Here is a 55,712-nt window from a genome sequence, read left to right on the forward strand (position 1 = left end):
TTTGCCGCAGAACCCGAACTCATCCTCGTCATCGAGGCCGCGATGGGGCCGGGCAGCACCGGCGAGGAGACCTTCGCGGAAGCCCTTGCCGAGCTGGCGGAGGAGGGTCTGCTCGACGATGCCCTGATCGCTCAGTCCGGCCGCGACCGGCAGCGCTTCTGGGCCTATCGCGAGGCGAATTACGAGTTCTACCGCGACCTGCCGCCCGGCGTTCATTTCGATGTCAGCATACCCCTCGGTGCCATGGCGGATGCGGTCGCCCTGCTGCGCCAGCGGGTCAAGGCCCGCAGCGCCACCGCCTTCCCGATCGTCTTCGGCCATCTCGCCGACAGCAATCTGCATCTGTCGCTCCATGACGAGACCGGCAATCTCTCTGGCTTCGCCGAGATCGTCTACGAGCTGGTCCGCGAGAAGCAGGGCAGCATCTCGGCCGAGCATGGCGTCGGCGTGCTGAAGCAGCCCTATCTCGGCATGAGCCGCTCGGATGCCGAGCTCGCGCTGATGACGACGCTGAAGCGCACGCTCGACCCGGGCAACATCCTCAACCGCGGCCGCATCCTGCCTGCTTGAGCTATGGCGCCGGGCCATCGGCTCTGCCAGACTCGTGCGCCATGACGGATCGCGGGGTGCGCGGAGCATGATCGACGAGATGACGCCTGACCAAGCCATCGAACGCGCGATCCGCGCGCGCCGCGCCATCCGCGCCTTCCTGCCCGATCCGGTAGAGCCCGTCCTCGTCCGCCGCCTGATCGATCTGGCGGCACAGGCACCCTCCGGCACCAATATGCAGCCCTGGAAGCTCCGGGTGATCGGCCCTCAGTCGCGGGCGCGGCTGGAGACGGCACTGCTCGGCGCGCTCGATGCCGGCGGGCGCCCCGGCGTCGAGGAGTACCGCTACTATCCCGCGCAGTTCCGCGAACCCTATCTGGCACGGCGCCGCAAGGTCGGCTGGGACCTCTACAGCCTGCTCGGCGTGGTCAAAGGCGATACCGAGGGCATGAAGCGCCAGACAGCCGCGAACCTGCGCTTCTTCGATGCGCCGGTCGCGCTGATGCTGACGATCGACCGCGACCTTGAGATTGGCTCCTGGCTCGATCTCGGCATGTTCATCCAGACGCTGCTGATCGCGGCGCAGGGGCATGGCCTCGATTCCTGCCCGCAGGCGATCTTCGCGCAGTTCCACCCGATCGTCCGGCGCGAGCTCGCAATCCCCGAGGACGAGGTCGTGGTCTGCGGCATCGCCATTGGCAAGGCCGATCCCGACGCGCCGGCCAACCGCCTCGTGCCAGAGCGCGAGCCTGTCGAAGGTTTCACCACCTGGCTGGATTGAGAGCGTCAGGCGCCCGTCTGCGCCGCCGCATCCTTGCGGAACAGCTTGACCACCGGCCCGACCAGCCAGTGCATCGCGACTATGGTCAGGCCGCCGACGATCACCCCGAACACGGCTGCCAACGCGGCTCCGGCCAACCATTCGCCGGCACCCGCCAGCGCTGCCGGCAAGGCTCGCCCGGCCGCGACCGTGAGGTCGTGGACGCCATGCCCGAGGCCGCTGAGGCCATATTCTTCCAGCCCATGGATGATGATGCCGCCGCCGACCCAGAGCATCGCCGCTGTGCCGACCACGCCGAGCAGGTTGAGGAAATGCGGCATGGCGACGACGAGGCTGCGCCCAAAGGGCTGCGTCAGCCAGGATAGCGCGCGGTCAAGCGACCCGGCCTCCCCCGAACCCAACCGCCGCAGGCCGAGCAGGCTCGCCGCCGGCCGCTCGTTGGCGGCGAGCGCCATACCGGCATCGTCGGCCTTCACGATCAGCGCGACGACGCCATAGACCACGACGGTGATGCCGATGCCGACGATGGCGAGCACCGCCGCCTTCATCCAGAAGGACTGGTCGGCGACGCCGGCCAGCGTGATCGCCATGATCTCGGCCGAGAGGATGAAATCGGTCTTCACCGCGCCGGCGATCTTCTGCTGTTCGAGCGCCGCCGGATCGCCGGTTGCTTCGCCCGCTTTGCCCTCGCCATGGGCGCCATGCGGCATGACCAGCTCCAAGAGCTTCTCGGCGCCCTCGAAGCAGAGGAAGACGCCGCCTGCCATCAGAAGCGGCGTGATCGCCCAGGGCGCGATCAGCGCCAGCACGAGCGCGCCGGGCAACAGGATGAGCAGCTTGTTGCGCAGCGAGCCCATCGCGATCCGCCAGATGATCGGCAATTCGCGCGCCGCTGCGAAGCCGACGGCATAGCGCGGCGTCACCGCGGCATCGTCGATGACGACGCCCGCAGCCTTCGCTCCGGCCTTGCCGGCCTGTGCGACGACATCGTCGACAGAGGACGCCGCGATCTTGGCGATGCCGGCGACGTCGTCCAGCAGCGCAAACAGCCCCGAAGCCAAGCGGCTCTCCTCGGAAGGTTATCGGATCAGGCGAGGATAGAGTGCTTTCGGCCAGCCGTCATTCTCGGGCGGAGCGAAGCGCAGACCCGAGAATCTCTAGCAGATAGATGTGACGGAATCTCATCCGGCGAGAGATGCTCGGGTCAAGCCCGAGCATGACGAGCCTGCTCCATCACCCCTTCAAACTGGCGAAACCCTTACCCTCTGCTGCCAGGCGCCGGAGCAGCGGCGCCGGCTCCAGCGCCTTGTCGCCAATCTCGGCCGCCAGCGCTTCCAGCCGCTTGACGATCACATCGAGCCCGACGCTGTCGGCCCAGAACATTGGCCCGCCGCGCCAAGCCGGCCAGTTATAGCCGTTGATCCAGACGATATCGATGTCGCCCGGCCGCGCCGCGATGCCCTCTTCCAGGATGCGCGCGCCCTCGTTGACCATCGGATCGAGCAGCCGCGCCAGAATCTCCTCCTGCGTGAAGGCGCGCCGCGTCACGCCCTGCTCGGCCGAGATGCGGGCGATCAACGCCTCGACCTCGGGGCAACGCTGCCCGCTGCGCGCACCTTGCGGATAGATGTAATAGCCGCGCCCGGTCTTCTGGCCGAACCAGCCGGCCTCGCAGATCGCATCCGCCACGGCAGCCTTGAGGCCGCGCGCCTTGCGCGAGCGCCAGCCGATATCGTTGCCGGCGAGATCGGCCATGGCGAAGGGCCCCATCTTGAATCCGAAGCCGACCAGCGCGGCATCGACCTCATGCGGCAGCGCCCCCGCAACCAGCAGCCGTTCGGCGGCGCGTGTGCGCTGCTCCAGCATGCGGTTACCGACGAAGCCGAAGCCGTTGCCGACCACGACCGGCACCTTGCCGAGCTTCCGGCCGAGCGCCACGGCGGTCGCGATGGCATCGTCCGCAGAACCCTTCGGCCGGACGATCTCCAAGAGCTTCATGACATTGGCCGGGCTGAAGAAATGCATGCCGATCACGTCCTGCGGGCGCTTGGTCGCCGCCGCGATGGTGGGCACGTCGAGATAGGAGGTGTTGCTGGCGAGGATCGCGCCGGGCTTCGCCACCTTGTCGAGCTCGCCGAAGATCTGCTGCTTGACGCCCATCTCCTCGAAGGCGGCCTCGATGACGATATCGGCCCCGGCAGCAGCCGCGAGGCCGACCGCCGGCTTGATCAGCTTCATGCGCCCGGCCTTCGCCTCAGGCGTCAGCGAGCCCCGCGAAACCGAGATGTCGTAGATCGCGCCGATGCGGTTGACGCCATTGTCGAGCGCAGCCTTGGCCGTCTCGATCAGCGTCACCGGGATGCCGGCATTGGCGAAGCACATGGCGATGCCGCCGCCCATCGTCCCGGCACCGATCACCGCGGCGCTGGCGATCTCGCGTGGCTTCACCTCCGGCCCGATGCCCGGCACCTTCGCAACCTCGCGCTCGGCAAAGAAGACATGGCGCAGCGCCTTCGAGCGCTCGTCGACGAGCAGCGACAGGAAGAGCTTGCGCTCGACGGCCGCCCCCTCCGCGAAGGGTAGCGTGAAGCTCGCGCGCACCGCCTCGACCAAGGCCGGCACGTTCGGCATGCCCTCGGCCTTCTTCACCGCGTCCTTGGCCAGGGTCTCGAAAGCCTGGCGATCGGTATCGGTCAATTCGCCGGTGGCCTCGCTCGTGACCGGGCGGCGCCCCTCCGCCGCCAGCGCCTCGGCCAGATGGATCGCGGCGGCCACGACATCGCTGGAGACGACTTCGTCGAGGAGCCCGTATTCCAGCGCCTTGCCGGCCGAGATCGGCTCGCCCGAAAGCATGATCGGAAAGGCCTTGGCCGCCCCGATCAGGCGCGGCAGGCGCTGGGTGCCGCCGGCACCGGGAATGAGCCCGAGCTTGATCTCGGGCAGGCCGAGCTTGGCAGCCGGCAGCGCGACGCGGCCGTGGCAGGCGAGTGCGACTTCCAGCCCGCCGCCGAGCGCGATGCCCTGAATCGCCGCGACGACCGGCTTCGCCGACGCCTCGATCACGTCGAGTACATCCGGCAGGCTGGGCGAGGCCGGCGGCTTGCCGAACTCGCTGATATCGGCGCCCGCAATAAAGGCCTTGCCGGCGGAGGCGATGACGATGGCGGCAACCGCGGCATCGGCATTGGCCTGCTTGATGGCACTCGCCAACCCTTCGCGCACGGCCGCGCCGAGCGCATTGACCGGCGGATTGTCGATCGTGGCAATCGCGACCTTGCCGCGAACCTCAAGCTGAACCTTCGTCATCGACGTCTCCGCAATCCCAGTCCTGCGCGCCTCGACTCGCACGCGAAGGCAGCGAAGGCGTCTCGCCGCGCAGGGGAGGATCGCACCCGCGCGATGTCAAGCGCCGAGCGGCGACGAAAGGCGCATCCGGCCTCGCTTGACCCCCGGCGAAGGCCCGTGCGATCCCGGCACGACAATCAGGAGCGGACCGATGAGCGAAGTGCTGAGCGAAACCGTCGCGGCCGGCGTGGTGCAGATCACCATGAACCGGCCGGACCGCAAGAACGCGCTCGACCGCGCGAGCTATGCCGGGCTGATCGCCGCGATCGCGGCCGCCGAGGCCGGCGCTTCAGTCCGCGCGATCCTGCTGACCGGAGCCGGCGGCACCTTCACCAGCGGCAACGACATCAAGGATTTCGCCATGGCCGCGGCGGCCGGGGACAGCTCGCGCGTCGCGATCGATTTCCTGGAAGTGATCTCGACCGCGAAGAAGCCGATCGTCGCGGCGGTCGAGGGCTTCGCGGTCGGCATCGGCACCACCATGCTGCTGCATTGCGATCTCGCCTTCGCCGCCCGCTCGGCGACCTTCCGCTTGCCCTTCGTGACGCTGGGTCTCTGCCCCGAGGGCGGATCGAGCTATCTGCTGCCGCTGGTCGCCGGCTCCAAGAAGGCGGCCGAACTGCTGATGCTGGGCGAGGCCTTCAATGCCGAGACGGCTGCCGCGGCCGGCCTCGTCAACACCGTCACTGAGGACGGCACAGCGCTGGAAGCCGGTCTCGCCAAGGCCAAGGCGCTTGCCGCGCTGCCGCCGGAATCGCTCGCCCTGACCAAGATGCTGCTGAAGCGCGGCTCGGCCCAGGCCGTGGCCGAGACCATCGCGACAGAGGCCCGCCATTTCGGCGAGCGCCTGAAATCGCCGGAGGCCATGGCCGCCTTCATGGCCTTTCTCAAGAAGTGAGGCGTGGCGGCCCTCAGGCCGCCACCACCCGCCTGCGCCCCTTCAGCCAGTCGCGGGTCCAGGAAAACACCGGCCAGAGCAGCGCCGCGAATGTCATCGCCGCCAGCACGGACGAGACCGGCCGGTCGAAGAAGGGCAGAACCGACCCGTCGGACTTGATCAGCGAAGTCACGAAGTTCTGCTCCACCATCGTGCCCATGACGATGCCGAGCACCATCGCCGCGACCGGATAGCCGTTCTTCTCCATCACGAAGCCGAATACGCCGAAGAAGGCGACGCACCAGACCGCGAACAGGTTGTTGCCCGCCGTCGCGAAGGCGCCGACCGCGCAGAAGATCATGATCACCGGCATCACCGCCGAGCGCGGCGCCCCGACGACCTTGCTTGCCAGCCGGATCATGATGATGCCGAAGGGGATCATGATGATGTTGCCGAGAATGAAGATGATATAGAGCGCGTACATGCTCTCGGCCTGCGTCGTGAACAGCGTCGGCCCGGGGTTCAGCCCCTTCATGTAGAGCACGCCGATCGCGATCGCGGTGATCGTGTCGCCGGGAATGCCGAAGAGCAGCGCCGGCACCCAGCCCGAGGCGAGCGAGGCGTTGTTGGAGGCGCCGGCCTCGATCAGCCCTTCCGGATGGCCGGTGCCGAACTTTTCCGGCGTCTTCGAGAAGCGCTTCGACATGGCGTAGCTGACCCAGGCCGCCATGTCGGCCCCTGCACCGGGCAGCACGCCGATGATGATGCCGACGATGTTCCCGCGTGTCTGCTGCTTCGGATATTCCTTGGTGAGCTTCCACTGCCCCTTCAGGATCGAGCCGAGCTTGCGGTTCTCGATCTTCGGCGGGTCGCGCTCGGTCAGCGAGCGCATCACCTCGGCCAGCGCGAAGACGCCGACCAATGCCGGAATGACCTCGATGCCGCCCAAGAGGTTGGTCGAGCCGAAGGTGAAGCGCGGCACGCCGCCGGGGTTGTCGATGCCGATGCAGGTGATCAGCAGGCCGAGCAGCATCGCCGCGATCGCCTTGATCGGCGAGGAGCGCGCCACCAGCGTCGAGCACATCAGGCCGAGCATCGCGAGCCAGAAATTCTCATAGGTCGAGAAGGACAGGGCCATCTCGGCGAGCAGCGGCGCGATCAGCATCAGCGAGAGCGTGCCGGCGATGCCGCCCAGCGCCGAGAACCACAGGCAGATGCCGAGCGCCGTCTCCGCCTGGCCCTTGCGCGTCATCGCATAGGCTTCGTCGGTATAGGCGGCCGAGGCCGGCGTGCCGGGGATGCGCAGCAGGCAGCCCGGAATGTCGCCGGAGAAGATCGCCATGGCGGAGGCCGTGATGATCGTCGCGATCGCCGCGATCGGCGAGAGATAGAAGGTGACCGGCACGAGCAGGGCTGTCGCCATGGTAGCCGAGAGGCCAGGCAGCGCGCCCACCGTCAGCCCGTAGAAGGCGGACGCCACGATGGCGATCATCACGTCGAATTGGAAAACCAGCCCGAAGGCCTTGATGACGGTATCCATCGTCAGGCCTCGCTCACCAGGGGAAGGGCAGCATGCCGCCGGGCAGCGGCACCCGCAGCAGCTTCAGGAAGATCAGGTTGATCGCGAAGGGCGCGATGATCGCGAGCGGCACCGCGAGCCTCAGCTTCGCGCCGAAAGCGAGGCTGCAGAGCAGCACCATGATCGCCGTCGTCGGCAGGAAGCCCAGTGTCTCCGAGGCCAGCGCGTAGAAAGCGAGCAGGGCCGGCGGCAGCAGCGCCAGCCAGTTGCGCCAGGCCGGCACCGGCGCGAGCTCCTCCGGCGTCGCATGGCTCGCGACATCGGCCTCGGCGACCTCCTCGAAATGGCGCCCGATCCCGAAGACGATCAGGCTGCCGCAGATGACGAGCCCGGCACCGACGACCATGGGAAAGGCTGAGGGGCCGACCTGCTGGCCGGGCACCGGCGGCAGTTTCGAGCCGTAGAAGAAGGCGGCAGCTCCAAGCGCGGCGAGCGCTGAGCCGGTAATGCGGTCGGATAGTTGCAAGGGCGCAACCTCCCTGGACGATCAGATCATGACGAGACGAAAACGCCGGGAGCTGCTTGCTCCCGGCGTCGTTGGTCTGGTGCCGCTTTAGCCCTTGGCGAGGCCTGCCGCCTTCATGGCGGAGGCCATGGAGGTGTCGCTCGCGGCCATGAAGTCGGCAAAGCCCTTGCCGTCCGCGAACTTCATCCCGAAGCCGCGGGAGTTCATGAAGTCCTGATAGTCCTTGGAGTCGAAGGCCTTCTTCAGCGCCGCCGTCAGCTTCGCCGCGATCTCGGGCGGCAGGCCCTTCGGCGCGCCGATGCCGCGCCAGGCGCCGATCGAGTAGTTGATGCCGAGCGTCTCGTTGAGCGTCGGCACGTCCTTGAACTGCGGGTTGCGCGCGCTCGCCATGATCGCCAGCGACTTGGCCTTGCCCGCATCGATCATCGCGCGTGCTTCCGGCACGGAGCAGGTCACGATATCGATGCCGCCGGCCGCCAGATCCTGCATGCCGGGCGCCGCGCCGTTCGACGGCACCCAGGCAACGTGATCCGGCTTCAACCCCATCGCGACGAGCCAGCCGATCAGGGCGAGGTGCCAGATGCCGCCCTGGCCGGTGCCGGACGCCTTGAGCTTGCCGGGAGGCGCCGCCTTGATCGCGTCGGCCAGCGCCTTGATGTCCTTGTAGGGGCCCGCGGTCGAGACCTGCACGCCCGGCGGGTCCTCGTTCATCAGCGCGAGCGAGGTGTAGCTCGTCGATTTCAGGTCGGTCAGGCCCTGATGATGCATCATGGCGATCTCGACCGTCAGCATGCCGATGTTGTAGCCGTCCGGCGCCGCCGTCGCGATGGCCGAGTGGCCGACCACGCCCGAACCGCCGGTGCGGTTGACGACGTTGACCGGCTGGCCGAGGTCCTTTTCCAAGAGCTGCGCGACGATGCGCGCGGTGGCGTCCGTGCCGCCGCCCGCGCCCCACGGGCAGACCATGGTGATCGGTCGCGACGGATAGTTCGCCTGTGCAATGGCAGGCGCCGCGATCAGGCTCGCGCCGGCCGCAGCCGCGCCCTTGAGCACAGTTCGTCTGTCGATGAAATCGGTCATTCCCCAGTTCCTCCGCTAAATCGATTTAGTGTCCGGGCGCTCCTCGTCGGCGACGGGGCTCCCTTGATATGACGGGCGTCATCTGAGCCGATCGCGCGGCCAGTGACAACCTCTCATTTTGGCCGAGACTACAGCCCGCAGACGATGGGCTGGACAGCGCCGGAAACCCGCTCGACTACCGCGCCGGTGCTGAGCTCTGCCCCAGCGGCAGCCGCCGGCAGCGCGACGCCGGCCTTGCCGAGCACGGACTGGATCGCGGCCGCATCGGCGAAGCCATAGCTGCGCTGCGGCGCGACGCCGGCGATCAGTATCTTGTCGGACGGGTTGTCGGTGACGATGCCGACGAGCCGCCCCTGCCGGTCGAAGGCCGGCGCGCCCGCCTGCCCCGGCTGGAGCGGCGCCTTGAGCGCCGGCTTGCCACCGGCCTGCACGCCCTGCCCGGGCAGCGCGACGGCGACCCGCTTGCCGGCGTCGTTGCCATAGGCGACCAGCACCAGCGCCTCGGAAGCGCCCGCGGCCTCGCTGCGCAGGCCCGGCGGCTTCGCGGCGCCCGTACCTTCCAGATCGAGCAGGGCGAGCCCGCTGGCATCGTCCTTCAAGCGCAGCTTGGCGCTACGATTGCCGACACGCAAGGAGCGGCAGTTGTCGACCGCTGCCGAGGCGCTCAAGGCCACACGCTCGTTCAGCGCCAGCGCGACGCCATAGCGCTCATTGCTGCGCGCAGCCGGCGCAAGCAGTGACGACAAGCCCGAGGAGGAGCTCGCGGCCGTGCCGGCAACCGCCGAAGGCTGGGCCGGAACCGCCCCGGTCGGGAAGGGCTCGAAGCTGGCAGCAATAGCGATGACCAGCTTGTCGACGGTCGGCGCCAACGCCTTGTCATAGCCGATCGAGAAGCCGCGCAGACCCTGCTGCCCGGCCGAAAGCCGGCGATAGAACCGCCCGGTCGGCGTCTCGCCGGTGACCACGAAGAAATCCGGCCGCAGCAACTTGTAGGTGATCTTGCGCGGGCTGTTCGGGCTGACGGTGATCGCCTTCTCGAAGATCGCCGCGAGATCATCCCCGCCGGGCGGTGTGGTCGAGGTGTCGAGCGTCACCTTCTCGTCTGCGCTCTGCCAGCGGCTGCCGCCGGAGGGCGTCACGTCGCGCTTCGGCAGGAGCTTTTGGGGGATGCCGATCTGCACCCCGGTCTTGTCGTCGGCCAGCACCTTGAACCCGGCCGCGTCGCGGGCCACTTGCGCCGCCCTGGCGAGCGCCGCCCGCTCAGCCGGCGGCAGCAGGCCGTCGGCCGGGCCGCGTCCGCCCTTGAACGCGTTGATCGCGCGGAAGGTCAGGGGGCCGTAGGAGCCGGAGACAGCGCCGTTGAACTGCCCGGCCCAGATCAGATCGTTCTGGATCGCCTTGCGCTCGGCTTCAGGCAAGGCCTCGAACCCGGCCTGCGCCGCCGCCATCTGCGGCGAGGGGCCGGCTGCCGGAGCAGGCGCCTGCGCGCTTGCAAGGGACGGTGCCAGCAGCACAAGCGCCACGGCGACACTGCGAAGCAGCGTGATTCGCGAGGGATGGAGAAGGGCGCGCAGCATAGGTCTCGTCCTTGAGAACGGGCGAAGCGGCTGCATTGAGCGTCAGAACGCGCCGCGCCGCAACCATGGCGAACGACTCCCGTAGCGGCATTCCCTAACCTCGCACGACCTGCATTCGCATGACTTGAACGCGCGCCGCACGGTGATAGCCTGCCGGCCCCGTCTCACGCCGTCATCGGCCTGAAGCCATGCCCGCTGATCCTTGGCTGACCGATCGACGAAGAGGACCGACGATGACCCTGCTTTCCCGTCTCGCGCTCGCCCTCTCGCTCACGCTTGCGGCCGCCCCTGCCCTCGCCCAGAAGGCCTATGTCCGCAACGACTTGCTGGCCGACGGCCAGCGACTGGAGGAACGCCTGAAGCGCGAGGTCGCGGCCGGCAATCGCTCGGCGGCGGACGCGATCCGCGCGGGCGAGATCGCGCTCGGCCGCGGCGATGCCCGCTCTGCCCTGCCCCAGGCCAATGCGGCGATCGTCGCCGATTCCAGCAATGCCGCCGGCTGGCGCCTGATGGCGCGCGCCGCCAACGCGATCGAGCCGCGCGACTATCGCGAGCGCTGGGAACTACGCGAGCGCGCCGTCGCCGCCGCCTATCTCGCCTATCAGCGCTCGACCAACCGCAATGACGAGGCGGCCTCGCTCGGTGTGCTCGCCCGCACTTTCGAGAAGAACGAATTGTGGCGCCCGGCGCTGACCACCTACCGGCTCAGCCTCGACCTCGCCGCCAATACCGCCTTGCAGAGCTCCTATGAGAGCCTGCGCGAGAAACGCGGCTTCCGGCTGCTCTCGAACAAGACCGATTCCGACGCCGCCTCCCCGCGCGCCTGCTTCGAGTTCTCTGAGGCACTGGCACGCGGCCGCGTCGATTTCGCGCCCTATGTCGCGATCTCCGGCGGCAAGGGCGATTTCGCCGTCAGCGCCGAGGACCGCCAGATCTGCGTCGACGGCCTCAAGCATGGCGAGCGCTATGCCATCGTCATCCGCCAAGGCGTGCCCTCCGCCATCCCCGACGAGACGCTGCTGAAATCGGCCGATTACGAAATCTATGTCCGCGATCGCACGCCCTCCGTGCGCTTCACCGGCAAGAACTACGTGCTGCCGCGCACCGGCCAGCAGGGCATTCCGGTCGTCTCGGTCAATTCCGGCAAGCTCGATCTTGAGGTCATGCGGATCGGCGATCGCAACCTGATCAACTCCGTCCATTCCGAGGATTTCCTCAGCCAGATCGGCTCCTATTCCGCCCGGCAGATCTCCAGCGACAAGGGCCAGACCGTCTGGACCGGCACGATGGATGTGAAGTCCGAGCTGAACCAGGACGTGATCACCGCCTTCCCGGTGACGGAAGCTGTCGGCAGCCTCAGGCCCGGCGTCTATGTGATGTTCGCCAAGCCCTCGGGCGGGCCGGCTGCCGCGCCCGCCAGCGACGACGGCGATTCCTATGATGACGGCTCGACGCGGGCGACGCAGTGGTTCGTCGTCTCCGATCTCGGCCTGACCTCCTTCACCGGCCCGGACGGCGTGCATGTGCTCGCCCGCTCGCTGGCCGACGCGAAGCCCATCGCCAATGCCGAACTGCGCCTGATCGCCCGCAACAACGAGGTGCTCGGCACCGCTAAGACCGACGGCAACGGCTATGCCCGCTTCGATGCCGGCCTCGGCAAGGGCCAGGGCGGCAATGCGCCCGGCCTCGTCACCGCCTCGCTCGCCGAGGATTACGGCTTCCTCGATCTCAAGCAGACCGCCTTCGACCTCTCCGATCGGGGCGTGAAGGGCCGCGTCGCCCCAGCCGGGCTCGATGCCTATCTTTATACCGAGCGCGGCGTCTATCGCTCTGGCGAGACGGTCTATCTCACCTCGCTGCTGCGTGATGCCAAGGGCGCCGCGGTGGCCGGCCTGCCGCTGACCATCGTGGTCAAGCGCCCGGATGGCGTCGAATACCGCCGCCGGCAGGTCGAGGACCAGGGCGCGGGCGGCCGCGCCCATTCGATCCAGCTCGTCTCGGGCGCCGCGACCGGCACCTGGCGCGTCCTCGCCTATTCCGACCCGAAGGGCCAGGCGATCGGCGAGACCTCCTTCCTCGTCGAGGACTATGTGCCCGAGCGGCTGGAGCTGACGTTGACGCCGAAGGCGCCGCTGCTCCAGGCCGGCCAGCCGGCCGAACTCGACGTCAACGCCCGCTATCTCTATGGCGCGCCGGGCTCCGAGCTCGACGTCACCGGCTCGATGACGATCCGCGCTGCGGACGCCAGCGCCATCCCCGGCTTCAAGGACTATCAGGTCGGCCTCACCGACGAGGCTTTCGAACCGGTCCAGAGCGAGTTCGAGGAAAGCACCACGACCGACGCCGCTGGCAAGGCGACCATCACCAATCCAGTCCAGCAGGCCGACACCAATCGCCCGCTCGAAGTCGAGATGACCGTGCGCGTCGGCGAGCCCGGCGGGCGCGCCATCGCCCGCTCCGTCACCCTGCCGATCGTGCCCAAGGGCGCCGCCATCGGCGTGAAGAAGCTGTTCCGCGACGGCGATCTCGGCAATGGCCAGACCGCCAATTTCGAAGTCATCATGGCGACCGGCGACGGCAAGCGCCTTGCCCGGCCCGGCGTCAAATGGGTGCTGTCGAAGGTCCGCCGCAACTACCAGTGGTTCTTCCAGGACGGCCGCTGGAACTATGAGGGCGTCAAGACCACCCGCCGCGTCGCCGATGGCGAGATCGCGGTGGCGGAAGCGGCCGGCGTCAAGATCGCCGCGCCCGTCGAATGGGGCAATTACCGGCTCGACGTGACCTCAGACGGCAATGAGGCGGCCGAGACCTCCGTCTCCTTCAGCGTCGGCTACGAGAGCGACAAGACGGCCGATACGCCGGATGTGCTCGACGTCGCTTTGGACAAGGCTGCTTACGCCGATGGCGAGAGCCTGCAGGTCCGCCTCTCGCCGCGCTTCGCCGGCAAGGCGACGCTCGCCATCGTCACCGACAAGGTTGCGGATATCCGCACCATCGACATCACCGAAGGCGGCACCAGCGCCTCGATCCCGGTGAAGGCCGAATGGGGCGCCAGCGCCTATCTCGTCGTGCTCGCCCATCGCCCGATGGATGCCGCCGCCAAGCGCCTGCCCGGCCGCGCCATCGGCCTCTCCTGGTTCCAGATCGGCAAGGAGGCGCGCACACTGGCGCTCGATCTCGGCGCGCCCAAGCTGGTGCGCCCGCTGACGACGCTGTCGCTCCCGGTCAAGGTCACCGGCATGAAGGCCGGCGAGGACGCCTATGTCACGCTGGCCGCCGTCGATATCGGCATCCTCAACCTCACCCGCTACGAGAGCCCCGACGCCAGCAAGTTCTTCTTCGGCCAGCGCCAGCTCGGCCATGACCTGCGCGATCTCTATGGCTACCTGATCGACGGCATGCAGGGCACGCGCGGCGCGATCCGCACCGGCGGCGACGCCGCGCCCAAGATGGACGGCGAGAAGCCGACGCAGGAGCCGCTTGCCCGCTATTCCGGTGTGGTCAAGGTCGGGCCCGACGGCACGGCGAAGATCGATTTCGAGATGCCAGCGTTCAACGGCTCGGTCCGCGTCATGGGCGTCGCCTGGTCGGCCGGCCGCACCGGCCAGGCCAGCGCCGACGTGATCGTGCGCGACCAGATCGTCGCCCAGGCGACGCTGCCGCGCTTCCTCGCCATCGGCGACCAATCGCGCTTCCATCTCCAGGTCGACAATGTCGAGGGTCCGGCCGGCGCCTATACCGTCGATCTCGACGTGAAGGGCCCGGTTCTGGTCGCGGCAGACGCCACCCGCCGCACCATGCAGATGGGTGCCGGCGCCAAGACGCAGATGACGATCCCCGTCACTGCCGCAGGCCTCGGCCGCGCCGAATTCGACGTACGCGTCTCCGGCCCGAACGGCATCGGCACGGTGCAGAACCTCGCCGTGCGCGTGCAGCCCTCGGCCGCGACGATCGCGCGCCGCATCGTCCGCGCCATCCCCGGCAATGGCGGAGCGATCACCGTCTCCTCCGACCTCCTGGCCGATCTCGTGCCGAATTCCGGGCAGGTCTCGGTGACGGTCTCGCCCTTCGGCTCGCTCGATGTGCCCGCTTTGCTCAAGGCGCTTGACCGCTACCCCTATGGCTGCACCGAGCAGACCGTCTCGCGCGCCCTGCCGCTGCTCGCGGTCAACCAGCTCGCCTCGCTGGAGCAGCTCGCGCTCGACGACAAGGCCGACGAGCGCGTCGTCAACGCGATCGAGCGCGTGCTGGCCCGTCAGGGCGGCAACGGCTCCTTCGGCCTCTGGGGCGTCGGTGGCGACGATCTCTGGCTCGACGCCTTCGTCACCGACTTCCTGACCCGAGCCCGCGAGAAGCAGTTCGCCGTGCCGCAGATCGCCTTCAATCTCGCACTCGACCGCCTGCGCAATCAGGTCGTCAACACCAGCGAGATCAACAAGGAAGAGGCCGCCGGCATCGCTTATGCGCTCTATGTGCTCGCCCGCAACGGCCGGCCGGTGATGGGCGATCTGCGCTATCTCGCCGACAACAAGCTCGGCGACTTCGCGACGCCGCTGGCCCGCGCCCAGATCGGCGCCGCGCTCTCGGCGCTGGGCGATCGTGGCCGCGGTCGCGCCGCTTTCGGCAGCGCGCTCGGCCTGCTCCAGCAGGCAAGCGATGACGGCTTCTCCCGGCCCGATTACGGCTCCCGCCTGCGCGACGGCGCCGGCGTACTCGCCCTGATCGCGGAGGCCAATGGCGAGCGCGCCGACATCTCCCGCGCCGTCTCGATCCTCGACGCGACCCGCAACAGCGCCCGCTACAGCTACACCTCGACGCAGGAGCAGATGTGGATGGTGCTGGCGGCACAGGCCATGGCCAAGGACGCCGAGGGTATGACGCTGACGGTCGACGGCACGGCCCGCAAGGGCGCCCTCTACCGCACCCTCTCCGCCGAGGCGCTGGAGGCGAAGTCCCTGACCATCGCCAATCCCGGCGCCGGCAATGCCCAGGCGGTCATCACCGTCGCCGGCATCCCGACCGCGCCGGAGCCTGCGCTCAATCAGGGCTTCGGCCTTGAGCGTGTGATCTACACGATGAAGGGCGAGAAGGCCGACCCGGCGCGCCTGCGCCAGAACGAGCGCTATGTCGTGGCACTGACGGTGACGGAAGCTGCGCCGCGTTATGGCCGGCTGCTGCTGGTCGATCCGGTCCCGGCGGGCCTTGAGATCGAGAACGCCAACCTGACCGAAGGTGCCTCGGTCGCGGGGCTCGACTGGCTGAAGCAGGAGGTCTACCCGGTCCATACCGAGTCGCGCGACGACCGCTATGTCGCGGCCTTCGAGCGCTCTGGCTCGCGCAACGACAAGCTCGCCTACACCGTCGCCTATATCGCGCGGGCGGTTTCACCCGGCCGCTATGTCTCGCCCGCCGCCGTGATCGAGGACATGTACCGGCCGGACCGCTTCGGCCGCACGGGCTTCGGCGCGGTGGAGATCACCTCGGCGCGGTAAGATGAACGAGAGCGGGCAAACAAGGCCGTCATTCTCGGGCGAAGCGCAGCGCAGACCCGAGAATCTCGATCAGGAGATGCTCGGGTCAAGCCCGAGCATGACGGCGCGTGCTGGCCGCTTTCGCAAACTGAAGATCGCAGCCTGCACTCTGGCCGTCTCAGCCATTGCAGGCGCCACCGCCCTCGTCTTCTACGCCCGCTCGCTCCCCCCGCTTGACCTCGCCGCAGCCGCCGATCGCTCGACCGTAGTGCTCGACCGCGAGGGCAAGCTGCTGCGCCCCTTCCTGACCGCTGACGGCCGCTGGAAGCTCCCCGTCACATCAGAGGATGTCGATCCGCGCTATCTCGCCATGCTCAAGGCTTTCGAGGACAAGCGCTTCGACGAGCACCACGGCATCGACCCGCTCGCTATGCTGCGCGCCGCCGGCCAGATGCTGCTCAACGGCCGCGTCGTCTCCGGCGGCTCGACACTGACCATGCAGGTCGCGCGCCTGCTCGAACCACGCGAGGAGCGCACGCTCTCAGCCAAGCTCCGGCAGGCCGTGCGCGCCGTCGAATTGGAACGGCGCTTCGACAAGGCCCGCATTCTCGACCTCTACCTCACGCTCGCCCCCTTCGGAGGCAATCTCGAGGGAGTGCGTGCCGCGAGCTTCGCCTATTTCGGCAAGGAGCCGAAGCGGCTTTCGACCGCCGAGGCCGCCCTCCTCGTCGCCCTCCCGCAATCGCCCGAGACGCGTCGGCCGGACCGCTTCGTCGAGGCCGCCCGCAAGGCGCGCGAGCGCGTGCTGGAACGGGTCGAGCAGGCGGGCTTGGCCACCCGTGACGAGGTCGCCGCCGCCCGCAACGAGCCGATCCCGGCCGCGCGCCGCCCCTTTCCGAATCTCAGCCCCCATATCGCCGAGCAGGCGGTGGCCGAGGCACCGGCCGAGCGCGTCCAGAAGCTCTCACTCGATGCACGCTTGCAGGCCGCGCTCGAAGGCCTCGCCCGCGAACGCAGCCTCGGACTCGCTCCCCAGGTCTCGATCGCGATCCTCGCCGTCGACAACGAAACCGGCGAAATCCGCGCCTCGGTCGGCGGCGTCGATTATTTCGCGGCGGAACGGGCCGGTGCGCTCGACCTGACGCGGGCGCTGCGCTCGCCCGGCTCGGCGCTCAAACCCTTCATCTACGCCCTCGCCTTCGACAACGGCATCGCCCATCCCGAGACGATGCTGGAGGACCGGCCGGCGCGCTACGGCATTTATATCCCCGAAAACTTCGACATGACCTTCCAGGGCATGGTCAGCGCCCGCAAAGCCCTGCAGCTTTCGCTCAACGTGCCAGCCGTCGAACTGCTCTCGGCGCTTGGCCCGCAGCGCTTTCTCTCGCGATTGCGCGATGCTGGCGTCGCCATCGCCATGCCCAAGGACAGCGGCGCGCCCGGCCTCGCCGTCGGCCTCGGCGGTCTCGGCATCACCCTGCAGGACCTGACGCGCGCCTATGTCGGCCTTGCTCGCGGTGGTGAGATGCTGCCGCTGCGCTTCCGCCAGCAGGCGGCGCAGAGCGGTCCGGCGCCGCGCCTCGTCGATCCCGTCGCGGCCTGGTATGTCGCCGACACCTTGCTCGGTGCGCCGCCGCCGCTCAATGCCGTGCCCGGCCGCATCGCCTACAAGACCGGCACATCCTATGGCTATCGCGACGCCTGGGCCGTCGGCTTCGACCGCAGGCACACGATCGGCATCTGGGTCGGCCGCGCCGATAATGGCGCCGTACCTGGACTGGTGGGGCGCACGGTCGCGGCCCCCATCCTGTTCGACGCCTTCGCCCGGCTCGGCATCGATCCGCGCCCCTTCCCGCAGCCGGCGGACGCGATCATCGCCAGCACAGGCCATCTGCCGCCACCGCTCCGCCACCTCCGGCAGGATGTGCCCAAGACCGTGACGGCGATGACGACGCCGACGCTGAAGCTCGCCTTCCCGCCGGACGGCGCCCGCATCGACCTCTCCGCCGCCGCGCTCGATGGCAATGGCCGGCTCAACCTCAAGGTTGCCGGCGGTTCGCCGCCCTATACCTGGCTGGTCGACGGCACGCCGGTGACCGAGCCACAGCGTCGGCGCGAGACGCAGTGGCAGCCGCCGGGCAAGGGCTTCATGCGGATTTCGGTAATCGATGCGACGGGCGCGAGCGAGAGCGTCTCGGTGAGATTGCAGTAGCGCGTGAGCGCGTCATCCCGCACGCGCTGCGGCACGCAGTACTGCTGCGCAGATGCGGGACCGTCCTCGCGAAAAGGCGCCCTTCTCGCGTCGCCAAGTGAGGCGCCCTCTGGTCACGCGGTCCCGTGTCTGCGCCGCAGCACTTCGTGCCGCAGCGCGCACGGGATGACAGCGCCCCCCGCCCCTTACTCCGCCGGGGCCGGATGCGCGCCCTGAGCGCCGTGCCCTTCCTCATGCGGCGCATGGCGCGAGCCATGGACCGTGCGGGCGAGGTAGCTATAGGCGACCGGCACCACATAGAGCGTCAGCAAGGTGCCGAAGGTCATGCCGCCGACGATGACCCAGCCGATCTGCGAGCGGCTTTCCGCGCCGGCGCCGGTCGCGATAGCGAGCGGAACGGCGCCGAGCACCATCGCGCCCGTGGTCATCAGGATCGGCCGCAGGCGCAATTCCGCCGCCTCGACGAGGGCGTCGAGCATGTCCTTGCCCTCCTCGCGCAGCTGGTTGGTGAACTCCAGGATCAGGATGCCGTGCTTGGTGATCAGGCCAACCAGCGTGATCAGGCCGATCTGGCTGTACACGTTCATCGTCCCGCCCGTGTAGTAGAGCGCAGCCAGCGCGCCGGTCAGCGAAAGCGGCACCGAGACCATGATCACGACCGGGTCGACGAAGCTCTCGAACTGCGCCGCCAGCACCAGATAGATGAAGCCCAGCGCCAGCAGGAAGACGATGAAGATGCTCGCGCCCGACTGCTTGAACTCGCGGCTCTGGCCGGAATAGTCGACCTGCACCGAGGAGGGCAGCACGCGGGCCGCACTATCTTCCAGCACCTTGAGCGCGTCGCCGAGCGAATAGCCGGGCGCCGGGATCGCGGTGATCGTCGCCGAGCGCAGCTGGTTGAAGCGGGTCAGCTCCTTGGGCGCCACGTTCTCGTCGATCTTGACCAGGCTGGAGAGCTGCACCACGGCGCCGCCGCGGCCCATCAGGTAGATCGACTGCAGCGCCTGCGGGGTGTTGCGCTCCGAACCCTCGACCTGCAGCACGACATCGTATTGCTTGCTGTTCATGTTGAAGCGCGTCACCTGCCGGCCGCCGAGCAGCGTCTCCATCGTGCGCCCGATGATATCGACGCCGACGCCAAGATCGGCCGCCCGCTGCCGGTCGATCGAGACCTTGATCTGCGGCTTGTCGAGGATGAGGTTGGTCTCGACATTGGTCAGGACCGGCGAGTTCGCGACCTCGGCCATCAGCTGGTCGACATAGGCCTTGATCTGCGTATAGGACTCCGAGGAGCGCAGCACGAACTCGACCGGCTTGCTGTTCGCCTGGCCCTGCCCGAGCGAGGCCGGGTTGGTCGCGAACAGGCGGATGCCGGGGATCTGCGACAGGCCCCTGTTGATCTCGGCGACAAGATCCTGCTGCTTGCGCTGGCGCTCTTCCCAGGGCTTGAGGCGGGCGAAGCCGATGGCGCGCGTCACGTCGGGGAAGCCGGCGATGACGAGATAGGTATCGACCTCGGGTATCTTGCTGAAATACTGCTCGACCTGGCGCGCATAGTCGGCAGTGAAGGAGATCGTGGCGCCCTCGGGCGCGACGCCGACCGCGTTGATCGTGCCGCGATCCTCGACCGGCGCCAGTTCGGCGCGCAGATGCGTGAAGAAGTAATAGCCGCTGCCGGCAACACCCAGCGCCAGCAGCACGACCAGCGGGCGGATCGAAAGCGCTCCGCGCAGCGAGGCCTTGTAGCCGCGCGACAGCCCGTTGAAGCCGCGCTCCAGCACATTGTAGAGCCAGTTGTGCTTCTCGTGGTGGCGCAGCAGCTTGGCGCACATCATCGGCGTCAGCGTCAGCGCGACGAAGCCGGAGACCAAGACCGCGCCGGCCAGCGTCAGCGCGAACTCGATGAAGAGCTTGCCGGTGCGGCCGGTCGAGAAGGCCATCGGCGCATAGACCGCGACCAGCGTCAGCGTCATCGCCACGACCGCGAAGGCGATCTCGTTGATGCCGCGGATCGCCGCCGGGGTCGGCTGCATGCCGTCCTCGATATGACGGTGCACGTTCTCCAGTACGACGATGGCGTCGTCGACGACGAGGCCGATGGCGAGCACCATCGACAACAACGTCAGCGTGTTCACGGTGAAGCCGAACGCATACATCAGCGCAAACGAGCCGATCAGCGAGACCGGGATCGTGACCAGTGGGATCAGCGTCGCGCGCACCGAGCGCAGGAAGATGAAGATGATCAGCACGACCAGCACGATCGCCTCGATGATCGTCTGGTAGACCGCCTTGATCGAGCGATCGATGAAGACCGAGGTATCGTAGGACTTGGCGATCGCCATGCCCTGCGGCAGGTCCTCGATGATGCCGGGCAGCGCCTCCTCGATGCCGGCCGAGACGTCGAGCGGATTGGCCGTCGCCTGCTTGACGATGCCGATCGTCACCGAAGGCGTGCCCTTGAACCAGGCGGCGTTGCGTTCCTCGCGGGCGCCGAGCTCGACCTTGGCGATGTCCTTCAGCTTGACCGGGAAGCCATTGGCGTCCTTGACCACGATCTCGCGGAACTCCGCCGGGGTCGTCATGCTGGTCTGCGAGAGCACCGTGAATTCGCGATCGTTGCTCTCGATCCGGCCCGACGGGATCTCGACATTCTGCGCCCGGACGGCCGCCTCGATCTGCTGGACCGAGATGTCGTAAGCCGACATGCGGGCGCGATCGAGCCAGATGCGCATCGCATATTGGCGCTGGCCGAGAATGCGGACCTCCGCCACGCCGGTCACGTTCTGGACGCGGTCGGAGATGAAGCGATCGGCGAAGTCGGTGAGTTCGAGCGGCCCGTCCTTCGTGCTGGTCAGCGAGAGATAGAGGATCGGCTGCGCGTCGGCCTCCACCTTGGCGATGACCGGCTCGTCGATCTCGTCCGGCAGGCGGCTGCGCACGCGGCTGACGCGGTCGCGCACGTCGGAAGCCGCGACGTCGGGATCGACATCCGGGCGGAAGCGCACCTGGATGAAGCTGCGCTCCTGGCGGCTGGCCGAGGAGATGATCTCGATGCCCTCGATGCCGGCGATCGAGTTCTCCAGGATCTGGGTGACCTGCGTCTCGATGATCTCGGCCGAGGCGCCGCGATAATCGGTGCGGACCGAGACGATCGGCTCGTCGATGTTCGGATACTCGCGGACCGTCAGGCGGCCATAGGAGACGATACCGATCAGGATCACGAGGAGGCTCAGCACCGTCGAGAGGACGGGCCGACGGACGAAGAGTTCGAAGAGGCTCATGGCGCGATCCTAGAGCTGGCTCGTCTGGACGACCTTGTCCTTGATCGCGATGATCGCGCCGTCGCGCAGCCGCATCTGGCCGGCGGTGATGATCTGCATGTCGGGCGTCAGCCCGCGGACGATCTCGACCTTGCCCGGCAGGCGCTTGCCAAGCTCGACGGCGACCTTCTTCGCCTTGCCCTTGTCGACGACGTAGATGATCTTGCCGACCGCATCCGGCACCACGGCCATCTCCGGCACGACGATCGCCTTCTCGCGATAGTCCACGGTGATGGCCAGCCGGGCGAAGAGGCCGGGCTTCAGCGCGAGATCGGCATTGGGGATGTTGGCGCGCAGGCGGATCGCCCGGCCGTTGACGTCGACCACCGGGTCGATCGCGTAGATCTGGCCCTGGAATTTCCGGTCCGGAACCGCATCGACCTTCATCTGCACGGGCTGCCCGACCTTGAGGCGGCTCAGGAATATCTCGGGCACGCGGAAATCGATCTTGATCGGGTCGATGCTGGTCAGCGTGATCAATTGCTTGCCGACGGAGACATAGTCGCCGACGCCGACCGAGCGCAGGCCGACGACGCCGGTGAACGGCGCCACGATGGTCGACTGGGCGAGCTTGGCCTTGGCGAGCTGGACGCGAGCCTCGCTGGAGGCGAGCTTCGCCGCGGACTCGTCGAGCGCGACCTGCGTGCCCGAGCCGCGCGAGACCAGCCCCCTGAGCCGATCATTGGTATCGCGGGCAAGGCCGAGATCGGCCATCGCCTGCTTCAGCTCGGCATCGAGGATCGCCGTATCGAGCTTGACCAGCTCCTGCCCGGCCTTGACGCGCTCGCCTTCCTTGAAGCCGAGGAAGATGACGCGGCCGGCGATTTCCGGCGCGATGACAACGGATTCATCGGCGGCCAGCGTGCCGAGCGCCTCGACCTCCTCGCTCACGGTCGCCAGTTCGATGGACGCGACCTCGACAGGCACGCCGCGCGGCCCCGAGACCGCGCTCGCCTGCGCCTGCTGGGTGCCAGTGCGCTGGTTGCGGTAGGCATAATAGCCGCCGCCCGCGATGGCGGCGACGAGAACAAGAAGAACGAACCGCTTCATCAGGCTGGAGGCTCCGTTGCCGCCCATTGGTCTTAAATGGAACGAAAGGCGTTGCTAAGATGCCGGCGCGCCACAGCGGCACAAAAACAGCGGTTCTTGTGCCGATGCCGTATCGTTTCGGCCTCGCAGGCATCAATGCAAGATGCTTGCCGATAAGAGGCCCAACGTCACGGGCATCTCCGCCGCACACAGACATCCACGATCATCCTGCCGCTAAGCCGTGGATCGTCCAAGCGCATTCTGGAGACCTCACGAAACGTTGACCGGCTCTTGGACGTGCAAATCGCCCGTTTCGGGGCCCTTCACATCCTGTCACGCCGCTGTCATCCGTGGCCGCTAGGGCTCGCGGCGATCAAGACGCCTGACCCTCCGGCCTGACCGGGTGGGGACGCGCTCATGCCCGCATCGTGCCCGAGAACCAGTCCATGCTCCGCATCGAAGGCCTGACCAAGCGCTTTGGCGACAGGAACGCGGTCGACGCCGTCACGCTGACGGTGCCGAAGGGGGAGATGGTCGGCGTGATCGGCCCCTCCGGCGCCGGCAAGTCGACGCTGCTGCGCATGCTGAACCGCCTGACCGAGCCGACCTCCGGCCGGATCGTCTGCGAGGAGCAGGACGTCACCGGGCTGAAGGGCGCCTCGCTGCGCCGCTGGCGCCGCGACACGGCGATGATCTTCCAGCAGTTCAACCTCGTCGGCCGCCTCGACGTTCTAACCAATGTCCTGCTCGGCCGCCTGAACCATCGCTCGGCGGCGCTGACGCTGGTCAAGAGCTTCGCCGAGGACGACAAGATTCGCGCCATCGCGGCCCTCGAGCGTCTCGATATGGGCCATCTCCTGGCGCAGCGCGCCGAGACCCTCTCCGGCGGCCAGCAGCAGCGCGTCGCCATCGCCCGCGCCCTCGTCCAGGAGCCGCGCATCATCCTCGCAGACGAGCCGATCGCCTCGCTCGACCCGCGCAACACCCAGGTCGTCATGGACGCGCTGTTCCGCATCAATCGCGAGGACGGCATCACCGTGATGTGCAACCTGCACGACCTCGACATCGCCGCGAAATACTGTGACCGCCTGATCGGCATGTCCGCCGGCAAGGTCGTGTTCGACGACGTGCCGCAGGCGTTGACCCGCGAGATCGCGGCCGAACTCTACGGCATCGAGGCCAAGGATGCCGGCGCCGAGGCGCTGGATGCGCTCGACGCCATCGCCGCCTCCGAGGCGAAGCGCGCCCGCCAGAAGATCGCCTGATTTCCAGAGATCGCCGGACCGGCCTGATGGCCGTCGCCGCGAGAAGACCATCCCCGCCTACAACCAGGAGCACAAAGATGCTGACCCGTCGTCATACCCTCTCGCTCGCCGTCGCCGGCCTGGCGCTCGCCGCCGCTCCGGCATTCGCGCAGGACTGGAAGGCCAAGTATCCCGAGCTCGTCTTCGCGATCATCCCCTCCGAGAACGCTTCCGGCGTCACCGAGCGCTACACCCCCTTCGTGCAGTATCTCGCCAAGGAACTCGGCACCAAGGTCACCCTGCGTATCGCCAACGACTACGCCGCGATCATCGAGGGCCAGCGCACCGGCAACATCCACATCGCCTCCTACGGCCCGTCCTCCTTCGCCCGCGCCCGCATGACCGGCGCCAAGGTCGATGCCTTCGCCATCGAGACCAACCTGGACGGCACCAAGGGCTATCACTCGGTCTTCTACGTGAAGAAGGACTCGCCCTATCAGAAGGTCGAGGACCTCAAGGGCAAGAATCTCGGCCTCGTCGACCCGAACTCGACCTCGGGCAACAACGTCCCGCGCTTCGCGCTGAACGGCATGAAGATCGAGCCGGAAACCTTCTTCTCGAAGGTCGTCTATACCGGCAGCCACGAGAACGCGATCATCGCGCTCCAGCAGGGCACGGTCGATGTCGCCGCCAACTGGTGGAACGATGAGCAGGAATCGAACCTGCAGCGCATGGCCCGCAAGAACATGGCCAAGGCCGACGACTTCCGGATCATCTACAAGTCCGAGCAGATCGTGAACTCGCCGATGGCCTATCTCACCGACATGCCGGAGGAGCTGAAGGCCAAGATCCGCGACGCCGTCCTGAACCTCGCCACCAAGGACAAGGCCGCCTTCGACAAGATCTATGAAGGCAAGCAGGGCCCGCTCGTCGCCGTCGACAACAAGGCCTACGACCCGATCATCGAGCTGAACAAGTTCGTCGACGAGCTCCGCAAGAAGAAGTCGTCGTAATTCAGCCAGCCGTCATGCCCGGGCTCGACCCGGGCATCTCTCGCCAGAGATTCCAGGGCACTGCGCTTCGCTTCGTCCTGGGATGACACCCTTGTCCGGGATCGGCACCAGCCGATCCCGCGACCTCTCGGAAGCGCCTCTTCATGACCCTCGCGATCGACCGCAACGACCCTGCCATCCGGGCCCATGCCGAGGCCTATCGGCAGGCTTCATCCGCCAAGCGCCGGCAGGCCCTGATCGGCATCGCCGTCTTCATCGCCTGCGTGCTTCTCTCGGCGCGCGGCGCGGAAGTCGATCTCGCCAAGTTCTTCGAGAACGTTCACCGCTTTCCGAAGTATATCTTCGAGACGCTGCCGACGCTTAGGCTCGCCAGCCTCGGCGCCGACCTCTCCGAGTGGTACTGGGGCCTGAAGGGCTGGCTGAAGCTGCTCTGGCAGACCGTGCTCATCGCCTATGTCGGCACGATCCTCGGCGCCGCCGGCGCCTTCCTGTTCTGTTTCGCCGCCGCCGCCAATCTCGGCCGCGCCACCTGGCTGCGTTTCGCGGTGCGCCGCTATCTCGAATTCTGCCGCACCGTTCCCGAGATCGTCTTCGCGCTGATCTTCGTCATCGCCTTCGGCCTCGGCCCGCTGCCCGGCGTGCTCGCCATCGCGATCCACACCATGGGCGCGCTCGGCAAGCTCTTCTCGGAAGTCGTCGAGAACATCGACCTGAAGCCGGTTGACGGCGTTACCGCTGCCGGCGGAAGCTGGTGGCAGATCGTCCGCTTCGCGGTCGTCCCGCAGGTGCTCTCCAATTTCGCGAGCTACGCGCTGCTGCGCTTCGAGATCAATGTCCGCGGCGCCTCGATCATGGGCTTCGTCGGCGCCGGCGGCATCGGCCAGGACCTGATCGAGGCCATCCGCAAGTTCTACTTCACCGATGTCAGCGCCATCCTGCTGCTGATCATCGTCACAGTCATGCTGATCGACTACGCCACCGAGCGGCTGCGCCACGCCCTTCTCAGCCTGGAGCATGGCCGATGAGCCTCGCCCTTTCGACGGCCGAGCGCGCCGACATCCTGCGCCGCCACGACGCCGCGATCCGCGGCTCGCTCAGGACGAAGCTTGCGACGATCGGCACCATCGCCGCGCTCGCCGGCTTCTTCGTCTACGGGCTGACGACGCTCGAAACCTCGCTCTGGAAGATCTTGTCCGGCTTCGGCAATCTCAGCACCTTCGTCATGTTGATGCTGCCGCCCGATCCCGGCTCCTGGGCGCGCGCCATCATCTTCGTGAAGGCGCTGTTCGAGACCATCGCCATCGCCTTCCTCGGCACGGTTCTGGCGGCGATCCTGGCCCTGCCGCTTGGCTTCATCGCGGCGCGCAACGTTGTCGCCAACCGCATCGTGCACTTCTTCGCCCGTCGCTCGCTCGACACGGTGCGCGGCGTCGACGCCCTGATCTGGGCGCTGATCTGGGTGAATGTCGTCGGCCTCGGCCCCTTCGCCGGCATGCTCGCGATCATGACCAGCGATCTCGGCGCCTTCGGCAAGCTCTATTCCGAAGCCATTGAAGCAGCCGACCGGAAGCCGGTCGAGGGCGTATCCTCCGTCGGCGGCGGCAAGGCGCATGAGATCCGCTTCGGCCTGCTGCCGCAGGTGCTGCCGGTGATCGCGAGCCAGGTGCTCTACTATATCGAATCCAACACCCGCTCCTCGACGATCATCGGCATCGTCGGCGCCGGCGGCATCGGCCTCTATCTCGCCGAGACGATCCGCACGCTGGAATGGCAGCAGGTCTCCTTCCTGATCCTGCTGGTCCTCGCCGCGGTCTCGGCCATCGACTTCCTGTCGGGCAAGCTGCGCTTCGCGATCATCGGCCGCCGGGCGAGCTGAAAGCGACACCAGCCGTCATTCTCGGGCGCAGCGAAGCGAAGACCCGCGAAGCTCGTGCAGGATAAGGCGCCTTTCCGTCCTGGGATGCTCGGGTCAAGCCCGAGCATGACGGTGCCCTTCAATCCCCGAACGGCTCGATCACCATCTCCATACGCTCGGCAGCGAACACGCTGCTGACGAGATGCACCGGCGTCAGGTCCGGCAGCGCATCGACCGCCGTCGAGATCATCACGGCAGCCTCAGGCGCGATCTCCAACAGCTCGGCCTCACGCTCATCGGCAAGCCGCGCCGTCAATCGCGTCGACAGGCGCACGTAATCCGCGATGCCATAGATCTTGAAGGCGGCCGTGATCGAGCCCGCCGCCTCGCGATAGGCCTTGTCGAAATCCGGGAAACGCTCGACCGCAAGCCAATGCGTGCCGGTGCCCATCGGCACGCCATCCGCCAGGCTCACGCCCTGCACCTGCCAGAGCAGCGTCCCGGTCTTCAGCTTGAGCGCCGTGCAGGCGGCTGCCTCACCCACGACCACTTCGGCCGAGAGCATGCGGCTCGTGCCGGTGATGCCGAGCTTGCCCATGTTGGTGCGCATGCTGACGCGCCGGCCGATCGGATAGGGCAGACGCGGCGCCGTCACTTGCGTGCCGCGCCCGCGTGAGACCGTCACCAGCCCCTGCTCGGCGAGATGGCGGAAGGCCTGCCGCACCGTATGGCGATGCACGCCATAGCGCTCGGCCAGCGCGACCGAGGCCGGCAGCGTTTCGCCGAGCTTGTACTCGCCGCGCCCGATCGCATCCGCCAGTTGGTCGGCGATGCGTCGCCAGGCCGTGCCCCCGTCGCGCTCCGCCAGTGCCGTATCCGTCATCAAAATGTCGCCCAAAAAGTATAGACCTTTGCCATCAACTCCCCTAGCATAGTCTAGACATTCGGAACTGACCAGCGAGCCCGCGCCGATGACCCCAAGAACCCCGAGGCAAAGCTGGATGGCGACGCTGGCGCGCGCCTCCCGCAGCGAGATCGAAACCCTGCTCGGCGATCCGCCGGTCCATGACCTGCTCAAGGCGCCGGAGACCGGCACCGTGATGGTCGAGGGCCGCGCCGGCGGCGCCGGACGCCGCTTCAATCTCGGCGAAGCCACCGTGACCCGCTGCGTCATCCGCCTCTCCAACGGACGGATGGGCTTCTCCTATGCGCTCGGCCGCGACTGCCGGAAGGCACGGCTCGCCGCCCTGCTCGACGCCCGCCTGCAGGATGAAGCCGAAGGCAGCGGGTTGCATCAGGGCATCGCCACCCTCGCTGCGCAGCAGGCGGCGACCCGCGACCTCGCCTCGCGCAAGGCGGCGGCGACCAAGGTCGATTTCTTCACGCTGGTCAGGGGCTCGTGATGCCGGCTGAAACCATGATCGCTCCCGGCTTCTCCGACCCGGTCTTCCAGTCCCAGGCCGCCTTCCGGGCCCTGCTCGCCGCCCTCTCCGAGCCCGGCACACTCCAGCAGGTCGCGAGCGAAATCACGCCGCCGGAAGGCCTCGCCACCGCGACGGCCACCGCCTTGCTGACGCTTGCCGATTACGAAACCCCGGTCTGGTTGCCGGAAGCCCTGCGCAAGGGTCCGGCCGGCGCCTGGCTGCGCTTCCATTGTGCTGCCGCCCTCGTCGACGATCCCACCGAGGCCGCCTTCGCGGTCATCGACGGCGCGGCCGATGAGCCCAAGCTCTCTGCCTTCAACCTTGGCACGGACCAGTTCCCGGATCGCTCGACCACCGTGATCGTGCAGGTTTCAGGCCTCGAAGGCGGCGCCGCCATCGCCCTCGCCGGCCCTGGCATTCCCGGCTCACGCAGCATCGCGCCGCAGGGCCTGCGTCCCGGCTTCACCGATGAATTGCGCGAGAACGGCGCGCTCTATCCGCTCGGCGTCGATGTCCTGCTGGCGCATGGCGAGGGCCTGATCGGCCTGCCGCGCTCGACGCAAGTTCAGGAGGCCCGCTGATGTATGTCGCAGTGAAAGGCGGCGAGGCCGCTATCCTCGCCACGCATGACCTCGTCGCCGAGGCGCGCCGCGGCGATCCGGCCGTGCCGGAAATCTCCGTCGCCCAGATCCGCGAGCAGCAGGCTTTGGCCTGCGCCCGCGTGATGAACGAGGGCTCGCTCTACGACCAGGACCTCGCCGCGCTCGCGCTGAAGCAGTCGCAGGGCGACGTCATCGAGGCCGCCTTCCTGATGCGCGCCTATCGCACGACGCTGCCGCGTTTCGGCTCCTCCGAGCCGCTCGACACCGCCGCCATGGCGATCCGCCGTCGCGTCTCGGCCACCTACAAGGATCTGCCCGGCGGGCAGGTGCTCGGACCGACCTATGACTACACCCATCGCCTGTTCGATTTCGCCCTGATGGATTCCCCCACCGTCATGGCCGGGCTTGACCCGGCCATCTCAGGACAAGAAGGCGAGCCCTCTTCGGCAGGAGATGCTCGGGTCAAGCCCGAGCATGACGGTCTGAAAGCCCCCCTCGACGCCACCATGCCGCGCGTGCCCGACATTCTCGGCGCCGAAGGCCTGATGGAGGCGGAAGAGCCGCCGGAAGGCGATCCACGCCCCTTCGACCTCACCCGCGATCCCGTCTCCTTCCCGGCGGATCGCGACGTGCGCCTGCAATCCATGGCGCGTGGCGACGAGGGCTTCCTGCTCGGCCTCGGCTATTCCGTGCAGCGCGGTTTCGGCGGCACCCATCCCTTTGTCGGCGAGGTTCGCGTCGGCGAGGTTTCAGTCGAGTTCGTGCCGGAGGAGCTCGGCTTCGCGGTCGATCTCGGCGACGTCACCCTGACCGAATGCCAGATGGTCAACCAGTTCCAGGGCTCGAAAGAGGTGCCGCCGCAATTCACCCGCGGCTACGGCCTCGTCTTCGGCCATAGCGAGCGCAAGGCGATGTCGATGTCGCTGGTCGACCGCGCCCTCAAGGCCCGCGATTTCGGCGAGGCAGCCAACTACCCGGCGCAGCAGGACGAGTTCGTCCTCTACCACGCCGACAATGTCGAGGCGGCCGGCTTCGTCGAGCATCTCAAGCTGCCGCATTATGTCGATTTCCAGGGCGAGCTCGAACTGATCCGCCGCATCCGCAGGGAGCGCGAGGAGCGGCTTGCACAGGAAGAGGAAGCCATGCCGGAGGCTGCGGAATGACCATTCATCAGATGCCGGCAGACGATACCAAGCCGGCTTACAACTATGCGTATCTCGACGAGCAGACCAAGCGGATGATCCGCCGCGCCTTGCTCAAGGCGGTCGCGGTGCCCGGCTATCAGGTGCCCTTCGGCTCCCGCGAGATGCCCTTGGCCCGCGGCTGGGGCACCGGCGGCATCCAGATCACCGCCGCGATCATCGGCCCGGCCGATACGCTGAAGGTGATCGACCAGGGCGCCGACGACACCACCAATGCCGTCTCGATCCGTAAGTTTTTCGAGCGCACCGCCGACGCCCACACCTGCGAGGCGACGGATGAGGCGACGATCATCCAGACCCGCCACCGCATCCCGGAGGCGCCGCTGAAGAGCGGACAGGTCATGGTCTATCAGGTGCCGACGCCTGAACCCTTGCGCCGTCTGGAGCCGCGCGAGGCCGAGACCCGCAAGATGCATGCCTGGGCCGAGTATGGGCTGATGCAGGTCAAGCTCTACGAGGACATCGCCCGCTATGGCGAGATCACCAAGACCTACGACTACCCGGTCATGGTCAACGATCGCTACGTGATGGCGCCCTCGCCCATCCCGAAATTCGACAATCCGAAGATGCACATGTCGCCCGCGCTCCAGCTCTTCGGCGCCGGACGCGAAAAGCGCATTTATGCGCTGCCGCCCTATACCAGCGTGCGCAGCCTCGATTTCGAGGATCACCCCTTCCGCATCCAGAGCTGGACGCAGCCCTGCGGCCTCTGCGGCGCGGACGACAGCTATCTCGACGAGGTCGTGATCGACGACCAGGGCGGGCGCATGTTCGTCTGCTCCGACAGCCATTATTGCGAGACCCGCCGGGCGGAAGGCCATCGCGGCACGATGCTGGGCGACGCCGCCGCGAGCGGCCTGGTCGAGGAGACCACCCCATGACGCTCCATGTCGCCGCGGCCGAGCTTGCGCTCGAACCCGCCCCCCTGCTCTCCGTCGACGGCGTCAGCCGCTTCTACGGCGAGCGCATCGGCTGCGCCGATGTCTCCTTCGATCTCTGGCCGGGCGAGGTGCTAGGCATCGTCGGCGAATCCGGCTCAGGCAAGTCGACCCTGCTGCGCTGCCTTGCGGGCATCGACAAGCCCGACGAGGGCGAGGTGCTGTTCAGGGGCGGCACGGAGCCGCTCGACATCTACTCGGTCTCCGAGCAGGAGCGCCGCCGCCTGATGCGCACGGCCTGGGGCATCGTCCACCAGAACCCGCGCGACGGCCTGCGCATGGACGTCACCGCCGGCGGCAATGTCGGCGAGCGGCTGATGGATCGCGGCGACCGGCATTACGGCCAGATCCGCGAGCGCGCGCTCGACTGGCTCGCCCGCGTCGAGATCGCCGGCACCCGCATCGACGACCGCCCTCGCCAGTTCTCCGGCGGTATGCAGCAGCGCCTCCAGATCGCCCGCGTGCTGGTCTCGGAACCCCGCCTCGTCTTCATGGACGAGCCGACCGGCGGCCTCGACGTTTCCGTGCAGGCCCGCCTGCTCGACCTGCTGCGCGTGCTGGTGCGCGATCTCGGCCTTGCCGCGATCATCGTCACGCACGACCTCGCCGTGGCGCGCCTCCTGACCGACCGCCTGATGGTGATGAAGGATGGCCGCGTCGTCGAGCAAGGCCTGACCGACCAGGTGTTGGACGATCCGCATCACGCCTATACGCAACTCCTGACCTCGGCGGTGCTGAGTGTGTGACGAATGCAGGGCGTCATTCTCGGGCGAAGCGCAGCGCAGACCCGAGAATCTCGTGCAGGAAGGAGCGCCTCTCCTGCCAGAGATGCTCGGGGCAAGCCCGAGCATGACGAGCCCTTCAGCCGTCACACCCTCGTCACCGCGAATCGGCAAGGCACTGACCCCATGACCACGATGATTCAGGTCGAGAACGTCGCCAAGACCTTCACCCTGCACAATCAGGGCGGAGCGCGTTTGCCCGTCTTCGACAACGTCAATTTCCATGTCGATTCCGGCGAGGCGCTGGTGCTGGCGGGTGCCTCCGGCGCCGGCAAGTCGAGCCTGCTGCGCATCCTCTACGGCAATTACAAGCCGACTTCAGGCGCGATCCGCGTCACCCATGCCGGCCGCCCGGTCGATATCGTCGCCGCCGTGCCGCGCACCGTGCTCGACATCCGCCGCCGCACGCTCGGCTTCGTCTCGCAGTTCCTGCGCGTGATCCCGCGCGTCTCGACACTCGATATCGTCCGCGACCCGCTGCTCGCGCGCGGCGCCACGCCGGAGACCGCGACCGAGCGCGCCAAGGCCATGCTGGCCCGGTTGAACCTGCCGGAGCGGCTCTGGAACCTCGCGCCCGCCACCTTCTCCGGCGGCGAGCAGCAGCGGGTGAATATCGCCCGCTCCTTCGTCGACCCCTCCGCGATCATGCTGATCGACGAGCCGACCGCCTCGCTCGACGCAGCCAATCGCGATGTCGTCGTCGAACTCATCGCCGAGGCGCGCGCCGCCGGCTCCGCCATCGTCGGCATTTTCCATGACGAGGCGGTTCGCGAACGCGTCGCGACGCGCTATCTCGACATCACCGCTTTCCGGAAGGCCTGACGATGCAGACCGTTCTCACCAATGCCAAGCTGATCCTCGAGAACGAGGTCGTCACCGGCACCATCGCTTTCGACGCGAATGGCATCGCTGCGGTCGACCAGGGCAAGTCGTCCCTGCCCGGCGCCATCGATGTCGGCGGCGACTATGTCGCGCCCGGCCTCGTCGAGATGCACACCGACAACATGGAAAAGCATTTCATGCCGCGCCCGAAGGTCTTCTGGCCGAACGGGCTCGCGGCGGCGCTCGTCCATGACGCCCAGATGGCGGCGGCCGGCGTCACCACCGTCTATGACGCGGTCTGCGCCGGCACGCCCTTCTCGGCCAAGGATTACCGCAAGGACATCTTCGCCGACGTGATGAAGTCGCTTGCCTATGGCAAGAGCGAGAACGTCTTCCGCATCGACCACCGCATCCACATGCGCTGCGAGCTGACAAGCCCGCAGCTGTTGGAAGACATCGCGCCCTATCAGGACGACGCGCTCGTCCAGCTCGTCTCTCTGATGGACCACACGCCCGGCCAGCGCCAGTGGCGCGATCTCCAGCATCTCAAGACCTATGCCGTCGGCAACGGCAAGACGGTCGCGGAGTTCGAGGAGGACGTCGAGGTCCGCCAGCGCGAAGGCGCCGCCAATGTCGCGAAGAACTGGCAGGCCGTGGTCGACATCTTCCGCGCGCGCGGCATCCCGCTCGCGACCCATGACGACACGATTCCCGAACATGTCGAGGAAGGCGTGGCCTCGGGCGCGGTGATCTCGGAATTCCCGACCACGGTCGAGGCCGCCGCCGCGGCCAAGCAGCACGGCCTCGCGACGGTCGCCGGTGCGCCGAATGTCGTGCGCGGCGGCTCGCATTCGGGCGGCGTCTCGGTCTCCGAGCTCGCCGAGAAGGGCTTGCTGGACGGGCTCTCCTCGGATTACGTGCCGGCGAGCCTGCTCCAGGCCGTGGTCAAGCTCAATGCCGACCATGGCATCGCGCTACCTGAAGCCATGGGCATGGTGACCTGGAAGGTCGCCGACATCCTCGGTCTCGGGGATCGCGGCCATCTCAAGACGGGCCTGCGCGCCGATCTCGTGCGCTTCAAGGTGCTGGGTGCGACACCCGTCATCGCCGCCGTCTGGTCGCAGGGCGAGCGCGCATTTTGAGCAAGCCGCGCTACGCCGTCTATTACGCCCCCGCTGCCGAGAGCGCGCTCTGGCGCTTCGGCAGCGCGACGCTCGGCTATGACGCACTCACGGCTGAGGATTTGCCTTTCGCGGTTCCGCCGGGATGCGATCCGGCCCTTTGGCCTGCCTTCACCGAGGAGCCGCGCCGCTACGGCTTCCACGCCACGCTGAAGGCGCCCTTCGAGCTCGCCGACGGCCGCAGCGAGGAGCAGTTGCGCGCCTTCGCCCGCAATCATGCCGCCGGGCTCGACGCCGTGGAACTGGCGGGCTTGAGCGTCACCGCGCTCGGCTCCTTCGTGGCGTTGACCCCCTCCGAGCCGAGCGAGGCTCTGCAGCGCTTCGCCTTCGCAGCCGTGCAGGCTTTCGAACTCTTCCGCGCGCCGCTCTCGGACGCGGATAAGGCACGGCGCCTGAAAAGCCCGCTGACCCCGGCGCAGCACGCCTATCTCGAAGCCTATGGCTACCCCTATGTCGGTGACGCCTTCCGCTTCCACATGACGCTGACCGGTTCCCTGCCCGGCGAGCAGATGGGCCCCGTGAAGCAGGCACTCGACACGGCCTATACGGCGGCGCTTCCAGCCGGCCCGGTCAGGATCGACCGCTTCGCGCTGTTCAGGCAGGACGACCGCGCCGGCCGCTTCCGCCTGCTCGATTCCTATTCCTTCGGTTAGGACTTATGCCGGCCGAGCGCGCGCAGGACGGCCAGCAGCTCCGCCGCCGCCTCGGCAACGCTACGGTCGTTCATGATCATGACGATCTCGGCGCGCTCGGCCCTCAGGGGCGCCTCGCGCTTCAGCCGCGCCGCGATATCGGCCTCGGTCTCGCGTCCGCGCGCCGCCAGCCGCTGCGCCAGGACCGCGACCGGCGCGGTGATGTTGAGCACCACGACACGCTCCGCCAGTCGCTCGGCCACAGCGATCGCAGCACGCGAGACATTGACGATCACCACGCCGCCCGCACCGATGCCGGCAAGCTCAGCCGCCGGGATGCCATAGCGCAGCCCATGCGCCTGCCAGCTCAGGGCGAGATCGCCATTCGCTTCGATCGCGCGAAAGCCCGCCTCGTCGCAGGAATCATGGTCCTCGGCCCCCGCCATGGCCGGCCGGGTGATCAGGCGGCGGGCGAAGCGATAGCGCGGATCGGTCGCGAGCTCGGCCCGCGCCGCCTCCATCAGCGTGTCCTTCCCCGCTCCGGAGGGACCGACCACGAAAACGAGCACGCCCGTCTGCACGGCAGGGATCGCGATATCAGGAGAGGATGAGGACATGGCCGCGAAGAAACTGGGACTCGAACCGCTGATCGACCCGACCGCCCAGGTGAGGCAGGCGACGCTCGGCCGCTACACCGCGATCGGGGCGCGCACCAGCTTCGCCGAGTCGACGATGGGTGACTACTCCTATGTCGTGAACGACGCGAATGTCATTTACACGACAATCGGCAAGTTCTGCTCGATCGCTGCGATGACCCGGATCAATCCCGGCAACCACCCGATGCATCGCGCCAGCCAGTCGCATTTCACCTATCGCGCCGCCGCCTATTTCGACGATGCCGATGATGACGAGGCCTTCTTCGACTGGCGCCGCGCACATGCGGTGACGATCGGCCACGATGTCTGGATCGGCCATGGCGCGATCGTCCTCGCCGGCCGCTCGATCGGCACCGGTGCGGTAGTCGCGGGCGGCGCCGTCGTTACAAAGGACGTCGCGCCCTACACCATCGTCGCCGGCAATCCCGCCAGGCCAGTACGCCGCCGATTCGCCGAGAATATCGCGGAAAGATTGCAGGACCTCGCCTGGTGGGACTGGGACCATGCCCGGCTGCGGGCCGCCCTGGACGATTTCCGGCACCTCTCCGTGGAGGATTTCCTGGAGCGGCATGAAGCCAGCTAGAATCCGGCTTACTTCATTATGATCGCAGGGATTTTCTTACCCCACGACGGCATCGCCTCGACCCTACCATAGGATAGCACACGCCGCTTATGTAGAAATTGACCCAGATCAAGACATGCGCTCATAGGTTGTTAACCTTGCTGGGCCATGGTCGGCCTCCGGCGGGAACGGTTCCGCCCGAGGCTGGGGACCTCCTGATGACGGCAATGGATCATCTCGGCAAGCGGCTTGCCTTCATGCAGCTCGGCCCGGAGGCGCAGGCGCGCATCCGCGACGTCGGCGACGCCCTGGGTTCGTCCATTCCGGGCGCACTCGACGCCTTCTACGCGCAATTGCGCGCCTTCCCGGAAACGAAGGCGTTCTTCAGCAACGAACAGCACATCGAAGGCGCCAAGCAGCGCCAGGCCAGACATTGGGGCGGTATCGCCACCGGCAAGTTCGACGAGAACTACATCGGCGCCGTCACCCAGGTCGGCAAGGTCCATGCCCGCATCGGCCTGGAGCCGCGCTGGTATATCGGCGGCTATGCCCTGATCATTGAGAAGCTGCTCGCCGGTGTGCTGGAAGCCCGCTGGCCGAAGAACGCGCTGGGCAAGCGCATGCCCGGCTGCGCCGAGCGCTCGGCCGAGATCGCGGCCATCGTCAAGGCGGCGATGCTCGACATGGACTACGCCATCACCGTCTATCTCGAAGCCTCCGAGGAGGCCCGGCTGAAGGCCGAGGCCGAGGCTCGCGCCATCGAGCAGGCCAAGGCGGCCGAGCGCGACCAGGCCATCGCCTGCGTCAGCCAGAGCATGGCCGCGCTCGCCGACGGCGACCTGACCTATCGCATGAGCGCCGAGATCCCGGCCGAATATTCCGAGATCCGTGATCATTTCAACGGCGCGATGGCGCGTCTCCAGGAGATGGTCGGCACGATCAAGGCGACCTCGGCCGCGATCGCCTCCTCCTCGCAGGAGATCAGCACCGGTGCGCAGGACCTGTCGATGCGCACCGAGCAACAGGCCTCGGCCCTTGAGGAGAGCGCGGCGACGACCGAGCAGCTCGCAGCCTCGGTCAAGACCTCGACCCAGGCCTCGCGCGAATCCGTCTCGCTGGCCGATGAGGCCGCCAATGTGGCGCGCACCGGCGGCGATATCGTCCGCGAAGCCGTCGAGGCGATGGCCCGCATCGAGGGCGCCTCGAAGCGCATCTCGGAGATCACCGATGTGATCGACGGCATCGCTTTCCAGACCAACCTGCTGGCGCTCAACGCCGCCGTCGAAGCGGCCCGTGCCGGCGATGCCGGGCGCGGCTTCGCCGTCGTCGCCGCCGAGGTCCGGGCGCTGGCCCAGCGCTCGGCAGGCGCCGCCAAGGACATCACCGGCCTGATCTCGTCCTCGGACGCCGAGGTCGCCGAGGGCGTCAAGCTCGTCCGTCAGGCCGGCGAGACGCTGGACCAGATCGTTGCGGCCTCCGCAAAGGTCTCCAGCACGGTCGAGGAGATCGCCTCGGCCTCCAGCGAGCAGGCCAATGGCATCGACGAGATGAGTCAGACCGTCAGCCATATGGACGAGATCACCCAGCAGAACGCGGCGCTGGCCGAGGAAAGCGCCGCTTCGGCGAAGGTCCTGCTCGACCAGATCGATCAGCTCAACCGGCTGGTCTCGGCCTTCCGGACCGAACAGGGCGGCGCGATCAGCAGCGTTGCCGCGGCCCGGCGGCGCGCGGCCTGAGGCCTTTCCTTCTCCCCTTGCGGGAGAAGGTGGCCCGAAGGGCCGGATGAGGGGTCGCGTAGGACTTGGGAAATTGGCGACCGACTTACGATCAGCGTCGCGCGACCCCTCACCCCAACCCTCTCCCGCAGGGGGAGAGGGAGCAGGTCCCGGTTCGCAAACCTACCGGGCGAGCCGCCAGACCGAGCTGCGCTTGATCTCGGCATCCTCCAGCGCGCGCGTCACCGGCACCTCGTAGGTCGCGAGCGCTTCCAGCCTTTCGCGTGGCAGATAGCTGCGGCCGGGGTCGCCGATCAGCACCGTCGCCCCGCGCGCCGACAACCCTGACAGCCAGTCGATCACGCGCTCCGCCATCTCGCGCTCGTAGCAGACATCCCCGGCGCAGATGACATCCCAGCCTTCGTCCCGGCCGATCAGGTCATCGCAGCGCGGCGTCACCGCGACACCATTGGCGGCCGCATTGATGGCGATTGCCGCGGCCGCGAAAGCATCGATATCGCAGGCATCGACCGGCCCGGCTCCCGCCTTGGCCGCCGCGATCGCGACGAGGCCCGAGCCCGAGGCGAAATCCAGCATCCGCCGCCCGGCGATGATCTGGGGATTGTCCAGCAGATAGCGCGCCAGGGCCTGCCCACCGGCCCAGGCAAAGGCCCAGAACGGCGGCGGCAGGCCGATCACGGCGAGTTCGTCCTCGGTCTTCTGCCAGAGCTCCGTCGCCTCCTCGGCGACACGCAGAGCGACCTCCGGCGCATGCGGTACCGGCAACAACCTCGTATGGGCGCGGATGAAGGCTTCGCGATCGAGCACGGCCTCGCCGCTCATGCCACGGTCTCCGGCGCAGCACGGCCGAGCAGGCCAAGATAGAGCGCCTTCACGCCATTCATCACATCGCGTTCGGTATGTCCGTCGAGCAGGCGGGCGCGGGCGCTCTCGCCCATGCGCTCCGCGAGGCGCGGGGCGCCCGCCAAGGCAACCAGCGCCCTGGCCAGTGCCGCGGCATCGTCGGCCGGAACCACCATGCCGTCCTGTCCATCGCGGACGAAGCTGCGGCAACCCGGCACGTCGGTCGTCAGGATCGCCCGGCCGCAGGACGCCGCCTCCAGGATCGTCCGCGGCAGCCCCTCGCCGCCCCGCGAGGGCAGGATGCAGAGATGATGCGCCTTCCAGACGCCCTCGATATCGCGCGTCGGCCCGGCCCATTCGATCCCCGGCCGCGCCGCCCATTCCTTCAGCGTCGCCTCCGGTATGGCTTTCGGATTGGACGGATCGGGCGCGCCATGGATGGTGAGCGTGACCTTCGCCCCCTCGGCCCGCGCCAATCTTACCGCCTCGACCGCAAGATCGACGCCCTTCGACCAGAGCATGCGCGCGACCAGCGCGACCTTGAGCGGCGGGGCCGGCGGCGTCGGCGAGGGCATCAGGATCAGCGGGTCGACGCCCGCACCGCCGACGATCGCGACCTTGCTCGCATCCTGCGGATCGAGCCCGAGCGTCACCGGATCGTCCGGGTTCTCGAACAGGAAGCGCACCTGGGGCCCATCGATGGCGCCGCGCAGCCAGGTGATCGCCGCGAAGCGGGCCATCGCCGCGAGTGCGCCCTGCTTCGCACCGAGGAAGCCGAGCCCCGTCAGGGCATAGACCCGCCGGTCGACACCGGCGAGCTTGCCGGCAAGCCCGGCGAGCGCGATCGGCTTCAGCGCGATGCAATGCAGGATATCGGGCTTTTCCGCCGCGATCAGGCGCTTCAGCGCCGTAACCTGCTTGAACAGCGCGCGTGGATCGAGGCTGCGCCGCTCCGCCTCCAGCCCGATCAGCCGGGCGCCGGTCGCCTCGATCACGCGCCGATGGTTGCGTTCGCGCGCGATCACCGCGACGTCGAAACCGAGTTCGCGCGCAGCCCGCGCCATCGGCAGGAAATGCGAGGCGAAGAACCAGTCCTCGGTGGCGACGAAAAGGAGTTTCGGGCGCGGCATCGCGCCATCAGGCCGATGCGGCAAAGAAGGTCAAGCCTGCTTGCGCCTCAGGGCCGCGCGGTCGCGACCGGCAGCACGCGGGCGAGCGCCGTCGGCGGATCGATCCGGCCGGCGCCATAGACCGGGTCGCGCCCCCGCGAACCGAGATCGGTCGCGCTCTCGGCAAGCACCCGGCGGGCGCTGTCCGTATCGAGTTCCGGCTGCTTTTCGAGCAGGAGCGCGACCAGCGCCGTGACATGGGCCGCGGCGATCGAGGTGCCGGAGGTGAAGGCGTAGCGTCCGCCCGGTTCCGCCGTCAGCACGTCGACGCCCGGCGCGGCGATCGCGACGTAAGCACCGCGATTGGCGTCGCCGAAGACCTTGTCCTCGGCATCGGTCGCCGTCACCGCGATCACGCTCGGGTCGGCGCCGGGATAGAGCGGTGCCGACCGGGCGCCGCCATTGCCGGCGGCCGCGACGGTGATCACGCCGCGCTCCTTCGCACCGGCCAGCGCCTTCGACAGCAGACGATCCTGCGGGCCGGCGAAGCTGAGATTGACCACCTTGGCGCGCTGCTGGACGATCCATTCGAGCGCGGTCAGGATCTGGAACGACTTGCCGTTGGCCGAGGCCGCCTGCGGGCCACCGAAGGCACGGGCCACGATGAGGCGCGCCGCAGGCGCAACGCCTTGCAACTCGCCATGGGCGACGATGGCCGTCGCCATCGAGGTGCCATGCGCATGCGGCGTCGCCAGCCCGTCGATCGCGTCGAGATAGCCGAGCACGGAGCCCCGAATTTCCGGGTGCTCCATGTCGACGCCGGAATCGATCAGGCCGACCCGGACATTGCGTCCCTGCGCGAGCTTGCGCGCTTCGCTCAGGCGCAGCTTGTCGACCACATATTGCGGCGGCAGGATGCGCCGCACCGCCGCGTTGCCCCGCGCCGCGGTCGTGGGATCGGCCAAGCGCAGGCCCTGCGTTGGCGCAGGCGTGCTCGCGTCCGAGGAGGCAGTGGCCGCGCCCGGTGGCGTGCCGGCTCCGGAGAGCGAATCCTGCTGCAATTCGAACAGGAAGTTCGGCTGCGCCCCGGCGATATTGGTGTCGTCGCCCATCTCGGTGAGCACGGCGCGCAGGTCGCGCCCTGCCTCGAGCTTGGCCCGGATGATGGTGACGCCGGCGAGATCGAAGCGCTGGCGCGCGATCAGCGTCGCGCCATAGCGGCGCAGCACGGCTTCAGCCTCGACATTGGGCGCGAGCTCGAACAGCACCTCGTCGGGCACGAAGCGGTTCTCGCTAGGCGCCGGAACGATGCTGCGCTGGGCCCGCGGCTGCAGCCAGGAGCCCGGCGGCACCTGCACCCCACGGGTCCCCGACTGGCCCATGCCCGGCTGCTGCGGGCTCGTCGTCGGCGCAATGCGCTTGCCGTCGCCCGTCCCGCCCGCAGGCTGGGCGAGCACGAGCCCTGGCACGAGCGCCAGCACGCATGCGAGGAAGCCGGCGCCAGCGAGGCACCGAACCGATGAATTCCGGCGAGCGAACGGGGACGGCAGCATGGCCTGACCCTCCTGCGACGACGACATCATGCCATGGCGCCCTGCAACCGCGCCAGCCGGATCACGGCGCCGGCGCGACGAAGCTGACGATGGCGCTCTCGCCCTTCATCCGCGCCGCGATCGCATCGATCTGGGCGGAGGAGAGCGAGGCGTCGCCGACGCGCACCTTGAAGAAGCCGTTGGCGCGCGGGCCGTCGACCACCGAAGCGTCGAAGCGCTTGAAGAAGGAGGCGATCTCGCCGGCCCTCGCCTCGGGCGAGAAACTCAGCAGCACATAACTTTCCGACGGCCGCGCGCCGGGAGCCGAGGCGGTCTGGAAGCCGGGGCCGCCATCGCGCAGCGCAAGCCCGGTGATCGCGACGCCCTGCAATGCGATCAGCGCGATCGCCGCCGCGCTGGCATAGGCGAGACGGCGCGGCGACTGCGCGGCCAGCAGCCCGCCGAGCCAACCGAGAAAGCCACGGCTGCTCTCCTGGGCACGGGCTAGAAGAGGCACCGGGCGGGCCTCGGCCTCGATCCCGGCCATCAGCTTTTCGAGCGCGTTGTGGGAGGGAGCACCGAGGCTCTCGTTGAGCAGGACCGTCTCGGCCATGTCGTCGCGGATGAGGTCGAGCCGGGCCGCAAGCTCGTCATCAGCGGCGAGCGCGGTCTCGATGCGGCGCTTGTCGGCGTCGGAGATCCGGCCGTTGGCGTAGAAGGGCAGCAGCTCCTCGAGCTCGCGGCGCTTCGGATCGCTGGCGATGCTGTCGTTCATCACGCCACTCCCTGGGCGGCGGGGCCGCACTTCATGAAAACGGAAACCCTACGGCCAGCCGCGGTCGATGCCGGCTGCCTTGAGCATTTCGCCCAGCTTCTTGCGGGCGTGGAAAAGCCGGGTCTTGACGGTATTCTCGGGAATACCGACGATCCGCGCGACCTCCTCGACGGAGGTCTCGTGGTAATAGACGAGGTCGATGACCTCGCGATGCTCGGCCGAAAGGCGTTCGAGACAGGCGCGAATGGCGAGACCCTTGTCCTGCTTCTGCAGCACGATCTCGGGGCCGTCTGCATCGTCCTCGAGGCTTTCGGCATAATCCTCGTCCAGCTCGGCATCGCGGCGCTTGCGCAGCAGCGACCAGGCCTTGTTCCGGGCAATGGCGAGCAGCCAGGTCGAGACCGAGGCGCGAGCCTCGAACCGATCCGCCTGTCGCCACAGATCCATGAACACGTCACTGATCACATCCTCGGCAAGCGTCTCGTCGCGGACGAGCCGCAGCACGAAACGGTAGACCCGCACCTGGTGCCGCGAAAACAGCACCTTCATCGCGAGCCGGTCACCAGAGGCGATCCGTTTGACGAGATCCTCGTCCGATTCCGTATGCATTGCCCCTCGAAGGCCAGGCATCCCGGCTCGCATTCGGTTGTCGCGGCGAGCGGGGAAAAGGTTCAACCCGGCGCGCACATTAATCTGCATGCGCGGATTTGCCGATAGGCCGGCGCGGATCGGATAGGAGTTTTTTGCCCCAAAAGCAGACATGGCGCGGGGCGGGCGTTGCCAACGCGGTTAAGCAGATATGAAAAGGGGCGCTCGCGGCGCCCCAAATCGCATTCATCGCTATGCGGGAATTCCCGGCGTCAGCGGCGTTTGCCGGCCGTGCGCATCTGCATGTACTGCACGGCTTCCAGCAGCACCTTGCGCGGACGCTCGGCATCGCGCTTGGCCTGCTCGGCCTTGCGGGCGGCTTCGCGGGCGATCTCTTCCTGGCGCTTCTCTTCCTCGATGCGCGCACGCTCGATCGCTTCCAGGCGCTCTTTCTCGGCCCGGATCTTCGCCTTCTCGGCTTCGCGCTCGGCGCGAGCCTGGGCGATGGCTTCCCGCTCTTCGCGTCGCTGCACCATTACCGGGTCGTCGGCCTTCGGCCGGGCCTGGAAACGCTCGAGCAGCGCCTTCTTGGCATTGGCGGAATTGGACTGGCGGTCGGTAAAGCTGCGGTCGTTCGGGTTCTTCAAGGGTGATCTTCTCTCGGGTTGTTACGGGCGTTCATCGGCCTGCGCGGGCGAGATAATCCAGATCCGGTCGGATTGGTATCGAAATCGACGCGCGGCAGCCCCGCTTCCAGCGCTTATCGGGCGGCAGGTCCTGCATACTGCACGCTAAAAACGCATGAGAACGGCAGGATCGGCACCCATCAGGCGGGCGGGCCGGGTCCTGCATATGGGCGGCCCGCCCTCCCCTGTCAATGCAAACGGCCCATGGCGGACGGCTTTGGCGCCAGAAAAGCAGCTCTATGCTTTACAAGCGCGGCATTTTCCCCAAAGGCAGGGCGACTGCAGCAACAACGTCGTGCTCCCGTGAAGACGCCTCAGCTCTCCGATTTCCGCCGCATCGTCGTCAAGGTCGGCTCCAGCCTGCTGGTCGACCGCAGCCGCGGCCGCCTGCGCCATGCCTGGCTCGCGGCGCTGGCCGAGGATCTCGCTGACCTCCACCAGCGTGGTGCCGACGTGCTCGTCGTCTCCTCCGGCGCGATCGCGCTCGGGCGCACCGTGCTCGGCCTGCCCTCCGGCCCCTTGCGGCTGGAGGAGAGTCAGGCCGCCGCCGCCGTCGGCCAGATCGCGCTCGCCCGCAACTGGGCCGAGGCGCTCGGCGCCCATGGCCTCACTGCCGGGCAGGTGCTGCTGACCCTGGCCGATACCGAGCAGCGCCGCCGCTATCTCAACGCGCGCGCGACGCTCGGCCGCCTGCTCGATCTGCGCGCCATCCCCGTCATCAACGAGAACGACACCGTCGCCACCACCGAGATCCGCTATGGCGACAACGACCGGCTCGCGGCGCGGGTCGCGACCATGGCCGGCGCCGACCTCCTGGTGCTGTTCTCCGACATCGACGGGCTCTATACGGCCCCGCCCGCCAAGGATCCGAGCGCGCGGCATATCCCCGTCGTCGAGCGCATCACGCCCGAGATCGACGCCATGGCCGGCGGCGCGGCTTCCGAGCTCTCGCGCGGCGGCATGCGCACCAAGATCGAGGCCGGCAAGATCGCGGCGGCCGGCGGCACCCATATGCTGATCGCCGACGGGCGGGCCAAGAACCCGCTGGCCAGCGTCGCCGAGGGCGGCCGCTGCACCTGGTTCCTCACGGCCTCGACGCCCGCCACCGCCCGCAAGACCTGGATCGCCGGCTCGCTGGAGCCGCGCGGCACCTTGCATCTCGATGCCGGCGCGGCCCGCGCGCTGCGTGGCGGCGCGAGCCTGCTCCCGGTCGGCGTCACCCGGATCGAGGGCGAGTTCGCGCGCGGCGATGCCGTGCTGATCCGCGATCCCGAGGGGCAATTGCTCGGCCGCGGCCTCGTCGCCTATGACGCCTCGGAAGCCGCGTTGGTGCTCGGCAAGGCCTCGCGCGATATCGAGACCGTGCTCGGCTATCCCGGCCGCGCCGAGATGATCCACCGGGACGACATGGCGCTCGGGCTGGGCTAAGCTTCCTCACGGGCCGGCCTTCGCCGGCAAACCTTGGGCTTGAACGAGATGACCGGCGACAGCGCATTGCGCATCATCGCGACGAACGAGGCCGCCGATGTCGGCAGCATCATGCAGGATGTCGGCAAGCGCGCCCGCGCCGCCGCGCGCAAGGTCGCGCTCAGCCCAACCGAGCAGCGCAATGCCGCCCTGCTCGCGATGGCCGATGCATTGCGCGCCCGCAGCACCAGAATCCTCGCCGCCAATGCGCAGGATCTTGCCGACGGCAAGGCAGCGTCCTTAAGCGCCTCCTTCATGGACCGCCTCGCGCTCGACGAGACGCGCCTTGCCGCCATCGCGGATGCCGTCGCCGAGGTCGCCGACCTGCCCGATCCGCTCGGCCGCGTGCTCGCCGAATGGACGCGACCGAACGGCCTGCGCTTCGAGCGCGTCGCGACGCCGCTCGGCGTCATCGCCGTGATCTTCGAGAGCCGGCCGAATGTCACCGCCGATGCCGGCGCGCTGTGCCTGAAGAGCGGCAACGCCGCGATCCTGCGGGCCGGCTCCGATTCCTTCCGCTCCTCGACCGAGATCGCCGCCGCGATGCGTGAGGGCCTGGAGGCCGCCGGCCTGCCCGGCGACGCGATCCAGCTCGTGCCGACGCGCGACCGCACCGCAGTGGGTGAAATCCTCTCGGGGCTGAACGGCAATATCGATGTCGTCGTGCCGCGCGGCGGCAAGAGCCTCGTCGCCCGCGTCCAGAGCGAGGCGCGCGTGCCGGTCTTCGCCCATCTCGACGGCAACTGCCATGTCTATGTCGATGCGAAGGCCGATCTCGCCATGGCCCGCGACATCCTGCTCAACGCCAAGCTCCGCCGCACCGGCGTCTGCGGCGCCGCCGAGACGCTGCTCGTCGATGAGGCCTGTGCCGGCACGCATCTCGCCCCGCTCGTCACTGCCCTGCTCGAAGCCGGCTGCGCCGTGCGCGGCGATGAAGCGGCCCGCGCCGTCGATGCACGTGTGAGCACCGCCACCGAAGAGGACTGGGCGACCGAATATCTCGACCGGATCATCGCGGTGAGGACCGTGCCGGGCCTCGACGCCGCGATCGACCATATCGAGCGCTACGGCTCGCATCACACCGATGCGATCGTAACCGCCGACGAGGCCGCCGCCGCCCGCTTCCTGGCGGAAGTCGATTCCGCCATCGTCATCCACAATGCCTCGACCCAGTTCGCCGATGGCGGCGAGTTCGGCTTCGGTGCCGAGATCGGCATCGCCACCGGCCGCATGCATGCTCGCGGGCCGGTCGGCGTCGAGCAGCTCTGCTCCTTCAAGTACCGCGTCCATGGCGCGGGCCAGACCCGGCCCTGAGGCGAAGCCCCGCCTATGACGAGCGAGCTTCCGCGCCTGCCGTCCCGGCTGCCCTCCTTCGCGCCGGGCCTGCGCGTCGGGCTGTTCGGCGGCAGCTTCAACCCGGCCCATGAAGGACATCGGCTCGCGAGCCTCACAGCCTTGCGCCGCCTGCAGCTCGACCGCGTCTGGTGGCTGGTCACGCCCGGCAATCCGCTGAAGGACAATGCCACCCTGCCCTCCCTCGCCGAGCGCATCCGCCAGGCAAAGGCTGTCGCCGGCCATGCCCGCATCGACGTCACCGGCGTCGAGGCGATGTTGCGCACCCGCTACACGGCCGACACGCTGCGTGCGCTCAAGCGGCGCTGCCCCGGCGTGAGTTTCGTCTGGATCATGGGATCCGACAATCTCGCCGGCTTCCACCGCTGGAACGAGTGGCGCGCGATCGCCCGGATGATGCCGATCGCGATCATCGACCGGCCGGGCTCGACCCATAGCGCCATGGCCTCGCCGGCCGCCAACTGGCTCTCGCGCTGGCGCCTGCCCGAAAGCCGGGCCGCGAGCCTGCCGCGCATGCAGCCTCCGGCCTGGGTCTTCCTGCATGGGAAGCGCTCGACGTTATCCTCCACGATGCTGCGCAAACAGGCCGGGCGCGATTGAACTCCGGCGCCTTCCGGCTTATTTTGGATCCATCGCGCCAAATGCGCATCAGGATCGAGAGGATACGTCACTGACCCGTCAAACCCTTGGTGAAGCCGAGCCGAAGCCGCTTCCCCAGGCCGCTATCGCGGACAATCCCTCTGCCGATAGCATCGCCCTTGCCCAGCGTGTCCTGGAGGACATGAAGGCCGAGGACATCACGGTGATCGACCTCGTTGGCAAGACGTCGCTGGCCGACGCGATGATCATCGCCTCGGGCAACGTCAACCGCCATGTCGCGGCCATCTCGGATGCCTTGGTGGAAGCCCTGAAGGCGTCGGGACTTCCGACGCCCAACGTCGAAGGCGTGCCTGCCTGCGACTGGGTGTTGATCGATACCGGCGACATCATCATCCACGTCTTCCGGCCCGAAGTGCGCCAGTTCTACAATCTCGAGAAGATGTGGGGCACCGATCGGCCGAACGAACGCCTCGACGGCTGAAGCTGTTTTCGGATGCGGCTCGCGGTCATCGCCGTAGGCCGGCTCAAGGACGGGCCGGAACGGGAGCTCTGCGAGCGCTATCGTGAGCGCGGCGTCGCGCTCGGGCGCGGCATCGGCCTCGGTGGTCCCGATATCGTCGAGATCGCCGAGGGCCGCGGCCGGCGCCCCGAGGAGCGCAAGCGCGAGGAGGCTCAAGCCATCCTCGCGAAGGCGCAACCCGGCTTGATCATCGCGCTGGACGAGCGCGGCCGCCAGCTCGGCAGCGAAGCCTTCGCCAGCCGCCTCGCCACCGCCCGCGATTCCGGCACCGGCCATGCCAGCCTGATCATTGGCGGCGCCGACGGCCTGAGCGAGGAGATCCGCGACAGGGCCGATATCACGCTCGCCTTCGGCGCCCTCACCATCCCGCACCAGATCGTGCGCGCGCTCGTGCTCGAACAGCTCTATCGCGCGATGACGATCATCTCCGGCCACCCCTATCATCGCGTATGAGATCACTGATTCGCCCTGGACTGCGCGGCCTGTGCCTTGCCGCCCTGCTGGCGACATCAGCTGCCGCGCTCGCCCAGACGCCCCAGCCCGATCCGGAAGCCCTCCAGCGCGAGGCGATGCAGAAGCTCGTCGAGAAGCAGGCGCGCGAAAGCGAGCTCAAGGCGATCGAACAGCGGCTCGCCGGCAATACCGAGGCCCGCGCCGCGCTTGAGAAGGAAATGGCGGCGATCCGGGCCGACCGCGCCGCGCTGAACAAGGCCTTGCTCGACACCACCGCGCGGACCCAGGCCGCCGAGGAGCGGTTGGGCGCGCTAGAGACCCGGCTCGGTCTGCTGCAATCCAGCGAGACCGCGATCCGCCGCTCGCTCGACGGCCGGCGCAACCTGATCGCCGAGGTGCTGGCCGCGCTGCAGCGCATTGGCCGGCGCCCGCCGCCCGCCGTGCTGGTCCGCCCGGAGGATATCTTGGAAGCCGTGCGCGCCTCTATGCTGCTCGGCGCCGTCGTGCCGGACCTGCGGCAGGAGGTCGAGATCCTCGGCACCGACCTCGCCGAACTCGTCCGCCTGCGCAACGGCATCGCCACCGAAAAGAGCCGGATCGGCACCGAGATGGAGCAGATCGCAAGCGAGCGCCAGCGCCTGGCTTCCCTGATCGAGGCGCGGCGCGAGCGCGAGGCCAGCGCCGCCCGGGATGTCGAGCAGCAGGCCACGCTCGGCAAGGAGCTCGCCGGCCAGGCCCGCTCGATGCGCGATTTCGTCGAGAAGATCGAGAAGGAGATCTCCGTCGCCAACAAGGCGGCCGACGCCGCCCGCCAGGCGATCGAGCAGGAGACCCGCGAGCAGCGCGAACGCATGACGGCACTCGCCTTCAAGGACCCGGCGCGGCTCGCTCCCAAGATCGCTTTCGCCGAGGCGAAGGGCCTGTTGTCCCTGCCGGCGGCAGGATCACGATTGCGTGGTTTCGGCGATCCTGACGGCGCCGGCGGCACGATCCGGGGGATTTCTCTGGAAACCCGCGCGAACGCCCTAGTTTCGGCGCCTTCCGACGCTTGGGTAGTGTATGCGGGACCGTTCCGCTCGTTCGGGCAACTCTTGATCCTGAACGCGGGCGGAGGGTACTACATCCTGCTGGCCGGCATGCAGCGCATCGACGTTGCGCTCAATCAGTTCGTGCTGGCGGGAGAGCCGGTTGCGACAATGGGCGAAACGTCGGAAGCTGCGGCGACGACAGTAGGGGTGGGAACCGGGCAGCCGGTTCTGTATATCGAATTCAGGAAAGACGGCGTCTCGATCGATCCGACGCCGTGGTGGACGAAATCGCAAGGCGAAAAGGTTCGCGGATGATGCGCAAGGTTTCCCTCGTTCTCGCCGGCGCCATCATGGGCGCGGGCCTGACCGGTCTCGCCACCCAGACCAGGCTGCTGAGCTCGACCAGCGCGGTCGCGGCCTCGGCCGAGGTCTACCGCAGCCTCAATCTCTTCGGTGACATCTTCGAGAAGATCCGCACCGACTATGTCGACAAGCCGGACGAGCAGAAGCTGATCGAGGCCGCCATCAACGGCATGGTCTCCTCGCTCGACCCGCATTCGTCCTATCTCGACTCCAAGTCCTTCCGCGACATGGACACCGACATGCGCGGCCAGTTCGGCGGCCTCGGCATCGAGGTGACGATGGAGGACGGCGTCCTGAAGGTCGCCAAGCCCATCAAGGACACGCCCGCCTCCAAGGCCGGCATCCTCGCCAACGACATCATCCGCCAGATCGACGGCGCCGAGGTGAAGGGCCTGTCCCTGACCCAGGCGGTCGAGAAGATGCGCGGGCTGATCAACACCCAGGTCACGCTCAAGATCGACCGCCCGGGCAAGACCGAGCCGCTCGAATTCACCCTCACCCGCTCGACCATCGTCGTCCCGGCCGTCGAGGAGCGCGTCGAGGGCGATGTCGGCTATATCCGCATCGGCACCTTCTCCGAGCAGACCTATGACGGCCTGCGCAAGGCGATCGAGAAGACCACGAGCGAGATCGGCGCCGACAAGCTCAAGGGCTTCGTCATCGACCTCCGCAACAACCGCGGCGGGCGCCTCGACCAGTCCGTGCTGGTCTCCGATGCCTTCCTCGATCGCGGCAAGATCGTCTCGACCCGCGGCCGCAACGCCGAGGAGACCCAGGTCTTCAACGCCAAGTCGGGCGACCTGACCAAGGGCAAGCCGGTCGTGGTGCTGATCAACGGCTCCTCGGCCTCGGCGGCCGAGATCGTCGCCGGCGCCCTGCAGGACCACAAGCGCGCGACCGTGATGGGCACGCGCTCCTTCGGCAAGGGTTCGGTCCAGACCGTGATCCCGCTCGGCTCGAATGGCGGCCTGCGCCTGACCACGGCGCGCTATTACACGCCGTCGGGCAACTCGATCCAGGCCAAGGGCATCACGCCGGATATCGAGGTCCAGCAGGAGATCCCGCAGGAGATCAAGGACAAGCTCGTCGAGAACAAGGGAGAGGCCGCGCTCAAGGGCCATCTCAAGGCCGGCGAGGGCGAAGAGCAGTCCGGCTCCAGCTCCTATGTCCCCTCCGATGCCACCAAGGACACCCAGCTCATCGCGGCGCTGAACCAGCTGCGCGGCGTCAAGACGGGTGCCGCAGCTCCCGCCGAAAAGCCCGCCGCTCCGGCTGCGCCCGCGACGACCGAGGCGCCCAAGCAGCCGAACTGAGCCGCAGGGCGCTTCACGCACCCTGGCGAGAGCCAGCCCGGCTCTCGATCCCGAACCAGAAGCGCGTGCCCGATCAGATTGCGATGCGATCTGATCGGCGCGTACTCTGGCGCGCGGACTGCTGATTCGGGTCCGTATCGCAATTTCGAGGACGGCCTCTCTCGGCCGGAACGCCGCTGACGGAGCTCAATCGACCGCTCGGCCAGGATCGCCCGGTGGCCTCTGGCAAGCCCTGGGGGCGTTGGCTCGCGACGGCGGCGGCCGGCTGCGTCGGCACGGCTATCCTCGCTCTTGCGCTGACGGCCGCGCTGCGCCGTGATCCCGATGGCGGCGAGCCGATGGCCGTGGCCTCGATCGAGAAGCGGGCCGCCCCCGTCCCGGCCGTTCCCGTCAATCCCGGCCCGGTCGCGGCGGCGCCGCAGGGTCCGGCCAGTGCGGCCCAGCTCGAACATAGCGCCGGGGTGACCGTGACACGCGCCGGCGAGGATGCGCCGGAAGCCATCGTCATCACCATTCCCGACGAGGCCCGTACGCAGAAGCTCGCGGCCGCGCCCGACAATCGCCTGGTCGAGCGCTCGCGCTACGGCCTGCTTCCGAAGGTCGGCCCCGAGGGCGCGACCCCGGCCAAGATCTATGCCCGCCCGCTCGGTCCCGAGCCCGCGACCAAACCGGCCGGGCGCATCGCTTTGCTCGTCGGCGGCCTCGGCATCAGCCAGAGCGGCACGGCCGACGCGATCGCGAAGCTGCCCCCGGCGGTATCGCTCGCCTTCGCGCCCTACGGCACCGAGCTTGACCGCACAGTCCAGCGCGCCCGCGGCGAAGGCCACGAGGTCTTCCTGCAATTGCCGATGGAACCCTTCGACTATCCCGATAACGATCCCGGCCCGCATACCCTGCTCACCGGCCAGAAGGCGCCGGACAATATCGACAAGCTGCATTGGGCTCTCGGCCGCTTCACCGGCTATGTCGGCATCGTCAATTTCCTCGGCGGCCGCTTCACCTCGGACGATGGCGCCCTCTCCCCGGTCCTGCGCGAACTCGCCGGACGCGGGCTGATGGTCGTCGATGACGGCTCCTCCGCGCGCAGCCTGCTCGCTGGCTCGGCCGATCGTGCCCGCGTCCCGGCGCTGAAGGTCGACCGCGTCATCGACAGCGTGACCCGCCCCGACGCGATCGACAAGGAACTGGCCGCGCTCGAAAACGTCGCCCGCGAACAGGGCATCGCGGTCGCCGCCGCCAGCGCGCTGCCGGTCTCGATCGAGCGCATCAACCGCTGGGCGCAATCGCTGGAAGCCAAGAAGATCGTGATCGTGCCGGTCAGCGCCGCTCGCGGCTTCCGCTCGCCCAAGAGCACCGGATCGATCCCGACCGGGTCGATCAAATCCACCGGATCGCAGCAATGACCGACAAGGCCCCCGAAGGTTATCGCCCCTGCGTGGGCCTGGCCCTGTTCAATGCCGAGGGGCTCGTCTTCGTTGGCCGGCGCGCCGACAAGACCAAGCGCGAGCATGTCGCGCCGGGCCATGCCTGGCAGATGCCGCAGGGCGGCATCGATGAGGGCGAGACGCCGCTGGAGGCCGCCCGCCGCGAGCTCGCGGAGGAGACCGGCGTCACTTCGGTCGAGCTTCTCGGTGAAGCACCGGGCTGGCTCGCCTATGACCTGCCGGTCGATATCGGCAAGGAAGCCTGGAAAGGCCGCTGGCGCGGCCAGGCGCAGAAATGGTTCGCCTTCCGCCTCACCGGCCCCGAGGACGAGATCAACATCCTGACCCCCGCCGGTGGCCACAAGCCAGAGTTCGACGCCTGGCGCTGGGCGCAGCTCGACGAGACGCCGGAGCTGATCATCCCGTTCAAGCAGGATGTCTACCGGCAGGTCGCCCGGCATTTCGCGCCCTTCGCCGACGCTGCCGAGAGAAGGCGCTGAGGCTGCGTCAGCCCATCGTGTAGACGACGCGGACGATCCAGTAGGACTGGTAGAGGATATGCGCGCTGGCGAGCGCGATATGAACGGAGCGCCGTGCTGAGACATAGGCGACAAGGCAGAGCGCCAGCCCGATCGGGACTTGCACGAGATAATCGCCACTGAGCTGGCTCCAGTGCTCGCTGCCCTTGATCAGCGTATCAACGACATCGAGCACGAAGGTTGCCGCCAACAGGCCGAAGAACCAGTGCCGCCGCCGGATGAAGAAGTCCTCGTAGCCGGCATATTCGGCGATATTGTCCGGGAACAGCAGCGCCGAGATCAGGTAGAGCACGACGGCATAGCAGATCAGGAAGAGATAGACGCCGAAGCTCCAGACCGGAATGCGCGACAGCCCGAACTCCCACCACCAGAACAGCACGAGTTCGAGCAGGATCGAACCGACCCAGAGCATATGGAGCAGCGAAACGCGGTGGCGACCGGGATGCTGAATGAAGCCGGCAAGGCCCGCCAGCATCCGCGTGATGCCGAGCCCGATGACCATGCCCATGACGATGCGGACATGAGTGAAGAGTTCATGCGGCGAGACGGTCTCCATGCCCTCTGCTTAGAGCAACAATCGCAGCGGTGGCCATCGATTTCGGGAGATTTGCGCAGCGACCGCGCTTCTCCTCTAACGACAGGAAGGCCAGCGCATATGCCGTCAAGCCACTGCCATCGCTTCGGGGCGCAAGCTTGCCAGTCCCGCTTGCGAAAGCTAAAGCGCTTGTCGCGAGGTAACGTCCTTGATCCCGTCACGGGATACAGAATGTCCGGGAACGGCCCGGCCCCTTCCTTTCGGGCCGGTTTATGACGACATCCTCGACCAGCACAATCAACGCAGCGCCACTGATCCGGTGGTTCATATCCTCTGCGACGATGACGGTTCCGCAGGCGGCGGGGCCGGTCGCCTTCGCGCTCGTCGCCCTGGCGCTCACCGGCGACACCAGCGCCGGCGCGGCCATGATCCTGTCGATGACGCTCGCCCAGGTGATCGGCGCCATCCCGATCACGCGCCTGGGCCGAGGTCTCGCGCCCACGACGTTCCTGCGGCTGCTGGTGGTGTTCAGGACGATCGCGCTCGGCACGCTCGCCCTGCTCGCGCACCATGCAATCCCCGTCGTCTGGCTGGTTGCGGCATCGGCATTGGCCGGGCTGGTGAATGGCGCGGCCGCCGGATATCTGCGAACGATCCTCAACGAGCTTGCGCCGGCGTCGAAGCTTCCGCGCGCGCTCGGGATCTCAGCTACGCTGAACGAGACCACATTCGTTCTGGCGCCGGTGGCGGCTTCCGGGCTGGGCACCATCTCGCCGGTCTTCGCGGTCGTGGCCATCGCGGTGCTCGGGGCAATCCCCGCGCTCTTGCTTCCGACCGTCAGGCCCGAGGCCCCTCCCGATGAGGTGCATGCCCCGGACGCGTCGATCATCAGCCCGTCGATCCTGATTTGGCTCATGTGTGCTGCGGCAGGCGGAGCGACGGTGGCCGCGCTGGAGATCGGCGCCGTCGCACTGGCGCTGCATTTCGGCTATGCGCCGTCGCTGGCGATCCTGTTCACCGTCCCGCTTTGCCTGGCTTCGGTCGCAGGCGGCATCTGGGTCAGCATCCGGAACCGCATGGCGAGCCGTAGGGCGGTCCTGATCCAGTTGGCGATCATGACGTCGGGTGCGATCCTGGCGGCACTTCAGGTTTCCATGCTCGTGACCGTCATCGGCGCCGTCCTGATCGGCGCCGTCCTCGCGCCGCTGGGCACCTATTACTCCCTCGTCCTCGATACGCTCGCGCCGCCGAAGAGACGTGCGGAGGTCTTCGCCTTGCTGCGGACGGCAAACGCGGTTGGCGTGATCGTGGTGAGCGCGGTGATGACCGCGGTTTCCCTTTCGACGTCGCTGATCACGGTCAGCTGCATGATGGCATCCGTCGTGATCGTCGTCGGCATCGTGTCGCGCCGGTCTTGAGCGCAGCGATCGCGGGCAGCCCGAACATCGACTGCTATCCGTTGCCTTGTAAATGGCGTCCCGGAAGGGATTCGAACCCCTGACCTACGGTTTAGGAAACCGTTGCTCTATCCTGCTGAGCTACCGGGACAAACTCAAATTCTCAATGCGTATCAGTCGGTTATCGCCACACGGCACAAATTAAACCGTTGGTCGTGTGTCGTCTTTTGTGCCGATCACCTTCCGGGCCGCTTTGACCGCCACATAGCGAATCCAGGCTGAAAGGGATAGGCCCTCTTTCTGCGCGGCGCGGACGAACAACTCCTTTTCCTTTTCGGTCAGGGCCATTTGAATGCGCGCTGTCTTGCTAACGTCCATACACAAAACTTACACAACTGCCGAGGCATTTGCAAGCGCTGTTTCGGCCGGCCGCTTTACCTTTTCCTGCTCCTCCTTCGTCAGGAACTGGAGATAAATCTCTGTCGTGCTGACGCTCTTGTGGCCAAGGTGGTGCTGCAAATCGTAGATGGATCGCCCCGCCTTCAGCCAGTCAACGGCGAACCAGTGGCGCAAATCGTGGAAGCGGAATCCGGTGAAATCCCGTTCCTTTTTCTGTGCCGCTTTTCGTGACGCCTTGGTCGCCTTGCTGAAAATGAAGCTGGCGTTGTCCGCGTCCTCGCCATCGAAGTGAAACAGGCGCTTCGTCTTGATCCCGGCTGGCAGAGACGACAGCACGCGGACGGCCTCGGCATCGATCGCCACTGTGCGCCGCTTGTTGCCCTTCCCTATCACGGTCAAGGTCGAAGCCTTGGCGTTCAGGTCGGTACGATTGATGCCGGTGATCTCGCTGATGCGGGCGCCGGTCGCCCTCCCCGCAACCATGAGGGCTTCCATGGTTGGCGAGAGCCTGGACCGCATGAACTCGTAATCGGCTTCGGTCGGCAGCAGGATCGGATCGCGCCGCTCCTTCGTGCGCTTCAGCACCAGCGCGGCGGGGTTGCCCTGCCGCCAGCCGTTGAACTCCGCAAACTCCAGCAGGGACGAGAGAGCCTGGAGATCCCGGCGCACGGTCGCATTGCTGACAACAGCTTGCCGCTCCTTGCGCATATCCATGATATGGCTGCGCTCGATCTCATCGACATAGAGATGGGCGAAAGACGACTCGATCTGTCGGATGGAGCAGTCGTAACGGATGCCGGTCGCGGGACCTACGTGCGTCGCGATGTGCTTCTGCCATTCGAGCTTCGCGGCAAGCCATGATCTCCGGTCTTCCCCGTAACGGGCGGCGCCGGTAGCCTTCTCGATCATCTTCGCGACGCGCGTTCGCGCAGTCTTTGGGTCATCTGTTCGCAGGCTCTCGCGATGTTCTCGTCCTGCAATGGTAAACCGCGACCATAGCTTGTCGCCCCGCCAGTACGTGTGTTTAGGCGCCTTCGGTCTTGAGGGCATTGGATGCGCTCCTTGATCCAGTTGCGAAGCGCGGCTTCGTCGAAGGTCCAAGAGCCGCCTAGCTTGGCAGCCCCAGGGATTTCACCGCGCAGCGCCAAGGCTTGCACGGTGCGGATTTCCAGACCAGTGACAGCCGCTGCCTTCGCCGCCCTGATGCGCTCGAATGCCACCTGAGCCCCCCTCATGGCGTGGCCTTTGGGGCGGGAGGAAGGGGTTGCCAGTGGGTGGGGTTGCGGATTTCGTTGAAGACGGGTCCATTGGAATCGTCATAGGAATGGCGAACCCAAGTTCGTTCGCGCCCGCCATAGGTCGCGCGACCCCACCAGCAGTTTGTCAGCCGTTCACCGCCAGCCCATAGATCAATCTCGTCGCCATCCTTCGGCGCCGTGCTGATGTCCTGCCACGCCTCTGCCTGAAAAGCGGTGATCGCGGCGCGGGCCAAGTCAGAAGCGATGACCGTTCCAAGTGTGAGCTTGCTAGAGCCCTCTCGCTTCATGCCCTCAGCTTGCAAAGCCCTCGCCACCGCCTCGACGATCTTCTCATCATGAGTCATGGGCGGTCCTTTTTGGTGGCATCCGCGAGTGTCCCCACCTCAATCATGACGGGCGGGTGCGCGGTGCCGAGGACGCGAAGAATGACGGGGGCGCCTGCGTTGATGCGCTCGATCTCGTCCGGCGTCGGCAGCCACGCAGTTTCCATTGCGGGCGTTTCAGGGCCATCAACCGTGGTATTCAGCAGCACGTCCTTCAGCGGCAAGCCGAGATAGCCCTGCGACTTGCCTAGGACGCGCGTGGCGCCTTCGA

51 protein-coding genes and 1 tRNA gene (2 of these 52 only partly in view) are annotated in these 55,712 nt (G+C 67.6%); 29 read left to right on the forward strand and 23 right to left on the reverse strand.

Going from position 1 to position 55,712, the window contains the following annotated elements; translation table 11 throughout:
- Together AC3WMA_RS11775 and AC3WMA_RS11780 are read left to right on the forward strand one after the other, a co-directional pair.
- On the forward strand, window positions 1-570 hold the final stretch of the coding sequence (locus AC3WMA_RS11775; RefSeq protein WP_492285539.1) for an FAD-binding oxidoreductase. The gene continues 816 nt to the left of window position 1, outside the view; 570 of the gene's 1,386 nt are visible here — the last part of the coding sequence; the start codon falls outside the window, past its left edge; its stop codon occupies window positions 568-570.
- Between the two features lie 79 nt (window positions 571-649).
- Window positions 650-1,330, forward strand: a complete 681-nt coding sequence (locus AC3WMA_RS11780; protein WP_492285540.1) for a nitroreductase — start codon at window positions 650-652, stop codon at window positions 1,328-1,330.
- 5 nt (window positions 1,331-1,335) lie between these two features.
- Here the strand turns inward: AC3WMA_RS11780 and AC3WMA_RS11785 are convergent, their stop codons facing one another.
- Together AC3WMA_RS11785 and AC3WMA_RS11790 are read right to left on the reverse strand one after the other, a co-directional pair.
- The gene (locus AC3WMA_RS11785) at window positions 1,336-2,391 is read right to left on the reverse strand and encodes a DUF808 domain-containing protein (RefSeq protein WP_492285541.1); all 1,056 of its coding nucleotides are present in this window, start codon (window positions 2,389-2,391) and stop codon (window positions 1,336-1,338) included.
- A gap of 172 nt (window positions 2,392-2,563) precedes the next feature.
- Complete coding sequence (locus AC3WMA_RS11790) at window positions 2,564-4,636, reverse strand: 3-hydroxyacyl-CoA dehydrogenase NAD-binding domain-containing protein (RefSeq protein ID WP_492285542.1); 2,073 nt, start codon at window positions 4,634-4,636, stop codon at window positions 2,564-2,566.
- 190 nt (window positions 4,637-4,826) lie between these two features.
- Here AC3WMA_RS11790 and AC3WMA_RS11795 point away from each other — a divergent pair, with 190 nt between their 5' ends.
- Window positions 4,827-5,573 (forward strand): enoyl-CoA hydratase-related protein, encoded by a 747-nt coding sequence (locus tag AC3WMA_RS11795; protein ID WP_492285543.1) that lies wholly within the window; start codon window positions 4,827-4,829, stop codon window positions 5,571-5,573.
- A gap of 13 nt (window positions 5,574-5,586) precedes the next feature.
- On the opposite strand, the gene AC3WMA_RS11800 is transcribed toward AC3WMA_RS11795, so the two are convergent.
- The 4 genes from AC3WMA_RS11800 to AC3WMA_RS11815 form a co-directional block, all read right to left on the reverse strand.
- Window positions 5,587-7,092 (reverse strand): tripartite tricarboxylate transporter permease, encoded by a 1,506-nt coding sequence (locus AC3WMA_RS11800; protein WP_492285544.1) that lies wholly within the window; start codon window positions 7,090-7,092, stop codon window positions 5,587-5,589.
- 13 nt (window positions 7,093-7,105) lie between these two features.
- The gene (locus AC3WMA_RS11805) at window positions 7,106-7,597 is read right to left on the reverse strand and encodes a tripartite tricarboxylate transporter TctB family protein (RefSeq protein WP_492285545.1); all 492 of its coding nucleotides are present in this window, start codon (window positions 7,595-7,597) and stop codon (window positions 7,106-7,108) included.
- An 87-nt stretch (window positions 7,598-7,684) separates the two neighbouring features.
- Window positions 7,685-8,677 carry a tripartite tricarboxylate transporter substrate binding protein gene (locus AC3WMA_RS11810; protein WP_492285546.1) on the reverse strand — a complete coding sequence of 331 codons (993 nt, stop codon included), beginning with the start codon at window positions 8,675-8,677 and terminating at the stop codon, window positions 7,685-7,687.
- 128 nt (window positions 8,678-8,805) lie between these two features.
- Complete coding sequence (locus AC3WMA_RS11815) at window positions 8,806-10,254, reverse strand: S1 family serine peptidase (protein ID WP_492285547.1); 1,449 nt, start codon at window positions 10,252-10,254, stop codon at window positions 8,806-8,808.
- A 233-nt stretch (window positions 10,255-10,487) separates the two neighbouring features.
- Between AC3WMA_RS11815 and AC3WMA_RS11820 the strand changes: the two genes are divergently transcribed.
- Window positions 10,488-15,746: an alpha-2-macroglobulin family protein gene (locus AC3WMA_RS11820; protein ID WP_492285548.1), complete on the forward strand. Its 5,259-nt coding sequence runs from the start codon at window positions 10,488-10,490 to the stop codon at window positions 15,744-15,746.
- Between the two features lie 97 nt (window positions 15,747-15,843).
- Entirely contained in the window at window positions 15,844-17,937 is a 2,094-nt protein-coding gene (pbpC, locus tag AC3WMA_RS11825) for a penicillin-binding protein 1C (RefSeq protein WP_492285549.1), read from the forward strand.
- Between the two features lie 185 nt (window positions 17,938-18,122).
- Here pbpC and AC3WMA_RS11830 read toward each other — a convergent pair whose 3' ends face one another.
- Entirely contained in the window at window positions 18,123-21,218 is a 3,096-nt protein-coding gene (locus AC3WMA_RS11830) for an efflux RND transporter permease subunit (protein ID WP_492285550.1), read from the reverse strand.
- 9 nt (window positions 21,219-21,227) lie between these two features.
- A complete protein-coding gene (locus tag AC3WMA_RS11835) occupies window positions 21,228-22,307 on the reverse strand; it encodes an efflux RND transporter periplasmic adaptor subunit (RefSeq protein WP_492285551.1) in 1,080 nt (359 codons plus the stop codon).
- 425 nt (window positions 22,308-22,732) lie between these two features.
- On the opposite strand from AC3WMA_RS11835, the gene phnC reads away from it, so the two are divergent.
- The 4 genes from phnC (at window position 22,733) to phnE (AC3WMA_RS11855) (ending at window position 26,419) form a co-directional block, all read left to right on the forward strand.
- Entirely contained in the window at window positions 22,733-23,551 is an 819-nt protein-coding gene (gene phnC, locus AC3WMA_RS11840) for a phosphonate ABC transporter ATP-binding protein (protein ID WP_492285552.1), read from the forward strand.
- Window positions 23,552-23,628: 77 nt separating this feature from the next.
- Complete coding sequence (gene phnD / locus AC3WMA_RS11845; RefSeq protein ID WP_492285553.1) at window positions 23,629-24,543, forward strand: phosphonate ABC transporter substrate-binding protein; 915 nt, start codon at window positions 23,629-23,631, stop codon at window positions 24,541-24,543.
- 143 nt (window positions 24,544-24,686) lie between these two features.
- Window positions 24,687-25,568, forward strand: a complete 882-nt coding sequence (gene phnE, locus AC3WMA_RS11850) for a phosphonate ABC transporter, permease protein PhnE (RefSeq protein ID WP_492285554.1) — start codon at window positions 24,687-24,689, stop codon at window positions 25,566-25,568.
- A complete protein-coding gene (gene phnE / locus AC3WMA_RS11855; protein ID WP_492285555.1) occupies window positions 25,565-26,419 on the forward strand; it encodes a phosphonate ABC transporter, permease protein PhnE in 855 nt (284 codons plus the stop codon). Before phnE (AC3WMA_RS11850) ends, phnE (AC3WMA_RS11855) begins: the two co-directional genes overlap by 4 nt.
- 118 nt (window positions 26,420-26,537) lie before the next feature.
- On the opposite strand, the gene phnF is transcribed toward phnE (AC3WMA_RS11855), so the two are convergent.
- Complete coding sequence (phnF, locus tag AC3WMA_RS11860) at window positions 26,538-27,281, reverse strand: phosphonate metabolism transcriptional regulator PhnF (RefSeq protein ID WP_492285556.1); 744 nt, start codon at window positions 27,279-27,281, stop codon at window positions 26,538-26,540.
- A gap of 88 nt (window positions 27,282-27,369) precedes the next feature.
- Between phnF and phnG the strand changes: the two genes are divergently transcribed.
- The 8 genes from phnG (at window position 27,370) to AC3WMA_RS11900 (ending at window position 34,002) form a co-directional block, all read left to right on the forward strand.
- The gene (gene phnG, locus AC3WMA_RS11865) at window positions 27,370-27,801 is read left to right on the forward strand and encodes a phosphonate C-P lyase system protein PhnG (protein WP_492285557.1); all 432 of its coding nucleotides are present in this window, start codon (window positions 27,370-27,372) and stop codon (window positions 27,799-27,801) included.
- Window positions 27,801-28,403: a phosphonate C-P lyase system protein PhnH gene (gene phnH, locus AC3WMA_RS11870; protein WP_492285558.1), complete on the forward strand. Its 603-nt coding sequence runs from the start codon at window positions 27,801-27,803 to the stop codon at window positions 28,401-28,403. Before phnG ends, phnH begins: the two co-directional genes overlap by 1 nt.
- Complete coding sequence (locus AC3WMA_RS11875; RefSeq protein ID WP_492285559.1) at window positions 28,403-29,587, forward strand: carbon-phosphorus lyase complex subunit; 1,185 nt, start codon at window positions 28,403-28,405, stop codon at window positions 29,585-29,587. Before phnH ends, AC3WMA_RS11875 begins: the two co-directional genes overlap by 1 nt.
- Window positions 29,584-30,507, forward strand: coding sequence for an alpha-D-ribose 1-methylphosphonate 5-phosphate C-P-lyase PhnJ (locus AC3WMA_RS11880; RefSeq protein ID WP_492285560.1), 924 nt, complete (start codon window positions 29,584-29,586; stop codon window positions 30,505-30,507). The genes AC3WMA_RS11875 and AC3WMA_RS11880 overlap by 4 nt, the downstream gene beginning before the upstream one ends.
- Window positions 30,504-31,310: a phosphonate C-P lyase system protein PhnK gene (gene phnK / locus AC3WMA_RS11885; RefSeq protein WP_492285561.1), complete on the forward strand. Its 807-nt coding sequence runs from the start codon at window positions 30,504-30,506 to the stop codon at window positions 31,308-31,310. The genes AC3WMA_RS11880 and phnK overlap by 4 nt, the downstream gene beginning before the upstream one ends.
- Window positions 31,311-31,472: 162 nt before the next feature.
- On the forward strand, window positions 31,473-32,168 hold the full coding sequence (gene phnL / locus AC3WMA_RS11890; protein WP_492285562.1) for a phosphonate C-P lyase system protein PhnL: 696 nt from the start codon (window positions 31,473-31,475) through the stop codon (window positions 32,166-32,168).
- A gap of 2 nt (window positions 32,169-32,170) precedes the next feature.
- Window positions 32,171-33,310 (forward strand): alpha-D-ribose 1-methylphosphonate 5-triphosphate diphosphatase, encoded by a 1,140-nt coding sequence (locus AC3WMA_RS11895; RefSeq protein WP_492285563.1) that lies wholly within the window; start codon window positions 32,171-32,173, stop codon window positions 33,308-33,310.
- Window positions 33,307-34,002, forward strand: a complete 696-nt coding sequence (locus tag AC3WMA_RS11900) for a DUF1045 domain-containing protein (protein WP_492285564.1) — start codon at window positions 33,307-33,309, stop codon at window positions 34,000-34,002. Before AC3WMA_RS11895 ends, AC3WMA_RS11900 begins: the two co-directional genes overlap by 4 nt.
- Here the strand turns inward: AC3WMA_RS11900 and phnN are convergent.
- On the reverse strand, window positions 33,999-34,598 hold the full coding sequence (phnN, locus tag AC3WMA_RS11905; RefSeq protein ID WP_492285565.1) for a phosphonate metabolism protein/1,5-bisphosphokinase (PRPP-forming) PhnN: 600 nt from the start codon (window positions 34,596-34,598) through the stop codon (window positions 33,999-34,001). The genes AC3WMA_RS11900 and phnN overlap by 4 nt on opposite strands.
- Here phnN and AC3WMA_RS11910 point away from each other — a divergent pair.
- The gene (locus AC3WMA_RS11910) at window positions 34,597-35,220 is read left to right on the forward strand and encodes an LbetaH domain-containing protein (RefSeq protein WP_492285566.1); all 624 of its coding nucleotides are present in this window, start codon (window positions 34,597-34,599) and stop codon (window positions 35,218-35,220) included. The two genes, phnN and AC3WMA_RS11910, sit on opposite strands and share 2 nt — an antisense overlap.
- A gap of 197 nt (window positions 35,221-35,417) precedes the next feature.
- Window positions 35,418-36,935 (forward strand): methyl-accepting chemotaxis protein, encoded by a 1,518-nt coding sequence (locus tag AC3WMA_RS11915; protein ID WP_492285567.1) that lies wholly within the window; start codon window positions 35,418-35,420, stop codon window positions 36,933-36,935.
- Window positions 36,936-37,097: 162 nt separating this feature from the next.
- On the opposite strand, the gene AC3WMA_RS11920 is transcribed toward AC3WMA_RS11915, so the two are convergent.
- From AC3WMA_RS11920 to AC3WMA_RS11945, 6 genes are all read right to left on the reverse strand, one after another.
- Window positions 37,098-37,757, reverse strand: a complete 660-nt coding sequence (locus AC3WMA_RS11920; protein ID WP_492285568.1) for a class I SAM-dependent methyltransferase — start codon at window positions 37,755-37,757, stop codon at window positions 37,098-37,100.
- Complete coding sequence (locus AC3WMA_RS11925; RefSeq protein ID WP_492285569.1) at window positions 37,754-38,908, reverse strand: glycosyltransferase; 1,155 nt, start codon at window positions 38,906-38,908, stop codon at window positions 37,754-37,756. The genes AC3WMA_RS11920 and AC3WMA_RS11925 overlap by 4 nt, the downstream gene beginning before the upstream one ends.
- Before the next feature lie 47 nt (window positions 38,909-38,955).
- Window positions 38,956-40,440 (reverse strand): S8 family serine peptidase, encoded by a 1,485-nt coding sequence (locus AC3WMA_RS11930; protein ID WP_492285570.1) that lies wholly within the window; start codon window positions 40,438-40,440, stop codon window positions 38,956-38,958.
- 61 nt (window positions 40,441-40,501) lie between these two features.
- Window positions 40,502-41,194 (reverse strand): hypothetical protein, encoded by a 693-nt coding sequence (locus AC3WMA_RS11935; protein WP_492285571.1) that lies wholly within the window; start codon window positions 41,192-41,194, stop codon window positions 40,502-40,504.
- A 48-nt stretch (window positions 41,195-41,242) separates the two neighbouring features.
- Complete coding sequence (locus AC3WMA_RS11940) at window positions 41,243-41,803, reverse strand: sigma-70 family RNA polymerase sigma factor (RefSeq protein WP_257734052.1); 561 nt, start codon at window positions 41,801-41,803, stop codon at window positions 41,243-41,245.
- Window positions 41,804-42,054: 251 nt separating this feature from the next.
- Window positions 42,055-42,429 (reverse strand): DUF6481 family protein, encoded by a 375-nt coding sequence (locus AC3WMA_RS11945; protein WP_199092391.1) that lies wholly within the window; start codon window positions 42,427-42,429, stop codon window positions 42,055-42,057.
- A 342-nt stretch (window positions 42,430-42,771) separates the two neighbouring features.
- Between AC3WMA_RS11945 and proB the strand changes: the two genes are divergently transcribed.
- The 9 genes from proB to AC3WMA_RS11990 all read left to right on the forward strand — a co-directional run bounded on the left by proB (window position 42,772) and on the right by AC3WMA_RS11990 (window position 51,489).
- The gene (gene proB / locus AC3WMA_RS11950; protein ID WP_492285572.1) at window positions 42,772-43,896 is read left to right on the forward strand and encodes a glutamate 5-kinase; all 1,125 of its coding nucleotides are present in this window, start codon (window positions 42,772-42,774) and stop codon (window positions 43,894-43,896) included.
- 48 nt (window positions 43,897-43,944) lie between these two features.
- Window positions 43,945-45,249: a glutamate-5-semialdehyde dehydrogenase gene (locus tag AC3WMA_RS11955; protein ID WP_492285573.1), complete on the forward strand. Its 1,305-nt coding sequence runs from the start codon at window positions 43,945-43,947 to the stop codon at window positions 45,247-45,249.
- 15 nt (window positions 45,250-45,264) lie between these two features.
- Complete coding sequence (locus AC3WMA_RS11960) at window positions 45,265-45,888, forward strand: nicotinate-nucleotide adenylyltransferase (RefSeq protein ID WP_492285574.1); 624 nt, start codon at window positions 45,265-45,267, stop codon at window positions 45,886-45,888.
- A 151-nt stretch (window positions 45,889-46,039) separates the two neighbouring features.
- Window positions 46,040-46,369, forward strand: coding sequence for a ribosome silencing factor (rsfS, locus tag AC3WMA_RS11965; RefSeq protein WP_492286098.1), 330 nt, complete (start codon window positions 46,040-46,042; stop codon window positions 46,367-46,369).
- 12 nt (window positions 46,370-46,381) lie between these two features.
- Window positions 46,382-46,861, forward strand: a complete 480-nt coding sequence (rlmH, locus tag AC3WMA_RS11970; protein ID WP_492285575.1) for a 23S rRNA (pseudouridine(1915)-N(3))-methyltransferase RlmH — start codon at window positions 46,382-46,384, stop codon at window positions 46,859-46,861.
- Window positions 46,858-48,204, forward strand: coding sequence for a murein hydrolase activator EnvC family protein (locus AC3WMA_RS11975; RefSeq protein WP_492285576.1), 1,347 nt, complete (start codon window positions 46,858-46,860; stop codon window positions 48,202-48,204). Before rlmH ends, AC3WMA_RS11975 begins: the two co-directional genes overlap by 4 nt.
- Complete coding sequence (locus AC3WMA_RS11980; RefSeq protein ID WP_492285577.1) at window positions 48,204-49,565, forward strand: S41 family peptidase; 1,362 nt, start codon at window positions 48,204-48,206, stop codon at window positions 49,563-49,565. The genes AC3WMA_RS11975 and AC3WMA_RS11980 overlap by 1 nt, the downstream gene beginning before the upstream one ends.
- 215 nt (window positions 49,566-49,780) lie before the next feature.
- Window positions 49,781-50,968, forward strand: coding sequence for a divergent polysaccharide deacetylase family protein (locus AC3WMA_RS11985; protein ID WP_492285578.1), 1,188 nt, complete (start codon window positions 49,781-49,783; stop codon window positions 50,966-50,968).
- The gene (locus tag AC3WMA_RS11990; RefSeq protein WP_492285579.1) at window positions 50,965-51,489 is read left to right on the forward strand and encodes an RNA pyrophosphohydrolase; all 525 of its coding nucleotides are present in this window, start codon (window positions 50,965-50,967) and stop codon (window positions 51,487-51,489) included. The genes AC3WMA_RS11985 and AC3WMA_RS11990 overlap by 4 nt, the downstream gene beginning before the upstream one ends.
- Before the next feature lie 7 nt (window positions 51,490-51,496).
- Here AC3WMA_RS11990 and AC3WMA_RS11995 read toward each other — a convergent pair whose 3' ends face one another.
- Window positions 51,497-52,084, reverse strand: coding sequence for a hypothetical protein (locus AC3WMA_RS11995; RefSeq protein ID WP_492285580.1), 588 nt, complete (start codon window positions 52,082-52,084; stop codon window positions 51,497-51,499).
- A 251-nt stretch (window positions 52,085-52,335) separates the two neighbouring features.
- Here AC3WMA_RS11995 and AC3WMA_RS12000 point away from each other — a divergent pair, with 251 nt between their 5' ends.
- A complete protein-coding gene (locus tag AC3WMA_RS12000; protein ID WP_492285581.1) occupies window positions 52,336-53,481 on the forward strand; it encodes an MFS transporter in 1,146 nt (381 codons plus the stop codon).
- A 53-nt stretch (window positions 53,482-53,534) separates the two neighbouring features.
- On the opposite strand, the gene AC3WMA_RS12005 is transcribed toward AC3WMA_RS12000, so the two are convergent.
- From AC3WMA_RS12005 to AC3WMA_RS12030, 6 genes are all read right to left on the reverse strand, one after another.
- Window positions 53,535-53,611: transfer RNA gene (locus AC3WMA_RS12005), tRNA-Arg, on the reverse strand.
- Between the two features lie 50 nt (window positions 53,612-53,661).
- A complete protein-coding gene (locus tag AC3WMA_RS12010) occupies window positions 53,662-53,838 on the reverse strand; it encodes a plasmid mobilization protein (RefSeq protein WP_492285582.1) in 177 nt (58 codons plus the stop codon).
- Window positions 53,839-53,847: 9 nt separating this feature from the next.
- The gene (locus AC3WMA_RS12015; RefSeq protein ID WP_492285583.1) at window positions 53,848-54,768 is read right to left on the reverse strand and encodes a tyrosine-type recombinase/integrase; all 921 of its coding nucleotides are present in this window, start codon (window positions 54,766-54,768) and stop codon (window positions 53,848-53,850) included.
- On the reverse strand, window positions 54,765-55,094 hold the full coding sequence (locus AC3WMA_RS12020; protein WP_492285584.1) for a helix-turn-helix domain-containing protein: 330 nt from the start codon (window positions 55,092-55,094) through the stop codon (window positions 54,765-54,767). The genes AC3WMA_RS12015 and AC3WMA_RS12020 overlap by 4 nt, the downstream gene beginning before the upstream one ends.
- Entirely contained in the window at window positions 55,091-55,462 is a 372-nt protein-coding gene (locus tag AC3WMA_RS12025; protein WP_492285585.1) for a DUF551 domain-containing protein, read from the reverse strand. The genes AC3WMA_RS12020 and AC3WMA_RS12025 overlap by 4 nt, the downstream gene beginning before the upstream one ends.
- A protein-coding gene (locus tag AC3WMA_RS12030; RefSeq protein WP_492285586.1) for a hypothetical protein crosses the window boundary here: on the reverse strand, window positions 55,459-55,712 show its 3' portion. It continues 16 nt past the right edge of the window; only the last 254 of its 270 coding nucleotides appear in the window; the start codon falls outside the window, past its right edge; the stop codon is at window positions 55,459-55,461. The genes AC3WMA_RS12025 and AC3WMA_RS12030 overlap by 4 nt, the downstream gene beginning before the upstream one ends.

The organism is Allobosea sp. FW305-C-101 (assembly GCF_058783685.1).

Excerpts from the sequence above, each read along its gene's own strand:
- phnH (WP_492285558.1), top strand. The coding sequence starts at position 27,801 with ATGCCGGCTGAAACCATGATCGCTCCCGGCTTCTCCGACCCGGTCTTC.
- AC3WMA_RS12025 (WP_492285585.1), bottom strand. The coding sequence starts at position 55,462 with ATGACTCATGATGAGAAGATCGTCGAGGCGGTGGCGAGGGCTTTGCAA.
- phnN (WP_492285565.1), bottom strand. The coding sequence starts at position 34,598 with ATGTCCTCATCCTCTCCTGATATCGCGATCCCTGCCGTGCAGACGGGC.
- phnD (WP_492285553.1), top strand. The coding sequence starts at position 23,629 with ATGCTGACCCGTCGTCATACCCTCTCGCTCGCCGTCGCCGGCCTGGCG.
- AC3WMA_RS11930 (WP_492285570.1), bottom strand. The coding sequence starts at position 40,440 with ATGCTGCCGTCCCCGTTCGCTCGCCGGAATTCATCGGTTCGGTGCCTC.
- rlmH (WP_492285575.1), top strand. The coding sequence starts at position 46,382 with ATGCGGCTCGCGGTCATCGCCGTAGGCCGGCTCAAGGACGGGCCGGAA.
- AC3WMA_RS12020 (WP_492285584.1), bottom strand. The coding sequence starts at position 55,094 with ATGAGGGGGGCTCAGGTGGCATTCGAGCGCATCAGGGCGGCGAAGGCA.
- phnE (WP_492285554.1), top strand. The coding sequence starts at position 24,687 with ATGACCCTCGCGATCGACCGCAACGACCCTGCCATCCGGGCCCATGCC.
- AC3WMA_RS11795 (WP_492285543.1), top strand. The coding sequence starts at position 4,827 with ATGAGCGAAGTGCTGAGCGAAACCGTCGCGGCCGGCGTGGTGCAGATC.
- AC3WMA_RS11830 (WP_492285550.1), bottom strand. The coding sequence starts at position 21,218 with ATGAGCCTCTTCGAACTCTTCGTCCGTCGGCCCGTCCTCTCGACGGTG.
- AC3WMA_RS12015 (WP_492285583.1), bottom strand. The coding sequence starts at position 54,768 with ATGATCGAGAAGGCTACCGGCGCCGCCCGTTACGGGGAAGACCGGAGA.
- AC3WMA_RS11995 (WP_492285580.1), bottom strand. The coding sequence starts at position 52,084 with ATGGAGACCGTCTCGCCGCATGAACTCTTCACTCATGTCCGCATCGTC.
- AC3WMA_RS11790 (WP_492285542.1), bottom strand. The coding sequence starts at position 4,636 with ATGACGAAGGTTCAGCTTGAGGTTCGCGGCAAGGTCGCGATTGCCACG.
- AC3WMA_RS12010 (WP_492285582.1), bottom strand. The coding sequence starts at position 53,838 with ATGGACGTTAGCAAGACAGCGCGCATTCAAATGGCCCTGACCGAAAAG.
- AC3WMA_RS11880 (WP_492285560.1), top strand. The coding sequence starts at position 29,584 with ATGACCATTCATCAGATGCCGGCAGACGATACCAAGCCGGCTTACAAC.
- AC3WMA_RS11820 (WP_492285548.1), top strand. The coding sequence starts at position 10,488 with ATGACCCTGCTTTCCCGTCTCGCGCTCGCCCTCTCGCTCACGCTTGCG.
- AC3WMA_RS11810 (WP_492285546.1), bottom strand. The coding sequence starts at position 8,677 with ATGACCGATTTCATCGACAGACGAACTGTGCTCAAGGGCGCGGCTGCG.
- AC3WMA_RS11915 (WP_492285567.1), top strand. The coding sequence starts at position 35,418 with ATGACGGCAATGGATCATCTCGGCAAGCGGCTTGCCTTCATGCAGCTC.
- AC3WMA_RS11940 (WP_257734052.1), bottom strand. The coding sequence starts at position 41,803 with ATGCATACGGAATCGGACGAGGATCTCGTCAAACGGATCGCCTCTGGT.
- AC3WMA_RS11895 (WP_492285563.1), top strand. The coding sequence starts at position 32,171 with ATGCAGACCGTTCTCACCAATGCCAAGCTGATCCTCGAGAACGAGGTC.
- AC3WMA_RS11780 (WP_492285540.1), top strand. The coding sequence starts at position 650 with ATGACGCCTGACCAAGCCATCGAACGCGCGATCCGCGCGCGCCGCGCC.
- AC3WMA_RS11910 (WP_492285566.1), top strand. The coding sequence starts at position 34,597 with ATGGCCGCGAAGAAACTGGGACTCGAACCGCTGATCGACCCGACCGCC.
- pbpC (WP_492285549.1), top strand. The coding sequence starts at position 15,844 with ATGACGGCGCGTGCTGGCCGCTTTCGCAAACTGAAGATCGCAGCCTGC.
- AC3WMA_RS11975 (WP_492285576.1), top strand. The coding sequence starts at position 46,858 with ATGAGATCACTGATTCGCCCTGGACTGCGCGGCCTGTGCCTTGCCGCC.
- AC3WMA_RS11815 (WP_492285547.1), bottom strand. The coding sequence starts at position 10,254 with ATGCTGCGCGCCCTTCTCCATCCCTCGCGAATCACGCTGCTTCGCAGT.
- AC3WMA_RS11955 (WP_492285573.1), top strand. The coding sequence starts at position 43,945 with ATGACCGGCGACAGCGCATTGCGCATCATCGCGACGAACGAGGCCGCC.
- AC3WMA_RS11990 (WP_492285579.1), top strand. The coding sequence starts at position 50,965 with ATGACCGACAAGGCCCCCGAAGGTTATCGCCCCTGCGTGGGCCTGGCC.
- AC3WMA_RS11925 (WP_492285569.1), bottom strand. The coding sequence starts at position 38,908 with ATGCCGCGCCCGAAACTCCTTTTCGTCGCCACCGAGGACTGGTTCTTC.
- phnK (WP_492285561.1), top strand. The coding sequence starts at position 30,504 with ATGACGCTCCATGTCGCCGCGGCCGAGCTTGCGCTCGAACCCGCCCCC.
- AC3WMA_RS11935 (WP_492285571.1), bottom strand. The coding sequence starts at position 41,194 with ATGAACGACAGCATCGCCAGCGATCCGAAGCGCCGCGAGCTCGAGGAG.
- AC3WMA_RS11980 (WP_492285577.1), top strand. The coding sequence starts at position 48,204 with ATGCGCAAGGTTTCCCTCGTTCTCGCCGGCGCCATCATGGGCGCGGGC.
- phnF (WP_492285556.1), bottom strand. The coding sequence starts at position 27,281 with ATGACGGATACGGCACTGGCGGAGCGCGACGGGGGCACGGCCTGGCGA.
- phnG (WP_492285557.1), top strand. The coding sequence starts at position 27,370 with ATGACCCCAAGAACCCCGAGGCAAAGCTGGATGGCGACGCTGGCGCGC.
- AC3WMA_RS11960 (WP_492285574.1), top strand. The coding sequence starts at position 45,265 with ATGACGAGCGAGCTTCCGCGCCTGCCGTCCCGGCTGCCCTCCTTCGCG.
- AC3WMA_RS11920 (WP_492285568.1), bottom strand. The coding sequence starts at position 37,757 with ATGAGCGGCGAGGCCGTGCTCGATCGCGAAGCCTTCATCCGCGCCCAT.
- AC3WMA_RS11800 (WP_492285544.1), bottom strand. The coding sequence starts at position 7,092 with ATGGATACCGTCATCAAGGCCTTCGGGCTGGTTTTCCAATTCGACGTG.
- AC3WMA_RS11835 (WP_492285551.1), bottom strand. The coding sequence starts at position 22,307 with ATGAAGCGGTTCGTTCTTCTTGTTCTCGTCGCCGCCATCGCGGGCGGC.
- phnC (WP_492285552.1), top strand. The coding sequence starts at position 22,733 with ATGCTCCGCATCGAAGGCCTGACCAAGCGCTTTGGCGACAGGAACGCG.
- AC3WMA_RS12000 (WP_492285581.1), top strand. The coding sequence starts at position 52,336 with ATGACGACATCCTCGACCAGCACAATCAACGCAGCGCCACTGATCCGG.
- phnL (WP_492285562.1), top strand. The coding sequence starts at position 31,473 with ATGACCACGATGATTCAGGTCGAGAACGTCGCCAAGACCTTCACCCTG.
- phnE (WP_492285555.1), top strand. The coding sequence starts at position 25,565 with ATGAGCCTCGCCCTTTCGACGGCCGAGCGCGCCGACATCCTGCGCCGC.
- AC3WMA_RS11875 (WP_492285559.1), top strand. The coding sequence starts at position 28,403 with ATGTATGTCGCAGTGAAAGGCGGCGAGGCCGCTATCCTCGCCACGCAT.